Origin of the sequence: Streptomyces sudanensis (assembly GCF_023614315.1) — a bacterium.
In the GTDB taxonomy this organism is placed as follows: Bacteria; Actinomycetota; Actinomycetes; order Streptomycetales; family Streptomycetaceae; genus Streptomyces; species Streptomyces sudanensis.
Genome location: NZ_CP095474.1, coordinates 3,265,531 through 3,318,942, shown reverse-complemented (window position 1 = coordinate 3,318,942; position 53,412 = coordinate 3,265,531). Strand labels below are relative to the sequence as shown.

At 74.3% G+C, this 53,412-nt stretch carries 43 protein-coding genes, 1 tRNA gene and 1 pseudogene; 15 read left to right on the top strand and 30 right to left on the bottom strand.

Annotated features, from left to right (window positions below; translation table 11 throughout):
* Positions 1-57: 57 nt before the first annotated feature.
* Positions 58-711 carry a vitamin K epoxide reductase family protein gene (locus tag MW084_RS15460; RefSeq protein ID WP_010473218.1) on the top strand — a complete coding sequence of 218 codons (654 nt, stop codon included), beginning with the start codon at positions 58-60 and terminating at the stop codon, positions 709-711.
* 129 nt (positions 712-840) lie between these two features.
* Here the strand turns inward: MW084_RS15460 and MW084_RS15455 are convergent, their stop codons facing one another.
* Entirely contained in the window at positions 841-1,488 is a 648-nt protein-coding gene (locus MW084_RS15455) for a LysE family translocator (protein WP_010473222.1), read from the bottom strand.
* 435 nt (positions 1,489-1,923) lie between these two features.
* Here MW084_RS15455 and MW084_RS15450 point away from each other — a divergent pair, with 435 nt between their 5' ends.
* Together MW084_RS15450 and MW084_RS15445 are read left to right on the top strand one after the other, a co-directional pair.
* Positions 1,924-2,838, top strand: coding sequence for a phosphotransferase family protein (locus MW084_RS15450; protein ID WP_010473223.1), 915 nt, complete (start codon positions 1,924-1,926; stop codon positions 2,836-2,838).
* Positions 2,839-2,912: 74 nt separating this feature from the next.
* Positions 2,913-3,062 (top strand): hypothetical protein, encoded by a 150-nt coding sequence (locus tag MW084_RS15445; protein ID WP_158684350.1) that lies wholly within the window; start codon positions 2,913-2,915, stop codon positions 3,060-3,062.
* 93 nt (positions 3,063-3,155) lie between these two features.
* Here the strand turns inward: MW084_RS15445 and MW084_RS15440 are convergent.
* From MW084_RS15440 to MW084_RS15395, 10 genes are all read right to left on the bottom strand, one after another.
* Positions 3,156-3,229: transfer RNA gene (locus MW084_RS15440), tRNA-Thr, on the bottom strand.
* An 84-nt stretch (positions 3,230-3,313) separates the two neighbouring features.
* Entirely contained in the window at positions 3,314-4,882 is a 1,569-nt protein-coding gene (locus MW084_RS15435; RefSeq protein WP_010473227.1) for an alpha/beta hydrolase, read from the bottom strand.
* A gap of 637 nt (positions 4,883-5,519) precedes the next feature.
* The gene (locus tag MW084_RS15430; RefSeq protein WP_010473229.1) at positions 5,520-6,731 is read right to left on the bottom strand and encodes a DNA polymerase III subunit delta'; all 1,212 of its coding nucleotides are present in this window, start codon (positions 6,729-6,731) and stop codon (positions 5,520-5,522) included.
* 139 nt (positions 6,732-6,870) lie between these two features.
* Positions 6,871-10,071, bottom strand: coding sequence for a dTMP kinase (gene tmk / locus MW084_RS15425; RefSeq protein WP_010473231.1), 3,201 nt, complete (start codon positions 10,069-10,071; stop codon positions 6,871-6,873).
* A 148-nt stretch (positions 10,072-10,219) separates the two neighbouring features.
* Positions 10,220-13,111: a type I DNA topoisomerase gene (gene topA, locus MW084_RS15420; protein WP_010473233.1), complete on the bottom strand. Its 2,892-nt coding sequence runs from the start codon at positions 13,109-13,111 to the stop codon at positions 10,220-10,222.
* A gap of 776 nt (positions 13,112-13,887) precedes the next feature.
* Entirely contained in the window at positions 13,888-15,435 is a 1,548-nt protein-coding gene (locus tag MW084_RS15415; protein WP_039829653.1) for a DUF7059 domain-containing protein, read from the bottom strand.
* Between the two features lie 79 nt (positions 15,436-15,514).
* A complete protein-coding gene (locus tag MW084_RS15410; RefSeq protein ID WP_010473237.1) occupies positions 15,515-16,255 on the bottom strand; it encodes a hypothetical protein in 741 nt (246 codons plus the stop codon).
* A 218-nt stretch (positions 16,256-16,473) separates the two neighbouring features.
* Positions 16,474-19,014 (bottom strand): sodium-translocating pyrophosphatase, encoded by a 2,541-nt coding sequence (locus MW084_RS15405; RefSeq protein ID WP_010473240.1) that lies wholly within the window; start codon positions 19,012-19,014, stop codon positions 16,474-16,476.
* 358 nt (positions 19,015-19,372) lie between these two features.
* A complete protein-coding gene (locus MW084_RS15400) occupies positions 19,373-19,831 on the bottom strand; it encodes an ATP-binding protein (protein WP_255114798.1) in 459 nt (152 codons plus the stop codon).
* Positions 19,832-20,386: 555 nt separating this feature from the next.
* On the bottom strand, positions 20,387-20,740 hold the full coding sequence (locus MW084_RS15395; RefSeq protein ID WP_029553697.1) for an STAS domain-containing protein: 354 nt from the start codon (positions 20,738-20,740) through the stop codon (positions 20,387-20,389).
* A gap of 78 nt (positions 20,741-20,818) precedes the next feature.
* Here MW084_RS15395 and MW084_RS15390 point away from each other — a divergent pair, with 78 nt between their 5' ends.
* Positions 20,819-23,371: a DEAD/DEAH box helicase gene (locus MW084_RS15390; RefSeq protein WP_078571939.1), complete on the top strand. Its 2,553-nt coding sequence runs from the start codon at positions 20,819-20,821 to the stop codon at positions 23,369-23,371.
* Between the two features lie 40 nt (positions 23,372-23,411).
* On the opposite strand, the pseudogene MW084_RS15385 reads toward MW084_RS15390, so the two are convergent.
* The 7 genes and pseudogenes from MW084_RS15385 to ssd all read right to left on the bottom strand — a co-directional run.
* A pseudogene (locus tag MW084_RS15385) lies at positions 23,412-23,645 on the bottom strand (Rv3654c family TadE-like protein); the annotation flags it as partial.
* Positions 23,646-23,674: 29 nt separating this feature from the next.
* On the bottom strand, positions 23,675-24,019 hold the full coding sequence (locus tag MW084_RS15380; protein WP_010473255.1) for a TadE family type IV pilus minor pilin: 345 nt from the start codon (positions 24,017-24,019) through the stop codon (positions 23,675-23,677).
* 32 nt (positions 24,020-24,051) lie between these two features.
* Complete coding sequence (locus MW084_RS15375) at positions 24,052-24,252, bottom strand: DUF4244 domain-containing protein (RefSeq protein ID WP_010473257.1); 201 nt, start codon at positions 24,250-24,252, stop codon at positions 24,052-24,054.
* A 73-nt stretch (positions 24,253-24,325) separates the two neighbouring features.
* Positions 24,326-25,099 carry a type II secretion system F family protein gene (locus MW084_RS15370; RefSeq protein ID WP_010473259.1) on the bottom strand — a complete coding sequence of 258 codons (774 nt, stop codon included), beginning with the start codon at positions 25,097-25,099 and terminating at the stop codon, positions 24,326-24,328.
* A 32-nt stretch (positions 25,100-25,131) separates the two neighbouring features.
* Positions 25,132-25,929 (bottom strand): type II secretion system F family protein (locus MW084_RS15365; protein WP_420833742.1); only part of this gene is annotated, 798 nt, incomplete at its 3' end.
* Positions 25,926-27,077 carry a TadA family conjugal transfer-associated ATPase gene (locus MW084_RS15360; RefSeq protein WP_010473263.1) on the bottom strand — a complete coding sequence of 384 codons (1,152 nt, stop codon included), beginning with the start codon at positions 27,075-27,077 and terminating at the stop codon, positions 25,926-25,928. The genes MW084_RS15360 and MW084_RS15365, both read right to left, overlap by 4 nt.
* Positions 27,074-28,177: a septum site-determining protein Ssd gene (gene ssd / locus MW084_RS15355; RefSeq protein WP_029553699.1), complete on the bottom strand. Its 1,104-nt coding sequence runs from the start codon at positions 28,175-28,177 to the stop codon at positions 27,074-27,076. Before ssd ends, MW084_RS15360 begins: the two co-directional genes overlap by 4 nt.
* 567 nt (positions 28,178-28,744) lie before the next feature.
* On the opposite strand from ssd, the gene MW084_RS15350 reads away from it, so the two are divergent.
* Positions 28,745-29,608, top strand: coding sequence for an HAD family hydrolase (locus tag MW084_RS15350; protein ID WP_010473267.1), 864 nt, complete (start codon positions 28,745-28,747; stop codon positions 29,606-29,608).
* A gap of 397 nt (positions 29,609-30,005) precedes the next feature.
* Here the strand turns inward: MW084_RS15350 and MW084_RS15345 are convergent, their stop codons facing one another.
* Positions 30,006-30,824: a Fic family protein gene (locus MW084_RS15345; protein WP_010473269.1), complete on the bottom strand. Its 819-nt coding sequence runs from the start codon at positions 30,822-30,824 to the stop codon at positions 30,006-30,008.
* Positions 30,825-30,926: 102 nt separating this feature from the next.
* Here MW084_RS15345 and MW084_RS15340 point away from each other — a divergent pair, with 102 nt between their 5' ends.
* The gene (locus tag MW084_RS15340) at positions 30,927-31,910 is read left to right on the top strand and encodes an ATP-binding protein (protein WP_010473271.1); all 984 of its coding nucleotides are present in this window, start codon (positions 30,927-30,929) and stop codon (positions 31,908-31,910) included.
* Here MW084_RS15340 and MW084_RS15335 read toward each other — a convergent pair.
* The gene (locus tag MW084_RS15335) at positions 31,907-33,211 is read right to left on the bottom strand and encodes a polysaccharide deacetylase family protein (protein ID WP_039829659.1); all 1,305 of its coding nucleotides are present in this window, start codon (positions 33,209-33,211) and stop codon (positions 31,907-31,909) included. The two genes, MW084_RS15340 and MW084_RS15335, sit on opposite strands and share 4 nt — an antisense overlap.
* A 568-nt stretch (positions 33,212-33,779) precedes the next feature.
* Between MW084_RS15335 and acs the strand changes: the two genes are divergently transcribed.
* The 5 genes from acs (at position 33,780) to MW084_RS15310 (ending at position 39,219) form a co-directional block, all read left to right on the top strand.
* Entirely contained in the window at positions 33,780-35,798 is a 2,019-nt protein-coding gene (gene acs / locus MW084_RS15330) for an acetate--CoA ligase (RefSeq protein ID WP_193789358.1), read from the top strand.
* A 175-nt stretch (positions 35,799-35,973) separates the two neighbouring features.
* Positions 35,974-37,434, top strand: coding sequence for a Na+/H+ antiporter NhaA (gene nhaA, locus MW084_RS15325; RefSeq protein ID WP_010473277.1), 1,461 nt, complete (start codon positions 35,974-35,976; stop codon positions 37,432-37,434).
* 39 nt (positions 37,435-37,473) lie between these two features.
* Positions 37,474-37,965: a phage holin family protein gene (locus MW084_RS15320; RefSeq protein WP_010473279.1), complete on the top strand. Its 492-nt coding sequence runs from the start codon at positions 37,474-37,476 to the stop codon at positions 37,963-37,965.
* Positions 37,962-38,900: an alpha/beta fold hydrolase gene (locus MW084_RS15315; protein ID WP_010473282.1), complete on the top strand. Its 939-nt coding sequence runs from the start codon at positions 37,962-37,964 to the stop codon at positions 38,898-38,900. Before MW084_RS15320 ends, MW084_RS15315 begins: the two co-directional genes overlap by 4 nt.
* 139 nt (positions 38,901-39,039) lie before the next feature.
* Positions 39,040-39,219 (top strand): hypothetical protein, encoded by a 180-nt coding sequence (locus MW084_RS15310; RefSeq protein WP_010473283.1) that lies wholly within the window; start codon positions 39,040-39,042, stop codon positions 39,217-39,219.
* Positions 39,220-39,323: 104 nt separating this feature from the next.
* On the opposite strand, the gene MW084_RS15305 is transcribed toward MW084_RS15310, so the two are convergent.
* The 3 genes from MW084_RS15305 to nth all read right to left on the bottom strand — a co-directional run bounded on the left by MW084_RS15305 (position 39,324) and on the right by nth (position 42,213).
* Positions 39,324-40,520 (bottom strand): MarP family serine protease, encoded by a 1,197-nt coding sequence (locus MW084_RS15305; RefSeq protein ID WP_010473285.1) that lies wholly within the window; start codon positions 40,518-40,520, stop codon positions 39,324-39,326.
* Between the two features lie 66 nt (positions 40,521-40,586).
* Positions 40,587-41,294, bottom strand: a complete 708-nt coding sequence (locus MW084_RS15300) for an NUDIX hydrolase (RefSeq protein WP_086024598.1) — start codon at positions 41,292-41,294, stop codon at positions 40,587-40,589.
* 52 nt (positions 41,295-41,346) lie between these two features.
* Entirely contained in the window at positions 41,347-42,213 is an 867-nt protein-coding gene (nth, locus tag MW084_RS15295; RefSeq protein ID WP_010473289.1) for an endonuclease III, read from the bottom strand.
* Between the two features lie 311 nt (positions 42,214-42,524).
* Here nth and MW084_RS15290 point away from each other — a divergent pair, with 311 nt between their 5' ends.
* On the top strand, positions 42,525-43,199 hold the full coding sequence (locus MW084_RS15290; protein ID WP_010473292.1) for a Crp/Fnr family transcriptional regulator: 675 nt from the start codon (positions 42,525-42,527) through the stop codon (positions 43,197-43,199).
* A 63-nt stretch (positions 43,200-43,262) separates the two neighbouring features.
* On the opposite strand, the gene MW084_RS15285 is transcribed toward MW084_RS15290, so the two are convergent.
* From MW084_RS15285 to MW084_RS15265, 5 genes are all read right to left on the bottom strand, one after another.
* Positions 43,263-44,150: a prohibitin family protein gene (locus tag MW084_RS15285; protein WP_255119581.1), complete on the bottom strand. Its 888-nt coding sequence runs from the start codon at positions 44,148-44,150 to the stop codon at positions 43,263-43,265.
* A 123-nt stretch (positions 44,151-44,273) separates the two neighbouring features.
* The gene (locus MW084_RS15280) at positions 44,274-45,101 is read right to left on the bottom strand and encodes an MBL fold metallo-hydrolase (protein ID WP_010470375.1); all 828 of its coding nucleotides are present in this window, start codon (positions 45,099-45,101) and stop codon (positions 44,274-44,276) included.
* The gene (locus tag MW084_RS15275) at positions 45,098-46,012 is read right to left on the bottom strand and encodes an NUDIX hydrolase (RefSeq protein WP_010470376.1); all 915 of its coding nucleotides are present in this window, start codon (positions 46,010-46,012) and stop codon (positions 45,098-45,100) included. The genes MW084_RS15280 and MW084_RS15275 overlap by 4 nt, the downstream gene beginning before the upstream one ends.
* Positions 46,013-46,137: 125 nt before the next feature.
* Positions 46,138-46,611, bottom strand: a complete 474-nt coding sequence (locus tag MW084_RS15270; protein WP_010470377.1) for a RidA family protein — start codon at positions 46,609-46,611, stop codon at positions 46,138-46,140.
* Entirely contained in the window at positions 46,608-46,766 is a 159-nt protein-coding gene (locus tag MW084_RS15265) for a Sp36 family protein (RefSeq protein WP_010470378.1), read from the bottom strand. The genes MW084_RS15270 and MW084_RS15265 overlap by 4 nt, the downstream gene beginning before the upstream one ends.
* A gap of 81 nt (positions 46,767-46,847) precedes the next feature.
* On the opposite strand from MW084_RS15265, the gene bagA reads away from it, so the two are divergent.
* Together bagA and bagB are read left to right on the top strand one after the other, a co-directional pair.
* On the top strand, positions 46,848-47,816 hold the full coding sequence (gene bagA / locus MW084_RS15260; RefSeq protein ID WP_010470379.1) for an ATPase BagA: 969 nt from the start codon (positions 46,848-46,850) through the stop codon (positions 47,814-47,816).
* Positions 47,813-49,081 carry an ATPase BagB gene (bagB, locus tag MW084_RS15255; RefSeq protein WP_010470381.1) on the top strand — a complete coding sequence of 423 codons (1,269 nt, stop codon included), beginning with the start codon at positions 47,813-47,815 and terminating at the stop codon, positions 49,079-49,081. The genes bagA and bagB overlap by 4 nt, the downstream gene beginning before the upstream one ends.
* 114 nt (positions 49,082-49,195) lie before the next feature.
* Here bagB and MW084_RS15250 read toward each other — a convergent pair whose 3' ends face one another.
* Positions 49,196-49,540 (bottom strand): WhiB family transcriptional regulator, encoded by a 345-nt coding sequence (locus MW084_RS15250; protein WP_029553477.1) that lies wholly within the window; start codon positions 49,538-49,540, stop codon positions 49,196-49,198.
* A 460-nt stretch (positions 49,541-50,000) separates the two neighbouring features.
* On the opposite strand from MW084_RS15250, the gene MW084_RS15245 reads away from it, so the two are divergent.
* Positions 50,001-52,250 carry a transglycosylase domain-containing protein gene (locus MW084_RS15245; protein WP_010470383.1) on the top strand — a complete coding sequence of 750 codons (2,250 nt, stop codon included), beginning with the start codon at positions 50,001-50,003 and terminating at the stop codon, positions 52,248-52,250.
* Positions 52,251-52,874: 624 nt separating this feature from the next.
* Here the strand turns inward: MW084_RS15245 and MW084_RS15240 are convergent.
* Entirely contained in the window at positions 52,875-53,339 is a 465-nt protein-coding gene (locus MW084_RS15240) for a GatB/YqeY domain-containing protein (RefSeq protein ID WP_029553478.1), read from the bottom strand.
* Positions 53,340-53,412 lie beyond the last annotated feature (73 nt).

The following is a 53,412-nucleotide window of genomic DNA, read 5'->3' as shown; positions in this document are numbered from 1 at the left end:
CACCCGACCTCGGCCCTGACCCCGACCCCGACCCCGACGAGAGGACCGGTGGGACCCATGACGATGACCCGCGACCCGCACACGCGGCCCGCGCCCGCCCACGCACGCCCCGCCGCACCACCGGCGGAGGGCGGCGCGGCGGGTCCGGGCCGCGCCCTCGGCTGGCTGCTGGTGGTGACCGGCGCGGCGGGGGTGCTCGCCTCCTGGGTGATCACACTCGACAAGTTCAGGCTGCTTCAGGACCCCCACTTCACGCCCGGGTGCAGCCTCAACCCCGTCGTGTCGTGCGGCAGCGTCATGAAGAGCGAGCAGGCGACGGTGTTCGGGTTCCCGAACCCGATGCTCGGCCTCGTCGCGTACGGCGTGGTCGTCGCGATCGGCGCCGGACTGCTGGCGGGCGCCCGCCCCCGGGACTGGTTCTGGCTGGGCCTCAACGCGGGAACGCTCTTCGGGGTCGGCTTCTGCACCTGGCTGATGTGGCAGTCCCTGTACGAGATCAACGCCCTGTGCCTGTGGTGCTGCCTCGCCTGGGCCGCGACGATCGTGATGTTCTGGCACGTCACCGCGGAGAACGCGCGGCACGGCCGACTGCCCGCCCCGTATGGGGTGCGGCGCTTCCTCGGCGACTTCCCCTGGGCGCCGCCCGCCCTGCACCTCGGGTGCATCGGCATGCTCGTCCTGACCCGCTGGTGGGACTTCTGGACCGGCTGACACCCGCCCGGCCCGCGTCCGGCCCGCCGGCCGATGCACGGCGTGGCGCACCCGGGACACGCGACGCGCCCGGCACACGCGGCGGAGCACTCCGGGACGCGGCGGCCGACGGCAGGCGGTGCGAACCGGTCAGTGCGCGGCGCGCGGCGCGGAGGTGTCGGTGGCGAGGCCGACGGCGAGCGCGCCCAGCACACCGCCCATGGCGTACCGCTGGACCCGCAACCAGCCGGGACGGCGGGCCAGGAACACGGCGACGGTTCCGGCGGCCATGACGATCGCCAGGTTCACCCCGACGCTGACGAGGATCTGCACGGCGCCCAGGACGAACCCCTGGGCGAGCACGTGCCCGTCCTCGACCTCGACGAACTGCGGGATGAGCGACAGGTACATGATGGCGATCTTGGGGTTGAGCAGACTCGTCGCCAGCCCCATGGCGAACAGCTTGCGCGGCGGGTCCGGCGGCACGTCCCGCGGGGTGAAGACGGACACCCCGCCGGGCCGCAGCGCGCACCAGGCGAGCCAGCCGAGGTACGCGGCACCCGCCAGTTTCACGGCCAGGTAGAGCTGCGGCACCGCGACGAACAGCACGGACAGGCCGAGGTTGGTGGCCACCAGGTAGACGAGGAAGCCGACGGCGACCCCGGCGAGCGAGACGGCCCCGGCCCGGCGGCCCTGGGTGAGGGACCGCGAGACGAGGTAGACCATGTTCGGCCCGGGCGTGAGCACCATGCCGAGCGCGACCACGGACACCCCCAGCAGGGCGCTGACCTCCACCACGGTGCCCGCCCTCCGCCCGTCCCGTCGCCGTCCCCCGGCGGGCCGAGCATACTGATGTCCGACGACTCACGGCACTGAACGCGCCACACCCGGTACGGCGCGCGGCGGCGGAGGAGCGGGCCCCGGGGGACGCCCCGAACTCCCGTGGACGCGCCCCGAACCCGTCCCGGTCCACCTCGGCGCGGCACGCGTCGGAAGCGAACGGGGACCTCGGCCTTCCCGCGGAGACGTTCCGGGACCGGGGCCGGACCGGGGCCGGGACGCGGTCGCCGGAAGGCGGCCCCCGAGGACGATGCCGCGACCGGGCCGGCAGCGGTTCGGGGCGCCTACGCCGTTACCGGGGATTACCGGCGCGACCGCCCGGCCCGTCCCGGTGAACCGGTGTCGGCCCGACGACGACGGAGGACGACGGAGGACGGAGGACAACGGAGGACGATGAGGACGGAAGCAGAGCGCACCGCCACCCTCGAACGGGAAGTCCGCCGCGCCCTCGGCGACGGCGGCATCCGTGTCCTTCCGTGGCGGGAAGGAGTGGATTACTTCGCCGACCTCGCCCGCCGCCGCGACGGCGGGATCGTCGGAGTCGTGCGCTCCCCCCGCCACGAAGTCCTGCCGACCTCCTACGAGGGGACGGTCGACTTCGCCGACGTCCTCGCCAAGGAAGTGAACGTCCTCGGCCTGCTGCGCGAGGCGGGTGTACCCGCTCCGTCCGTCCTCGCCTGGCGGCGGCGCGGCGGTTCGCAGGGCGTTTCCTGGATGCTGTGCGAACACGTCGACCACCGGCCGACCGACGAACTGAACGAGGACCAGCAGCACGAACTCGGCCGGATCACGCGGGCGATCCACTCCATCCGCCCGGGCACGACGGTCGGACGGCCGCAGGAGTCGTGGCGTTCCTACGTCCTCGAGCGCGTCGCGGACCGTCTGCGTGCCGCGGAGAGGTACTGCCCCCGGCTGCCGGTGGAGACGCTGCTGTCCCGGTGCGCGGCCGGGGTGCCGAACGGCCCGGGGCAGGCGGACGTCCTGCTGCACCTCGATCTGAGGCCGCCCAACCTCTGCGTACGAGGCGGGCGGATCACGGCGGTGATCGACGTCGCGAACGCCATCACGGGTGACCCCTGGCTCGAACTGGCGCGGATCCGCTTCTGCGGGCTGTTCACGGAGGCTTTCCGGACCGGATACGGAATCGGCGACGCCGATGTCGGGCGCCGGGAGAGGCTCCTGGACCTCTACGAACTGGACATCGCGGCACTGATGGTCGTGGTCGCGGCCGAAGAGACGAACGACGAGGAACTGCTGAAGTCGTCCCGCGATCGGCTGGAGCACCTGTGCGCGCGGATCATCCGCTGAGCCCGCCGTCCCACTCGCTCCGGTCACTCCGGTCGCTCCGGTCGCTCCCCGCCTCGACCGCGCCGCAGCGCACGATGCGCGGGCACGAGGACGCGCCGACGACCCCGAACGTCCACGGGCCCCTGTCCCCGGACCAGCTGGACGAGATCGCCGACGCACCGCCGGACGCGGGCCGAAAGGTCGTCCTGGCGATGGCCGGTGCGCCGCTCACACCGTCCGGGTGATCAGATCCACGTGTACTAAATGCATATGGGCCCCTCGGAAGGATCTTCCGGGGGCCCATCGTTTACGGCATCTGACCTGCCGTTTCTTCTCTGAGCCGCCTTCGGGATTCGAACCCGAGACCTACGCATTACGAGTGCGTTGCTCTGGCCAACTGAGCTAAGGCGGCGCGCCGCGCGCTCCCCTGGGGGTGCAGCAGCGAGCACAAGTCTACACAGGTGGAGGGGGTGCTCACGCACGCCCCTTTCGGGGCCTACGACCTGCGGCAGCGCGTGGACGGGGGCGGGGGCGTGCCCTCCAGGAGGTAGGTGTTGATCGCGGTGTCGACGCAGGCGCTGCCGCGGCCGTACGCGGTGTGGCCGTCGCCGTCGTAGGTGAGGAGGGTGCCGGAGGAGAGCTGGGCGGCGAGGGAGCGGGCCCACTTGTAGGGGGTGGCCGGGTCGCGGGTCGTGCCGACGACGACGATCGGGGGCGCCCCCTCGGCGGTGATGCGGTGCGGGGTGCCGGTGGCCTTGGCGGGCCAGTACGCGCAGGTCAGGGATGCCCAAGCCAGGCTGCGGCCGAAGGCGGGGGACGCCTTCTCGAAGGACGGCACGGCGGCGGCGACCGCTTCGGGGGTGGTGAAGGCGGGCGGCTGGTCCAGGCAGTTCACGGCGGCGTTGGCGGACATGAGGTTGGAGTAGCCGCCGCCCTTGTCGCGTTCGTGGTAGGTGTCGGCGAGGGCGAGGAGGCCGGAGCCCTCACCGCCCATGGCGCGTGTGAGGGCGGTGCGGAGCCGGGGCCAGGCGGCCTCGTCGTACATGGCGGTGATGACGCCGATCGTGGCGAGGGCCTCGCCGAGGGGCCGGTCCTGGCCGGTGGGGACCGGTGCGCGGTCCAGCCGGGCGAGGAACGCCCTCATGCGGGCGGTGGCGTCCCGCACCGACGTGGTGCCGAGGGGGCAGCCGGAGCGGGTCACGCAGTCGGCGGCGAAGGCGCGGAAGGCCGTGTCGAAGCCGGCCGTCTGGTCGAGGCTCATCCGGTCGGCGGTGAGGGAGGGGTCCACGGCGCCGTCGAGGACGAGGCGGCCGGTGCGGGACGGGAACAGTTCGGCGTAGGTGGCGCCGAGGAACGTCCCGTACGAAGCGCCGACGTAGGTGAGCTTCTGGTCGCCGAGGGCGGCCCGCAGGAGGTCCATGTCGCGGGCCGCCTCCACGGTGGACACGTGCGGCAGGATCCGGCCGGACCTCTTCGCGCAGGACGAGGCGAACCGCTTGAGGGACTCGGTGAGCAGGGTGGTCTCCCGCCGGTCGTCCGGGGTCGGGTCGACCTGCGTGTGCGCGTCCATGGCCGGTCCGTCGAGGCACCGGACCGGCTCGCTGCGGGCCACCCCGCGCGGGTCCAGGGCGACCATGTCGTACCGGGCGCGGACCGGGGCGGGGTAGGCGAGCCCGGCGTACCCCTGGAGGTAGTCGACGGCGGAGCCGCCGGGGCCGCCCGGGTTGACCAGCAGGGAACCGAGTCGCCTGCCGGGCCCGGTGGCCTTGGCGCGGGCGACGGCGAGGTCGATCCGCGCTCCGTCCGGCCGTGCGTAGTCGAGGGGCGCCCTGAGCGTGGCGCACTGGAAGCCCGGCGTCCCGCAGGCGCGCCAGCGCAGCCGCTGGCTGTAGTACGGGCGGAGCGCCACCGCGTCCGGCGGGGCGGCGACGGCGGAGACGGCGGGTGCGGTGGCGCGGGGCGCCAGGGCGCCCGCGGGGGCGCCGCTCTCGGCGCAGCCCCCCGCGAGGACCAGGGCGAGCGCGACGGCGGAGGCGAACGGGCGGGGCGTACGGCGTAGGCGCATCCAACGGAGCGTAGCGGCATCGTCACCCTGGGCGTCCGGGCGGCCGCGCGGCTCCCACCCGTACGGGCCAGTCCGGCGGGACGACCGCGTGGCTCCCACCCGTACGGGCCAGTCCAGCCGGGCGGCCACGCGGCTCCCACCCATACGGGCCAGTCCGACGGGAAGCCGCCCGTCCGTGAGCGGTCCGCCCGGCGCCTGCGCGGCTCCCGGCCGCCCGGGCGGTGGCCGTCGGCGAGCGGTCCGTCCGGCGTCCGTACCGCTCCTGCCGATACGCGCAGGCCGCCACCGGCCGCCCACGAGCGAGCCACCGGCCGCCCGGGGTTGCCGATACGCGCAGGCCGCCCACGAGCGAGCCACCGGCCGCCCGGGGGGCCCGTACGCGCCGGTCGGCCCGGATGCCGACCGTCCGGCACCGGGCCGCCGGACGTGGGCGGTTCCCCTTCGCACCGGGCGACCGCCCCGGATCGGGGCCGTCCACCGGCGGCCCGCCAGGCGCCCGGACGGACCCCGCCCGTACGCGCCGGCCGGCTCCGGAGCGCGGTCGTCCGCGACCGGGCCGCCGGACGTGGGCGGTCCCTGCGCCGCAGGGCGGCCGGTCCGCCGCGTCGGGCACCCGGGCGAGTCCTGCCCGTAGGGGTCAGCCGGCGCGCAGGGCCATGGTCATGGCCTCCACGGCGAGGAGCGGCGCCACGTTCCGGTCGAGGGCCTCGCGGCAGGCGAGGACGGCCTCTATCCGCCGCAGGGTCGACTCGGGCGTACTGTCGCGGGCGATCCGGTCGAGGGCGTCGCGCACGTCCTCGTTGGCGATCGCCGTGCGCGTGCCGAGCTGGAGGGCGAGGACGTCCCGGTAGAAACCGGTCAGGTCGCCGAGGGCGAGGTCCAGGCTGTCGCGCTGCGTACGGGTCCTGCGGCGCTTCTGCCGGTCCTCCAGCTCCTTCATCGCGCCCGCCGTGCCGCGCGGCATGCGTCCGCCCTGTCCCCCGCCGAGCGCCGCCTTCAGCTCGTCGGTCTCCTTGACGTCGGTCTCCTCGGCGAGGTGCTTGGCGTCCTCCGCCGCGGCGTCGATCAGCTCCTGGGCCGCCTTGAGGCACGCGCCCACGTCCTGCACGCGGAGGGGCAGGGTGAGGACGGCGGCGCGGCGGGCGCGGGCGCGCTCGTCGGTGGCGAGGCGGCGGGCGCGGTCGATGTGGCCCTGGGTGGCGCGGGCGGCGGCGGCGGCCGTCTCCGGGTCGACGCCGTCCCGGCGTACGAGCACGTCGGCGACGGCGTCCACCGGCGGGGTGCGCAGCGTGAGGTGCCGGCAGCGGGAGCGGATCGTGGGCAGCACGTCCTCCAGGGACGGCGCGCACAGCAGCCAGACCGTACGGGGTGCGGGCTCCTCGACGGCCTTCAGCAGGACGTTCCCGGCGCCTTCGGTGAGGCGGTCGGCGTCCTCCAGGAGGATGACCTGCCAGCGGCCGACAGCCGGGGAGAGCTGTGCGCGCCGGACGAGGTCGCGGGTCTCCTTGACGCCGATGGACAGCAGGTCCGTGCGGACGACCTCCACGTCGGCGTGGGTGCCGATCAGGGCGGTGTGGCAGCCGTCGCAGAAGCCGCAGCCCGGTTCCCCGCCGAGTGCCCGGTCGGGGCTGACGCACTGGAGGGCGGCCGCGAAGCAGCGGGCGGCGGTGTCCCGGCCGGCGCCGGGCGGCCCGGTGAACAGCCAGGCGTGCGTCATGCTCGACGTGGCCGCCTCGGGCGGCTCGGTGCCCCGGGACCCGGCCGTGACGAGGGCGTCCGCGTCACGCGCGGCGGCGGCGAGCTGCGTCCGGACGCGCTCCTGGCCCACCAGGTCGTCCCATACGGGCACGGGTCACCGCCTTCTCCTCGTCCCGGGCCTCTCCCGGGCCACCCATTGTGGCCGAGCCCTCTGACAGCGCCGCCCCGCTCCGCCGGAACGGGGCGAAGCCGGCCGCGCGCGGTGCCCGGCCGGCCGCGCCGTCCGGGCCTCAGCGGCGGCGTCCCCGGCCCTCGTCGGTCTCGTCGTCCTGACCGCCGAGGAGTTCGTCGGCCAGGGACGGCAGGTCGTCCAGCGGGGTCTCCTCCGCCCAGTCGGGGCGCCCGCGCCGCGGCCTGCCCCCTTCGTCGACCTGGGGCAGCTCGCGGGTCCGGTCGTCGGCCCCGGCGGGCCCGGGCGCCGTCCCGGGCGCGACCTCGTCGCGGAAGAAACCGGGCGGCACCCGGTCGTCCGGCCGCTCGTCCCGTACGGGCGGCAGGACCGCCGTCTCGGCGAGGTCCGGGGCGGGGCCGTCCTTGCGCATGTCGATGGGCCGGGTCTCCTCCTCCGGGCGGACCGCGGGCTCCCCGTCCTTGCGCATGTCGACGGGCCGGGTCTCCCGGTCGTCCTTGCGCATGTCGATGCGCTGCGTCTCCTCGTCGTCCTTGCGCATGCTGATGCGGGGCGCGGGCAGGGGCCGGGTGGGGTCGTCGGGCCGGACGACCGGGGTCGGCACCGTCACGTCGTGCGGCGACACGGCCGGTGCGGCCTGCTGCTCCCGTTCCGCCTGCCGTGCCCTCTCGGCCTGCTCGGCGGCCGCGGCGGCGGCCGCTGCCGCCCGGGCCTCGGCCACGGCCCGGCGGCGGGCCTCCTCCGCGCGCAGCAGGGCCTCCTCGGCCTTGCGCTGCTTCTCGCGGCGCCGTTCCTCGGCCTCGGCGCGGAGCCGGGCCTCCTCCTCGGCGCGCTTGCGCAGCCGCTCCTGCTCCTCGTGCCGGGCGCGCTCCTCGGCCTCGCGCCGGGCGCGCTCCTCCTCGGCGAGCCTGCGCGCCTCGGCCGCGCGCTGGCGGGCCTCCTCGGCCTGCCGCTCGGCCTCGCGGCGCCGGGCCTCCTCCTCCTCGCGGCGCTTGCGCTCCTCCTCCTCGGCGCGCAGCCTGGCGAGCTGCTCCTGGCGCTCCCGCTCCAGGCGCTCCTCCTCGGCTTTGCGCCGCGCCTCCTCCTCCGCCCTGCGGCGGGCCTCCTCCTCGGCCTTGCGCCGCGCCTCCTCCAGGGCCCTCACCTCGGCCTCGGACAGCGGCAGCATCTGGTCGAGCCGGTGGCGCACGACGGTGGTGACGGCCTCCGGCTCCCGGCCCGCGTCCACGACGAGGTACCGGGCGGGGTCGGCGGCCGCGAGGGCGAGGAAACCGGCCCGCACCCGCGCGTGGAACTCCGCCGGCTCCGACTCCAGCCGGTCCGGCGCCTCCGTGAACCGCTCGCGCGCCGTCTCCGGCGACACGTCCAGCAGCACCGTCAGGTGCGGGACGAGCCCGCCGGTCGCCCAGCGGGAGATGCGGGCGATCTCCGTCGGGGAGAGGTCCCGGCCGGCGCCCTGGTAGGCGACGGACGAGTCGATGTACCGGTCGGAGATGACGACGGCGCCGCGCTCCAGGGCGGGGCGGACCAGCGAGTCGACGTGCTCGGCGCGGTCGGCGGCGTACAGCAGGGCCTCCGCGCGGTGGGAGAGCCCGGCGGAGGAGACGTCCAGCAGGATCGAGCGGAGCCGCTTGCCGACGGGCGTGGCGCCCGGCTCGCGGGTGACGACCACCTCGTGGCCCTTCGCGCGGATCCACTCGGCGAGCGCCGCGACCTGCGTGGACTTGCCGGCGCCGTCACCGCCTTCGAGGGCGAGGAAGAAACCGGTGGGAGCCGGGGCCTGCGCCGGGTCGGCGCCGCGCAGCGCGTCGCGCAGGTCGCGGCGGAGCGGCACGCCCGACCGGTCGTCGGTCCTGGCGAGGACGAGCGCGGCGACGGGCAGCAGCAGCGCGCCGACCAGCATCAGGGTGAAGGCGGCGCCGCCGTGCGCGAGGACGACGTCCCCGCCGGCGAGGCGGCGCGGGCCGATGGCCGCGGCGAGCAGGGGCGCGGCGAGCGCGCCGAGCACCACGGCCACCCGTACGACGGCGTGGAGGTGCTCGGTCAGGCGCGGCTTGCGGAACTCCTCGGTCTCCTGGTCGATCAGCGTGTGCCCGACGTTCGCGGCGACACCGGCCGACAGTCCGGCGGCGAGCGCGAGGAACAGCACGGTCGCCGTGTCGGGGACCAGTCCCGTCACGAGCAGCACGATCCCGGTGACGGCGGTCGCCAGGGCAAGGAGCCGGCGCCGGGACAGGGCGGGCAGGACGCGGCGGGCGGCGCGGACGCCCAGGCCCGTGCCCCCGGTCAGGGCGAGGACGAGCAGCGCGTACGTCACGGGGCCGCCGCCCAGCTCGGCGGCGTGGAGCACGGCGACGGCCGCGGCGGAGGCGATCGCCCCGGCGACGGCGGCGCAGGCGAGGACGAGCAGCGGTATGGCGCCCGTGCGGCCCTTCTCCGGCCCCGCGCCCGTGGAGGGCCGGCGCAGGCCCTCCAGCGGGGAGCGGGGGCGGGGGGTCTGCGCGTCGGGCACCTGGAGGAAGTACAGGATCGCCAGGGAACCGGCGAACAGCCCGGCCGCGGCGTACGAGCCGAGCGCCGCCCGGTGCGTCTCGAACCAGTCGACGCCGAGCGCCAGCAGCCTGCCGGCGAGGGCCGTGACCAGCAGGACGGCGGCGGCCAGCGGGACGGCGGCGAAGCCGGTGCGCAGCCAGAGGCGGCGCAGCGCGCCCAGGTGGTCCGGCAGCGGCCGTACGGCGGCGCCCTCGGCGGGCGGGGGCGGGAGCAGGGCGGGGGCGGCGCTCTCCCCGGCGATGGTCCAGAACCGCTCGGCGGCACCGGCCAGGAAGACCGTGACCAGGAGCAGGAGGACGGCCTGCGCGGGGGTCCAGACGATCCAGAGGGGCGCGACGACCAGCAGCGCGACCCGCACGCCGTCCGCGGCGATCATGGTCCAGCGGCGGTCGAGGGAGCCGCCGGAGGCGACGAGGCCGCTCATCGGGCCGAGCAGCACGGCGCCGAGGAGCAGGGTGGACAGCGCACGGACGCCGAGGACGGCGGCGACGGCGAAGGCCGCGCCGCGCACTCCGCCGCCGAACGTCCCCTCCGCCACGGCCGCCCGCACGGTCAGGAGGACCAGGACGAGCAGGGCGAGGGCGTCGGCGACGCCGCCGGCGAGCGACGCGGTCCACAGCCGGCGCAGCGGCGGGTTGCGCAGCAGTGCCCGTACGGCGCGCTCGCGGGAGTCCGCGGCGAGTGCGGCGTCGGAGACTTCGGGATCTGAGGTGGGGCCCAGGGCCGTTGGCTGCTCGGCTCGCGTCATCCCCTCAGCCTATCCGCCCCGGCCGGACCTCATACGTCCCGGCCGGGCGCGCGGAACCGGCAGGCGGGGCGCCGGTCCGGGCCCGGTCAGCGGGCGGCGGACCGGCGCACCCGCCGGCCCCTCCGCCGCCCGGGNNCCCCGGCCCCGCCTACGCGTCGGGGGCGGCGGTCCTCCCGGTCGCCGTCGTCCCGGTCGCCGTCGTCCCGGCCGCAGCGGTCTTCTTCGCGGCGGCGGTCTTCTTCGCCGCCGCGGTCTTAGCCGCCGTCGTCTTCGCAGCCGTCTTCTTGGCGGCCGTCTTCTTGGCGGCGGTCTTCTTCACCGCCGTAGTCTTCTTCGCCGCCGTCTTCTTGGCCGGGGCCTTCTTGGCGGTCTTCTTCGCCGGACCCTTGGCCCGCTTCTCGGCGAGCAGTTCGAAGCCCCGCTCCGGTGTGATCGTCTCCACGCTGTCGCCGCTGCGCAGCGTCGCGTTCGTCTCGCCGTCCGTCACATACGGCCCGAAGCGGCCGTCCTTGACCACGACGGGGCGCTCGCTCACCGGGTCGTTGCCCAGCTCCTTCAGCGGCGGCTTGGCGGCGGCGCGGCCGCGCTGCTTCGGCTGGGCGTAGATCGCGAGGGCCTCCTCCAGCGTGATCGTGAAGAGCTGCTCCTCGCTCTCCAGCGACCGCGAGTCGGTGCCCTTCTTGAGGTACGGGCCGTAGCGGCCGTTCTGCGCGGTGATCTCGACGCCCTCGGGGTCCGTGCCGACGACGCGCGGCAGCGACATCAGCCTGAGCGCGTCCTGGAGGGTCACCGTGTCCACGGACATCGACTTGAAGAGGGAGGCCGTGCGCGGTTTCACCGCGTTCCTGCCGGTCTTCGGGGTGCCCTCGGGCAGGACCTCCGTGACGTACGGGCCGTAGCGGCCCTCCCTGGCGACGATCGTGTGGCCGGTCGCCGGGTCGGTGCCCAGCTCGAAGTCGCCGCTCGGCTTGGCGAGCAGTTCCTCCGCGTACTCCACGGACAGCTCGTCGGGCGCCAGGTCGGCGGGGACGTCCGCGCGCTGGTGGCCCTCCTCGTCCTTCGTGCCGCGCTCGATGTACGGGCCGTAGCGCCCGACGCGCAGCACGATGCCGTTGCCGACGGGGAAGGAGGAGATCTCCCGGGCGTCGATCGCCCCCAGGTCCGTGACCAGCTCCTTCAGGCCGCCGAGGTGGTCGCCGTCGCCGTTGCCCGCGTCGGCGGCGCCGCCACCGGCCGCCTGCGCGCCCTCGCCGAAGTAGAACCGCTTCAGCCACGGCACGGCCTGGGCCTCGCCCCGGGCGATGCGGTCGAGGTCGTCCTCCATCCTCGCGGTGAAGTCGTAGTCGACGAGCCGGCCGAAGTGCTTCTCCAGCAGGTTGACCACGGCGAAGGAGAGGAACGACGGGACGAGCGCCGTGCCCTTCTTGAAGACGTAGCCGCGCTCCAGGATCGTGCCGATGATCGACGCGTACGTCGACGGGCGGCCGATCTCGCGCTCCTCCAGCTCCTTGACCAGCGACGCCTCGGTGTAGCGGGCCGGCGGCTTGGTGGCGTGGCCGTCCGCCGCAATCTCCTCGGCGGTCAGCGCGTCGCCCTGGGCGACCTGCGGGAGGCGGCGCTCGCGGTCGTCGAGCTCGGCGTTCGGGTCGTCGGCGCCCTCGACGTACGCCTTCATGAAGCCGTGGAAGGTGATCGTCTTGCCGGAGGCGGTGAACTCGGCGTCCCGGCCGTCGGCGGACCGGCCGCCGATCCGGACGGTGACGGAGTCGCCGACGGCGTCCTTCATCTGGGAGGCGACGGTCCGCTTCCAGATCAGCTCGTACAGCCGGAACTGGTCACCGGTCAGCCCGGTCTCGGCGGGCGTGCGGAAGCGGTCCCCGGAGGGGCGGATCGCCTCGTGCGCCTCCTGCGCGTTCTTGACCTTCCCGGCGTACGTGCGCGGCGCGTCCGGCAGGTAGTCGGCGCCGTACAACTGCGTGACCTGCGCGCGGGCGGCGGCGACGGCCGTGTCGGAGAGCGTCGTGGAGTCCGTGCGCATGTAGGTGATGAAGCCGTTCTCGTACAGCTTCTGCGCGACCTGCATCGTCGCCTTCGCGCCGAAGCCGAGCTTGCGGCTCGCCTCCTGCTGGAGGGTCGTGGTGCGGAACGGCGCGTACGGGGAGCGGCGGTACGGCTTGGACTCGACCGAGCGGACGGCGAACCCCGTGCCGGCGAGCGCGGCGGCCAGGGAGCGGGCGCCCGCCTCGTCGAGGTGGAGGACCCGCTCGTCCTTCAGGCGGCCGTCCGGGCCGAAGTCGCGGCCCTGGGCGACGCGGCGGCCGTCGACCGAGGCGAGGCGGGCCGTCAGGGTCGACGGGTCGGAGGGGTCGCCGGCCCGGCCGGTGCCGAAGGTGCCGGTGAGGTCCCAGTACTCGGCGGAGCGGAAGGCGATGCGCTCCCGCTCCCGCTCGACGACGAGCCGGGTGGCGACGGACTGCACGCGGCCGGCCGAGAGCCGGGGCATGACCTTCTTCCACAGGACCGGCGAGACCTCGTAGCCGTACAGCCGGTCCAGGATGCGGCGGGTCTCCTGGGCGTCGACCATCCGCTTGTTCAGCTCGCGGGGATTGGCGACGGCCTGCTGGATCGCGTCCTTGGTGATCTCGTGGAAGACCATCCGGTGGACGGGGACCTTGGGCTTGAGGACTTCCAGGAGGTGCCACGCGATGGCCTCGCCCTCGCGGTCCTCATCGGTGGCCAGGTACAGCTCGTCGGACTCGGCGAGCTGCTCCTTCAACTTCCTGACCTGGGCTTTTTTGTCGGCGTTCACGACGTAGATCGGCTGGAAGTCGTGTTCGACGTCCACGCCGAGGCGGCGCACCTCGCCGGTGTACCTCTCGGGCACCTCCGCGGCGCCGTTGGGGAGGTCGCGGATGTGCCCGACGCTCGCCTCGACGACATAGCCGGGGCCGAGGTAACCCTTGATCGTCTTCGCCTTGGCAGGCGACTCGACGATGACGAGTCGGCGGCCGCCCTGTGCGGTCTCGCGTGTCGGGGACAACTCTTCGCTCTTCTCTCCGGTCGGTGCTCGGTGCGTGTACGGCGCGGTGCGGCCCCACCTGGGGCGCACCACGGGCGCCGCGGGCGCTGCGCCGCGGCTGTGACGCTGCTGTCGCTGCGGAGTGTGACGGTACAACCCGCCCCCGTGTCAAACGGCGAAAGCCCGCAACGGCCACTCGAACGGTAACCCGACTTCCGCCCTTCCTGCCGCCCGGACTCCCCTCACGACGCGGAGGCCCGCGTTCCGGTCGGGGCCGTCCCGCGGGGCGCGGCCGGTCGTCCGCCGGGCCGTCCCGGGCGCCGGACCCGCCCGGTTCGCCCTGCTCGGACGCGTGCCCGGCGGGCCGCGGCGGGCCGGGACNGNGCCGGGCGNGNGCCCGCCGGAACGCCGTCCGCCGGAGGCCCGGGACACCGCGCCGGTCCCGGTGCGGAAGGGGCGGCTGTGGCCCGGTTCACCCCGCGTGCCGTCGGCGCTCGGCACGTCCCGGCGGCCGCCGTCCCCGCTGCCGGGTGCGGCGGACCGGCGGGGGCNNCNNNCCTTCCATTATACATCTCTGGCCGGGGCCGGGGATCGGGCGCCGGACGGCCGGGGTGCCGGGAGCGGGGCCGGAGTACCGCGGATGCCGCGCCGGCATCCGGGCGCCGGCCGGAACCGGCACCCGGCCGGGCGGGGACGGCCGGACGGGAACGGCCGGGCCGCCCCGTACGCGCCCGCCGCGCCGGCACCCGGACCTCGCGGGGCGGCCGGGCACGGCCCACATCCCTACCGGCGGGGGCTCACCCGGCGCCGGGCCGGTCCCGCGCCTCCGGCCGCGCGGGCTCCAGGAAGCCCTCCTCCACGAGGAGGCGGATCGCCCGGGGCGTGCGGTCCCGCAGCAGGACCGGGTCCTCGCCCATCAGCTGGGCGATGGCGTCCAGGATGCGGCCCGCTTCGAGCGTGCCGTCGCAGACCCCGGCGAACCCGGCGCCGACCGCGTCGACCCTGGTCGCCCGCCGCATCCCGCGGTTCTGCCGCAGGACGACGTGCTCGGGGTCCTCCGCGCCCGGCAGTCCCACCTGCTCCTGCACCACCTCGGGCGCGAGCACGAAGCGGTCGGCGAGCAGGGCCGCGTCGTCCCGCGACCGGAGGTAGTCCTGGCGGGCGAAGTGCGCCCGCACGGTCTCGCCGAGCGGCTGCTCGACCGGGTGCGGCCACTCCTCGACGAGGACGGACGGCTCGGCCGCGCCGGACTTCCGCAGGGTGATCCAGCCGAAGCCGACCGCCCTGGTCCCGCGCTCCTCGAACTCGTCGAGCCACGCCTCGTACCGCGCCCGGTACTCCTCCGGGGCGGCCCGGTGGTCCCCGGCGTCCCGCAACCACAACTCCGTGTACTGGGTGACGTCCTGGACCTCCCGCTGGACGATCCACGCGTCGCAGCCGCGCGGCACCCACGAGCGGACGCGGTCCTTCCAGTCCTCCCCCTCCACGTGCTGCCAGTTGGCCAGGAACTGCGCGTACCCGCCGTCGTTGAGCCGCTCCCCGGCCTGCTGGACGAGGGTGCGGCACAGGTCGTCGCCACCCATCCCGCCGTCCCGGTACGTGAGCCGGGCGCCCGGGGAGATGACGAACGGCGGGTTCGACACGATCAGGTCGTACGTCTCCGAGGCGACCGGCTCGAACAGCGAACCGGCCCTCAGGTCGGCCTCCGGCGCGCCGGACAGCGCGAGCGTCAGCCGGGTGAACCCCAGCGCCCGCGGGTTGAGGTCCGTCGCCGTCACCCGCGTGGCGTGCCGGGCGGCGTGCAGCGCCTGGATGCCGGAACCGGTGCCGAGGTCCAGCGCGGAGGCGACGGGGGCGCGCACGGTGATCCCGGCGAGCGTGGTGGACGCGCCGCCGACCCCGAGGACGACGCCCTCGCCCCGGCCGCCGGCCCCGCCCGCGCCGCCCACGGCGCACCCGAGGTCGGAGACGATGTACCAGTCCTCGCCGTCGGGGCCGCCGTACGGGCGCACGTCGACCGTGGCGCGGACGCCGTCGCCGTCCCGCGCCACCCAGCCGTCCGCGAGCGCCTCGTCCAGCGGGAGGGCGGCGCGGGCCCGTTCGTACGGCGCCTCCCGCTGGAGCAGGAACAGCCGGACGAGGGTGTCCAGCGGTCCGTCCCCGCGGGTGGCGCGCAGGGCGGGCACCGTCTCGCTGCGGGCGAGGGCGGCGTAGGCGGACGCGCCGAGCCGGTCGAGGAGCCCGTCGGCGGTGAAGCCCGCGTCCAGGAGGGCGGCGCGCAGGCGGTCGGCGCGGTCGGGCACCGGGAGGCCGGTGGTCGGGATGGTCGTACTCACAACGCCCATTGTGACCGGCGCCACCGGTGATGACGAACGGCCCGGCCGCCCTGTGGACGGCCGGGCCGGACGGATCGGGCGCGCGCCGCTACTCGGAACCGGCGCTCGCCGACCCGGAGGGCTTCGCCGACGTGGAGGACCCCGCCGATCCGGAGGGCTCCGCCGACGCCCGGCCGGAGGCGGAGGCGCCCTCCGAGGGGGAGCCGGACGGGTCCGGGGCGGACGAGGCGCCGGGCCGGGCGGCGGGGCCGCTGGTCGTGGTGGGCGCGGCGGACGCCTCGACCTTCCGGCAGCCCGGCTGCGCGGCCATGGCCTTGCCCAACTCGCCGGTCTGGAGCTTGGCCAGCGCGTCCTGGTCCATCTTCTCGATGCGCTTCAGGCCCTTCGCGACGTCCTGCAGGCCTTCGGCGAACTTCTGCTGGTCGGTGGGGTCGAGGGCGTCGACCTGCTTCCTCAGCCCCTCGTAGGCGGCGGCGGTGGCGTTGAGTTCCTTGACGGCGTCCTGCCGGAGCTTCTCGCCGTTCTCGACGGGCGGGACGCCGGCGCTCTCGACCGCCTTGGCGAGCGCCTTGTCCGTGTCGGCGATGTCCTGGAACGCCTTCGAGTCCGCCGCCTGGACGTCGGCGGGCTTGCCGTCCGCGGCCGTCGAGATGATGGTCTGCTGGGCGTCGGCCCGCTTCTGGATCTGCGGCTTCGCCTGGTCGCAGAAGGTCTTCGCCCAGGCCTCCACCTTCTTGCCCTCGTCGTCGACTTGGTCGTCGCTGCAGCCCGACAGCGCGAGTACCAGCACCGCACCACCGGACAGCGCGGCTGCAAGCTTCTTGTTCACCGGATCGGTCCCTTCCGAGGCTCTCGGCCCCGGAACATACACGCCGACCGGGTGGCCCCGGCGTGCCGCCCGACCGCTACGTACGCTTTTTCACCGTTTGCATCAAGAGCATCAAGAGAGAGAAGGCTCACCGGGACGGCCCGGCACCGGGCTCCCGCGGTCCGGCGCCGGCCCGCGGCGGGGCGCCTGACCGGGCATCACGTCGGGGGGCCGGGCCGTCACCGGACGGGGGCCGCCTCGTCCGGGGGCCCGGGGACGCGCCCGGGCGTGTCCCCGTCGGCGCCGCCGACGGAGCGGCGCTTGGACGCGTACACCGCCGCGACGACGACCAGGAGCGCGACGGCCGCCACACCCACGCGCACGCCGGTGCCGCCGCCCGCGCCGTGGTCCAGCCGGACGACGGCGGGGGCGATGAGCAGCGCCACCAGGTTCATGACCTTGAGCAGCGGGTTGATCGCCGGGCCCGCGGTGTCCTTGAAGGGATCGCCGACCGTGTCGCCGATCACCGTCGCGGCGTGGGCCTCGCTGCCCTTGCCGCCGTGGTGGCCGTCCTCGACCAGCTTCTTGGCGTTGTCCCAGGCACCGCCCGAGTTCGCCAGGAAGACCGCCATCAGCAGACCGGTGGCGATGGCGCCCGCGAGGTAGGCGCCGAGCGCGCCCACGCCGAAGGCGAAGCCGACCGCGATGGGCGCCGTCACGGCCAGGAGGCCCGGTGTCACCAGCTCGCGCAGGGCGTCCCTGGTGCAGATGTCGACGACGCGCCCGTACTCCGGTTTCTCCGTGCGGTCCATGATCCCCGGGTGGTCGCGGAACTGGCGGCGCACCTCGTACACCACCGATCCCGCCGACCGGGACACGGCGTTGACGGCCAGGCCGGAGAAGAGGAAGACGACCGCGGCGCCGAGGACGAGGCCGACAAGGTTGTCGGGCCGCGAGATGTCCATGCTGAGCGTCGTCCCGGTGGCCCGGGCGCCCACGTCCGCGGCGGTGGCGGTGATGGTCTCCCGGTACGAGCCGAACAGCGCCGAGGCCGCGAGGACCGCCGTGGCGATGGCGATGCCCTTGGTGATCGCCTTGGTGGTGTTGCCGACCGCGTCCAGGTCGGTGAGGACCTGCGCGCCAGCGCCCCGGACGTCGCCGGACATCTCGGCGATGCCCTGCGCGTTGTCGGAGACGGGCCCGAAGGTGTCCATCGCGACGATGACGCCGACGGTGGTCAGCAGGCCCGTGCCGGCGAGCGCGACGGCGAACAGCGCCAGCATGATCGACGCGCCGCCGAGGAGGAACGCCCCGTAGACGGCGAGGCCGATCAGCAGCGCGGTGTAGACGGCCGACTCCAGGCCGAGGGAGACGCCCGCCAGGACCACGGTGGCGGGGCCCGTCAGCGACGACCTCCCGACGTCCTTCACGGGCCGCCGGCTCGGCTCGGTGAAGTACCCGGTCAGCTGCTGGATCAGCGCGGCGAGGACGATGCCGATGGCGACGGCGACGAGCGCCACCACCCGCGGGTCGCCGCCGTGCGCCCGCACGGCCGGGTCGGTGACGCCCTCCAGCCGTGCGAACGAGGCCGGCAGGTGGACGAACGCGGCGACCGCCACGAGCACGAGCGAGACGGCAGCGGAGAGGAAGAACCCCCGGTTGATCGCCGACATGCCGCCGCGGTCGGCGCGCCGGGGCGCGACCGCGAAGATCCCGATCATCGCGGTGACGACGCCGATCGCCGGGACGATGAGCGGGAAGGTGAGGCCCAGGTCGCCGAAGACGGCCTTGCCGAGGATGAGCGCGGCGACCAGCGTGACGGCGTACGACTCGAAGAGGTCGGCGGCCATGCCGGCGCAGTCGCCGACGTTGTCCCCGACGTTGTCGGCGATGGTGGCGGCGTTGCGCGGGTCGTCCTCGGGGATGCCCTGCTCGACCTTGCCGACCAGGTCGGCGCCGACATCGGCGGCCTTGGTGAAGATGCCCCCGCCGACGCGCATGAACATGGCGATCAGGGCGGCGCCGAGGCCGAACCCCTCCAGGACCTTGGGCGCGTCCGCCGCGTAGACGAGGACGACGCAGCAGACGCCGAACAGGCCGAGGCCGACGGTGAACATGCCGACCACGCCACCCGTGCGGAAGGCGATCCTCATGGCCCTGCGCGAGACGGCCGCCGCGTCCCCCTCCGGCCCGCCCGGCGCCGAAGCGGCCTCGCGTGCCGCCGCCGCCACCCGTACGTTGCTCCGCACGGCCAGGCGCATGCCGACGTACCCGGTGACGGCGGAGAAGAACGCGCCGACGAGGAAGAACAGCGAACGCCCCCACCGCTGCGCCCAGGTGTCGGCCGGGAGCGGCATGAGCAGCAGGAAGACGACGGCCGCGAACACGGCCACGGTCCTCAACTGCCGTGCCAGGTAGGCGTTGGCGCCCTCCTGGATCGCGGCGGCGATCCGCTTCATCGACTCGGTGCCCTCACCGGCGCCCAGCACCTGGCGGACGAGCAGCCGGGCGACGAACAGGGCGGCCAGTGCGACGAGGGCGATCACGACCACGACGATCCGGTTCTCCGCGGTGAGGACCGCGGCGGCGGACGAGACCGGGTCGAGAGATGAGACCGGGTCGAGGGATGAGACCGGGTCGGGGAACGAGACCGGATCGGGAGGCGAGACCGGGTCGGGGAACGAGACCGGATCGGGAGGCGAGACCCAATCGAGGGACGAGGCCGGATCGGGGGGCGAGACCGGATCGGGGGGTCGCTGGGGGCCGAGGAGTCCCGCCATTCGTCCTCCTCGGTGTCAGGGCTCGGGCTCGATGTCAGGGCTCGGGCTCGGTGTCAGGGCTCGGGCTCGGTGTCAGGGCTCGGGCTCGGTGTCGAAGCCCGGGCCGTGGACGGCCCGGGGACCGGCGCCCGATCGGTACGGAGCGTCGGAAAACAGGATCAACCGCATCCTTCCGGGCGGCAAGCGATCCGCTCCGCGCGTTCCCCCGGAAGTGGCGGCGGGGCGGGGCGCCGATCCGCGCGGAAGCCCCCCGAAGGAGGGCTCCGAGGGCCGGAGAAGTCGCCGGGAAAGTGAAAAGGCCCTGCTCGGCAGGGCCTTCACCGGGGAGCGCGAAGGTGTGGGGGATGCGCGGGAACCGTCAGAGGGGTTCTGCGGAATCCGTCTTGGACCAGCTCATCCGAATGAGTCCGCCGCGCTCCCCCGCGGACACCTCGACGTCGTCGACGAGCCCGCTGATCACCGCGAGCCCCATCTGGTCCTCGCCCTCCGCGTCGTCGAAGTCCCCGGCCGGCGCACCGCCGCGCGAACCCGGTACGCCCGCCGCGTCGGCGGCCGCGACACCGGCGCCGGGCACCTCGTCGCCGACCTCGATGGAGAACGCCTTCTCCTCCTCGGTGAGCCGCACCATGACGGGCGCGGTGACGCCGTTGCTGCGGTGCAGTCCGACGGCGCGGGAGCAGGCCTCGCCGACGGCGAGCCTGACCTCGTCCAGCACCGCTTCCCCGATCCCCGCCCGGCGTGCGACGGCGGCCGCCACCAGGCGGGCGGTCCTGACGTGCTCGGGCTGGGCGCTGAAGCGGAGTTCAACGGTGGCCATGCGGTCCCCCTCGCGTACGAGCGTGCGTCCCAGAGGTCCGGGCCGACTGCCCGGCACCCCTGCCGTTCCACTGGATGCCCCGGAACCGTCCGGCACATCCGCGCCGCCCGAGACCCGGGGCCACCGGCGGCGTTACCGCCCCAGGCGCATTCCGGAGCCGTGCGGACTGCGCGCCCTCCCTTCGGGGCCGTATGCCCCGCGGCCGGTCCTTCACGCCCCGCGCGAAGGACCGGAGGCCCCGTTTCCCCGCCTCCGCCGGTGGAGGGGCGGAGCCGCCCGTACGGCGGGCCTCGGCGGAAGCCCGGCGCGGAACCAGGACGGCGCACGGCCGCCATGGCTTCCGACCGCCCGGCCTTCGGCCCGGCGGCGCTCACGGCGGAGCCCGGCGCGGCCCGCCGGGCGGCGGGCACGGGCCGGGACCGGCACGGCACTCCGGACACCAGAGCCCCGAACCGGCCCGCGGCGCCGGCGGGCACCGGAGCCGCGGGATGCCCTGGCGCGCATCAACGGCACCGGCGGCGTCCGCCCCGTGCGGAGGGACGCCGCCGGCGCCGGTCAGTCGGTGGCGGCCACGGCCTCGTCGACCGTGGTGTGGATCGGGAACACCTTGGTCAGGCCCGTGATCCGGAAGATCTTCAGGATGCGCTCCTGGTTGCAGACCAGGCGCAGCGAGCCCTCGTGGGCACGCACGCGCTTCAGCCCGCCGACCAGGACGCCGAGGCCGGTCGAGTCCAGGAAGTCCACGCCCTCCATGTCGACGACCAGGTGGTAACTGCCGTCGTTCACCAACTCGACCAACTGCTCGCGCAGCTTGGGCGCGGTATACACATCAATCTCGCCACCGACCTCGACGACCATACGGTCGCCACCAGGGCCGGACACATTGCGAGTCGACAGGGACAGGTCCACGGATCCTCCAGCACCTTGCTATCGAGCGGTCGCCCCCGGGTCTCCCCGACGGAGTCAGGGGACGGATCGCCAGCCGCGATGGCATTCAATCACTTACCAGCAGCCATGCACGACGCCTTGGGAGCATTGTCCGTCACGCCGGTGACACACTCGGTGCCGATGGCCAGGAATCACCGCCCCAGTCGTCCCCCCGGGAACGGGGACACCCGCCCCTCCCCCGGTACGGTCCTCGACCGGCTCGCCGCGCGGGCGGGCCGGGCTGCGCGCATCACTCATACGGAGCATTTGCCCCCGAGAGAGGGCCGACATGCCGTCTGGCCCGACCGCATCCGCCCGGAAGTGGTCGACGCCATTCACCGGTTCGGCGTCGACCATCCGTGGGCCCACCAGGCCGCCGCCGCCGAGCACGCCCTGGACGGCGAGTCGGTGGTGATCGCCACGGGGACGGCGTCCGGGAAGTCCCTGGCCTACCTCGCGCCCGTCCTGTCGGCGCTCCTGGAAGGCTCCGAGGCGGCCGACGGCCGCGGCGCCACCGCGCTGTACCTGTCCCCCACCAAGGCGCTGGCCGCGGACCAGCGGCGCACCGTACGGGCCCTGTCGGCCCCGCTCGGCAACCGGATCCGCCCGGCCGTGTACGACGGGGACACGCCGTTCGAGGAGCGCGAGTGGGTCCGCCAGTACGCGAACTACGTGCTGACCAACCCGGACATGCTCCATCGGGGTGTCCTCCCGTCCCACCCGCGCTGGTCCTCCTTCCTGCGCGCCCTGCGCTACGTGGTGATCGACGAGTGCCACACCTACCGGGGCGTCTTCGGTTCCCACGTCGCCCAGGTGCTGCGGCGGCTGCGCCGACTGTGCGCCCGGTACGGCTCCGAGCCGGTGTTCCTCCTCGCCTCGGCCACCGCCGCCGAACCGGCCGTCGCGGCGAGCCGCCTCACCGGCCTGCCCGTCCGCGAGGTGGCCGACGACGCCTCACCGCGGGGCGAACTCGTCTTCGCCCTGTGGGAGCCGCCGCTCACCGAACTGGAAGGGGAGAACGGCGCCCCCGTCCGGCGTACCGCGACGGCCGAGACCGCCGACCTCCTGACCGACCTGACGGTGCAGGGCGTCCGCTCGGTCGCCTTCGTCCGCTCCCGGCGGGGGGCGGAGCTGATCTCGGTCATCGCGCAGGAGCGGCTCGCCGGGGTGGACCGCTCCCTCGCCCGCAGGGTCGCCGCCTACCGGGGCGGTTACCTTCCCGAGGAGCGGCGCGCCCTGGAGCGGGCCCTGCACTCCGGGGAGCTCCTGGGTCTCGCCGCGACCACCGCCCTGGAGCTGGGCATCGACGTGTCGGGCCTGGACGCGGTCCTCATCTGCGGCTATCCCGGCACCCGCGCCTCCCTGTGGCAGCAGGCGGGCCGCGCCGGACGGTCCGGCGAGGGTGCCCTGGCGGTGCTGGTCGCCCGTGACGACCCGCTGGACACGTACCTCGTCCACCACCCGGAGGCGCTGTTCCGCCGCCCGGTGGAGTCCACCGTCCTGGACCCCGACAACCCGTACGTCCTGGCCCCGCACCTGTGTGCGGCGGCGGCCGAGTCACCGCTCTCCGACGAGGACCTGGCGCTGTTCGGCCCGGCCGCGGCGGAGCTGATGCCGCAGCTGGAGACCGCAGGTCTGCTGCGGCGGCGGCCGTCCGGCTGGTACTGGACGCGCCGCGAGCGCGCCGCCGACCTGACCGACATCCGGGGTGAGGGCCGCAGCCCCGTCCGGATCGTCGAGGAGGGCACGGGACGCCTCCTGGGCACCGTGGACGCCTCGGCCGCCCACACCACCGTCCACCAGGGCGCCGTCCACCTCCACCAGGGTCGTACGTACCTGGTGCGGCACCTCGACCTGGAGGAGTCGGTCGCCCTGGTCGAGGAGGCCGCCCCGCCGTACTCCACCACCGCCCGTGACACCACCTCCGTCTCCGTGCTGGAGACCGACACCGAGGTCCCCTGGGGGGACGCCCGTCTCTGCTACGGCTCCGTGCAGGTCACCAACCAGGTCGTCTCCTTCCTCCGCCGTCGCCTGACGACCGGCGAGGTCCTCGGCGAGACCCGGCTCGACCTGCCGCCCCGCACCCTGCGCACCCGGGCGGTGTGGTGGACGGTGACCGAGGACCAGCTCGACGCCGCCCGGGTGAACCCGGAGCAACTGGGCGGGGCCCTCCACGCCGCCGAGCACGCCTCGATCGGCCTGCTGCCGCTGTTCGCCACCTGCGACCGGTGGGACATCGGCGGCGTGTCCGTCCCGCTCCACCCCGACACGCTGCTGCCGACGGTGTTCGTCTACGACGGCCATCCGGGTGGTGCCGGCTTCGCCGAGCGGGCCTTCCACGCCGCCCGCGCCTGGCTGGACGCGACCCGCGAGGCGATCGCGTCGTGCGAGTGCGACGCGGGCTGCCCGTCGTGCATCCAGTCCCCCAAGTGCGGCAACGGCAACGAGCCGCTGCACAAGCGCGCCGCCGTACGCCTCCTCACCGAACTGCTCCGGAACGCTCCGCAGGGCCCGGCGGAGCGGGTGGAGCCCCGGGGGACCCGGGCCGTTCCGGACTCCCCCCGGGAGGCCCGGGCACCGGCCACGCCCCCGGAGGACCCGCCCTCGACCTGACCACCGGCGCGTACGGGCCGAACCGCGCCCGGGCGGTCACTTCCGCCACCTCCCCCCGCAGGACGCACCGCACCACTTCCGCCCGCTGGGCCCGGGCGACCCGGCCGGCCGCCCCGCAGGCGGCACCCGCGCCCCGCAGGGCGCGGTCGGCCGCTGCGAGGGCCGCCAGGTCCGCGGCGCCGCCCGCCCGGTGGCGGGTCGCCACGGCCTGCCCCAGGGCGAGCACGGCGGCGAACACGACGCACAGCGCGCCCGCCGCCATCGCCGACCACACGCTCGCCGAGCCCCGGTCGCCACCGGACCTCAGGGACCGCCGTCCCCGGCCGCGCGGCCCACCGCGTCCTCCGCGAGCGCGGCCGCCTCGGCCCGGAGCGTCAGCCCCCAGGAGACGGGGCCCGGAGCGGGCGCTTCGACCCGTACCCGCCACAGGTCGCCCACGCGTTCCACCGCCACCCGCGCCCCGTCCGGCGCGGCCGTCCGGGCCGCCTCCACCGCCGATCCCTCCGGCTCCGACCTGGCCACCGCCCGTGCCCCGGCACGCGCCGCGTCCACGCACTGGATCTGCGCGGCCGCCGCGACGAGCCCCCAGAGCAGCGCCATGGTGAACACCACCAGCGCGGGCACGGCCAGGGCCGCCTCCGCCGTCACCGAACCCCGGTCCGCGTTGCGCCGGACGCGCCTCAGAACGGGGCATCGAGCGCCCTCTCGATCGTCGACCGCAGTCCCGATGCCACGGCGCCGCTCGTCACGACCTTGTACAGCACGGCCGCGAAGGCGCAGGCGGCGATCGTGCCCATCGCGTACTCGGCCGTGTTCATGCCGGTGTCCCGGCGCATGCCCGTCCGGGCCCTCGCCCAGCCCCGCTTCGTCCACTCCGTCATTCGGTGCCACACGGCAACCTCCTCGTCTCGTACCACTCGTGTCGTCTCCGCCGGCTCCGGGAGCCGGCGGCCCTCACAACAGCCGACCTGCCAGTCCGATCACGACCGGCGCCACGCCCACCGCGAGGAAGGCGGGCAGGAAACACAGCCCCACCGGCGCCGTGATCAGCACCTGCGCCCGCTGGGCCCGAGCGGTGGCGGCTCTGGCGCGATCGGCGCGCAGCCCCGCGGCCAGCCGGGACACCGGTGCGGCCGCCGGGGCCCCCGAGGCAGCCGCCCGCTCCAGACAGCGGGCCAGCGGCCGCGCCCCCGGGACGTCCCCGAGCCGGCCCCACGCCTCCCGCGGGTCCCCGCCCAGCGCCAGTTCCGCCGCTGTCCGCCCGAACCGCTCGCCCACGGGCCCGCCCATCGACCGGCCGACCGCCTCCGCCGCCTCACGCGGGCCCGCCCCGGCCGAGAGGCAGGCCGCGAGCAGTTCCGCAGCGAGCGGCAGCCGGCCGGCCGCCTCGGCGTCGGCGGCCGGGGGACGGGGGCGCCGCCGCCACCTCCACAGGCCGTACGCCCCGGCGACACCGACCGCGCAGCCGGCGGCCCCGCCGAGCAGCACCCACCCGGCCATCACCGCCGCGGCCGGGCCGACCCACCGGCGGGCCCCGGCCGCGGTGCGTCCCGTCCCCCGGATGCGGACACGGCGGGGTTGTCCGGCCCCGGCCCGCATCACGAACCGCCCGCGCGCCCGTCCGGCCCGCCGGGCGTGAACGGCGCTCCACGTCGTCCACAGCGCGGCCGTGAGCACCGCGATCACCGCCCACGAGCGGCTGACGGCCTCCACGGCCTCCCACGTCACGGCTCCTCCCCCGCTCCGACGATCCGCCCGGNCCACCGCAGCCCCGCCGCCTCCAGAGCCCCGCCGACCGCGAGGCAGGCCAGACCGGCCGGGGTGTGCAGGAGGACCTTCAACGGCTCGGCGCCGAGGGCGGAGCCCAGGGCGAGGCCCGCGACGGGCAGCAGGGCGAGGAGGACCACGGTGGCCCATGCTCCGGACAGCTGGGCCCGGAGCCGTTCCCGCTGTTCCCGCCGCTCCCGAAGTGCCTCCTCCACCCGGTCGAGCCCGGCGGCCAGCCCCGCGCCGCCGTCCACGGCGACCTGCCAGCACGCCGCGAGACCGGCCAGCCCGTCGGCTCCCTCCGCCCGTGCCGCGTCACGCAGCGCCCCGGGCACATCACCGCCGAACCGCGCGGCGGCCAGTACGGCGGGCTCCACGGCACCCAGCGCCCCGGTGGCGCGGGCGGCGAAGACCAGCGCCCGGGCGGGCTGGCCGCCGGCCCGCAGCTCCGCCGCCATGACGGCACACAGTTCGATCACGGCGTCGGCACGCCGGTCCCGCTCCCTGCCGCGGGTCCTCGCGCGCAGCCGCCTGCCGACCAGGGGCACGGCGACCGCGCCCGCCAGCAGCGGCAGCAGGGACCGGCCCAGCAGGGCCGGTACGAGCGCGGCCACGAGGCACAGCCACTCCGGCCGCAGCCTCGGCACCGGCCGCCGACCGGCAGGCCAGGCTCCCGCCCGGGTCGCGCCGCCCCCGAACAGCTCCCGGCCCCGGCGCCCACCCGGGCCCGCGCGGAGCCGCGCCGCCGCGTCCGCGCACAGCACCGCCGCGCGTACCGGCCCGCCCGTCACCACCGCGCACCCCCGATCAGGGCGCGCAGCCTCTCCCAGCCCCGTTCCTCGACGAAGCCGGCCGGTCCCCACCGCAGCGCGGGCACGGTGACGACCAGCCCGTCGGCCCCCCGCTCCAGCACGTGGATCTCCGCGACCCTCCGGCGGCCGCCCGGCACGCGCACCAGGTGCACCACGGCGGACAGTCCGGCGGCCAGCTGACTGTGCAGTGCCGCCCGGTCGAGCCCCGCGGCCGTCCCGAGGGCCTCAAGGCGAACGGGTACGTCCGCCGCGGTGTTGGCGTGCACCGTCCCGCACCCGCCTTCGTGCCCCGTGTTCAGGGCGGCCAGCAGGTCGGCGACCTCCGCGCCCCGCACCTCGCCGACGACCAGTCGGTCCGGCCGCATCCGCAGCGCCTGGCGGACCAGGTCCCGAAGGGTCACCCGGCCGGCGCCCTCCTGGTTCGGCGGGCGCGCCTCCAACCGCACCACATGCGGATGGTCGGGGCGCAGCTCCGCCGAGTCCTCGGCCAGGAGGATCCGCTCCCGCTCCCCGACGAGCCCGAGGAGGGTGGACAGCAGTGTCGTCTTCCCTGTGCCCGTACCGCCGCTGACCAGGTACGACACGCGGTTCTCGACGAGTGCCCGCAGGATGCGGTCACCGTGCGGCGGCACCGTCCCGGCATCGACGAGTTCGGTGAGGGTGAAGGCGCGCGGCCGTACCACGCGCAGGGACAGGCACGTCGAGCCGACGGCGATCGGCGGCAGCACCGCGTGCATCCGCGTGCCGTCCGGCAGCCTGGCGTCGGCCCAGGGGCGGGCGTCGTCGAGGCGCCGGCCCGCCACCGCCGCGAGTCTCTGGGCGAGTCGGCGCACGGCCTCGGCGTCGGGGAAGGACACCCCGGACAGTTCGAGGCCGTCCCCCCGGTCCACCCACACCCGGTCCGGTGCGGACACCAGCACGTCGGTGACCGCGGGATCGGAGAGCAGCGGCTCCAACGGCCCCGTGCCCACCAGTTCGCAGCGCAGTTCCTCGGCGGTCCCGAGGACCTGGGTGTCGCCCAGCAGCCTCCCCTGGGCCCGCAGCGCCGCCGCCACCCCGGCCGGTGTCGGGTCGGCTCCGCTCTCCGCGAGCCGCTGCCGTACGGCCTCCAGCAGCCCGGCGGTCACGACACGCCCTCCGGTGCCGACACCCGCTCCCAGAACGCGGAGCAGAACCGCCCCAGCGGGCTGGAGGCGCTGCCACCGGGAGGGGTCCCGTCGGCCAGGGACGCCGACAGTCCCGGTTCCGCGGGCAGTTCCCCCACGAGTGGAAGCCCGAGCACCTGAGCCACCCACGCTTCGTCGACCCCGGCGGCGCAGGGGCCGCGCACGACCACGCGCAGGTCGTCGAGGACCATGCCCGCCACGGACGCCACCCTCTTCGCCGCGGCGACCGCCCTGAGCTCCCCCGGCACGATGAGCAGCCCCATGTCGACCTGGGCGAGCGCCTCGACGGTGGCGTCGTCGATACGGCGCGGCAGGTCGACCACCACGGCACCGCCCCGCCGGCGCGCCGCCGCGAGCACGGACCGCATGGCCTCGGGGGAGACCGCCGCGGTGTCGCCCCGGTCCCAGCTCAGCACGCGCAGACCGTGCAGGGAGGGCAGCGACTCCTCGAGCGCCGCGCCGGCGACCCGACCCCGGGAGTCGGCGAGGTCCGGCCACCTCAGCCCTTCTTCCCGCTCCGCCCCGAGGAGGACGTCGAGCCCACCCCCGAGCGGGTCGCCGTCCACGAGCATCGTGCGGTGCCCGGCGCGGGCCGCGCCGACGGCCAGGGCACACGCGAGGATCGACGCCCCCGCCCCTCCCCTGCCGCCGAGCACCCCGACGGTCGTCGCCTGCCGTCCGGTCCCCTCGACGACATCGGCGATCCGGTCGATGAGCCAGCTCTCCGCGTCCGGCAACCGCAGGACGCACTCCGCTCCGATCTCCACGGCCCGCCGCCACACGCCGGTGTCGCCCTGGTCACGACCCACGAGCAGCACGCCCGACCTGCGCGGCACCCCCCGGCAGCGTGCCGCCGCGTCATCGCCGACGACGACCAGCGGCGCCGCCTCCCACACGGTCTTGCGGTCCGGCGGCCCGTGGTGCACCACGGGCCGGCATCCCGCGGCGGCACACAACCTGAGCAGGTCGTCGAGCAGTTCGGCGTCCTCGCTCACGATCAGCGGTTCCGCCCGTCGGCCGTCCGCGACCGGCGGGCGGCCGCCCGTCCCGGCTTCCGCCATGTCCTCCACCCCTCTTCCGCTTGTCCGCGGCACCTGTCCCGGCGCCGTCCCCGCCGCACACCGCGCATGGCCCGCCCGTACCGTCCGCGCGGCGACTCCCGGCGTCTGAGCGCAGGGGTCACCGCGGGTCGGAGGCCGGTGATTCCCCCTCACGGTTCCGCAGTGGGAATCACAGTGGCGGGCTTCCGGAAATAAAGTGGATCTTGCTAAGAAACTGTGGATAACCCACCACTTGTGAATAACTCGATCACCCGTACCAGCGACTTCCCTAGAGCAGCACCTCGGCTACTCTGAGTGAGGAAAAGCGGCGTGCCGGAACCGGCACCGCAGGAGTGCGGAGGAGTCGAGATGGAGAGGCCGAGGCGGGTCCGGCGGGCGGGAAACCCCCGGGACATGCGACGACCCCCGCCGGGGGGGAGAGCGGGGGTCGTCTTTCCGGCCGACTCGGGGGGGGAGGAGCCGGTCCGGTTTAACACGGTCGCGAACGATCCGTGACTTCCATGGTGTACCCGAGAGCCTTCTCAGGCAAACCCACACGCACCAGCGTACGCCGAATGGCGGCCACCTATGCTCGGGCTCGTGGAAAACCACTCCTCGCCTCGCACGGCCGCCTTCTTCGACCTGGACAAGACGGTCATTGCGAAGTCATCGACTCTGACCTTCGGCAAGTCCTTCTACCAGGGCGGCCTGATCAACCGCCGCGACGCGCTGCGCACCGCTTACACGCAGTTCGTCTTCCTCGCGGGGGGAGCCGACCACGACCAGATGGAGCGGATGCGCGCCTACCTCTCCAGGCTCTGCAAGGGCTGGAACGTCCAGCAGGTCAAGGAGCTGGTCGCCGAGACACTGCACGAGCTGATCGATCCGATCATCTACGACGAGGCCGCCTCGCTCATCGAGGAGCACCACGCCGCCGGGCGGGACGTGGTGATCGTCTCCACCTCGGGCGCCGAGGTCGTGGAGCCGATCGGAGAGATGCTGGGGGCGGACCGTGTGGTCGCGACCCGGATGGTCGTGGGCGACGACGGATGCTTCACGGGGGAGGTGGAGTACTACGCGTACGGGCCCACCAAGGCCGAGGCGGTGCGGGACCTCGCCGCGTCGGAGGGGTACGACCTGTCGCGGTGCTACGCGTACAGCGACTCGGCGACCGATCTGCCGATGCTGGAGGCGGTCGGGCACCCGCACGCGGTGAACCCGGACCGCGTACTGCGCCGGGAGGCGGTGGCACGGGAGTGGCCGGTCCTCGTCTTCAACCGCCCCGTCCGGCTGAAGCAGCGTCTGCCCTCGTTCCGGATGCCGCCGCGACCGGCCCTGGTGGCGGCCGCGGCGATCGGCGCCGCCGCCACGGCGGGGCTCGTCTGGTACGCCGGCAGACGGCGCCGGTCGGCCTCGACGCAGGTCGCCTCCGCCTCGCTCGCGGGTATGTGAAGGCGAAAGTAAAGATATCCGGCAGGACTTTCCCCGCCGCAGTCCCGGTAGTACAAAGGACTTACGGCCCGCGAGACCGAGGACATCCGGAAGGATGCCCGTTGAGCAGGAAGGCCCACGGACCGAAGGGCACGGAAACCGAGCACCCACGCGACGTCGACCCGTCGATTACGGGCCAGCCGCACCAGGCGCAGGGCGAAGTTCCCCGCCTGATGGGTACATATCGAGGACGCATGGTAACTCGGTGGAAGTGTCGGCGGCGGTACCGGAAATCGGTACCGCCGCACCCCTGCCGGAGCCAGGCGCTCCTTCCCGGCCGTGAAAGCGGAACCGGACCGGCCGGGGGCCGTGAAAGCGGAACCGGACCGGCCGGGCACGAACCGGCGCGCGGCCGGGCTCAGGCGGCGCCCCGCTGGAGCGCCTCGCACACGGCGGTCGATTCCCGGACGCCGAGTTCCACGGCCCGGCCGCAGTGGGCGATCCACCGGGCCATTCCCTCCGGCGTCCCGGACAGGTAGCCGTCGAAGGCCGCGACGTACGCGGCACGGCCCGGTTCGGCGTGACCGACCTCGGCGGGGCAGACCCCCTTGGGGTCGAGCCCGCTGGCGATCAGCACCAGGCGTTCGGCCGCCCGCGCCACCAGGCCGCTGTACGAGGTGAAGGGCCGCAGCGCCAGCAGTTCGCCGTGCACCACGGAGGCGGTGATCAGCGCCGGGGCGGACGTGCCCCTGACGATCAGCTCCGCGAGGCCGTCCAGCCGGGCGGCGACCTCGGCCGCGTCCGGCAGGGGCGCCTCGATCAGCGGCTCCTCGACCGCCTCGCCGGCCTGCCGCGGCCGGCCCACGGACGGCGCGGCGTCGCCGGCCGCCACGAGGTGCAGCCTGGCCAGGACCCGCAGGGGGGACTGCCGCCAGACGGAGAGCAGCTGACCGACCTCGGCGCCGAGCCTCAGCGCCGCGCCGACCGTCCGGGCCTGCGCGTCCCCGCCGAAGTCGCTGCGCCGGCGGACCTCCTCCAGGGCCCAGTCGGCGCCGGACAGCGCCGCCGAGGCGCGCGCACCGCGCAGCGCGGCCTCCGAGGAGACCTCGTTGCTGCGGCGCCGCATGACGCGGTGCCCGTACACCCGGTCGACGGCCCTGCGCACGGAGTCCACGGAGTCGGGGACCCCGGGCAGCGAGGCGAGGGCGGCCAGCGGGTCGGCGGCGTTCGTGCTCATAAGGAGCGAGGCTACGCGCACACGCGCAACCGACTCACGAGGAGTGGTGTTCTTCATAGGGATCGACCGCGATAAGTCATCGGACCACTACCCTAGGTGAACATGAAGATCGCTTTTGTTGGGAAGGGCGGCAGCGGCAAGACGACGCTGTCCTCGCTCTTCATCCGCCACCTGGCGAGCACCGAGGCCCCCGTGGTCGCGGTGGACGCCGACATCAACCAGCACCTCGGAACCGCGCTCGGCCTCGACGAGGACGAGGCGGGCACGCTCCCCTCGATGGGCGCGCACCTGCCGCTGATCAAGCAGTACCTGCGCGGCAGCAACCCGCGGATCGGCTCCGCCGACACCATGATCAAGACGACACCGCCCGGGAAGGGCTCGCGGCTGCTGCGCGTCCGCGAGGACAACCCGGTGTACGAGGCGTGCGCCCGCCCGCTGAGACTGGACGGCGGCGTGATCCGGCTCATGGCGACGGGACCGTTCACCGAGGCGGACCTGGGCGTCGCCTGCTATCACTCGAAGGTCGGCGCGGTGGAGCTGTTCCTCAACCACCTGGTCGACGGCTCCGACGAGTACGTCGTCGTCGACATGACCGCCGGTTCGGACTCGTTCGCGTCCGGGTTGTTCACCCGCTTCGACATGACGTTCCTGGTGGCCGAGCCGACACGGAGGGGCGTCTCGGTCTACCGCCAGTACACCGAGTACGCACGGGACTTCGGGATCGCGCTGAAGGTCGTCGGCAACAAGGTCCAGAACCAGGACGACCTGGAGTTCCTGCGGGACGAGGTGGGCGACGACCTCCTGGTGTCGGTCGGGCAGTCGGACTGGGTGCGGTCCATGGAGAAGGGGCGGCCCGGCCCGTTCGGGGCGCTGGAGCCGGAGAACCGGGAGGCCCTGCGCGTGCTGCGGGACGCCGTCGACGCGACGTACGAGCTGCGCGACTGGAAGCGCTACACGCGCCAGATGGTGCATTTCCACCTGAGGAACGCCGAGAGCTGGGGCAACGCGAAGACGGGTGCCGACCTGGCCGCGCAGGTCGACCCCGCCTTCGTGCTGGGGGAGGAGGCGGTGCGGACGCCGGTCTAACCGTCCCGGCGCGCACCGGACGGCGCCGTAGCGCGGGCGGCCACCCGGCCCGCGTCCTCGCCGCCGAGCGTGGTCGAGGTGTTCGCCGGCGGGGCGGTGAGGAAGCGGTTCCATCCCCCGGCCGGCGCCTGCCCCACCTTCAGCGTCTGCAGCCTGGCGAGGACGGCCGGGTCCTGGGCGTCCAGCCAGTCCGCCAGCTGACGGAACGACACGCAGCGGACCTCGGGCTTCCCACAGACGTGGGCAATCGTTTCCTCGATGGCGCGCATGTAGGTGCCGCCGTTCCAGGACTCGAAGTGGTTGCCGATGACCACCGGTGCCCGGTTGCCCTGGTAGGACCGGTTGAACGCCTGGATCAGGCCGTCCCTCATCTGGTTGCCCCAGAAGCGGTGCATGGCGGGGTCGCCCTTGGTGGTCCCGGACTGGTTGACCATGAAGTTGTAGTCCATGGACAGCGTCTCGAAGGCCCGGCCGGGGATGGGGACCAGGTGCATCGACAGGTCCCACAGGGTGCCGTTCTTCCTGGGCCAGACCTGCTTGTTGACGCCGCTGGTGTCGTAGCGGAAGCCCAGTTCGCTCGCGGCGCGCACGAAGTTGTCACGGCCTTCGAGGCAGGGAGTCCGGGCCCCGACGAGTTCCTTGTCGTAGTCGAAGGGGAGCGGCTCCTCGTTCACCAGGCCGGAGTTGGTCTTCCAGTTCTTGACGAAGGACTTCGCCTGGGCGATCTCGCTCTTCCAGTCCTCGACGGACCAGGTGCCGACGCCTCCCTCCGGGCCGCAGAAGTGCCCGTTGAAGTGCGTCCCGATCTCGTTGCCCTCCAGCCAGGCACCGCGGAGTTCGCGCACGGTGGCGCGGATGCCCTCGGTGTCGTTGAACCCGATGTCGGAGCGGCCGGGAGCGTGTCCGGGCGGGCTGTAGAGGGCGGCCTTCTCCTTGGGGAGGAGGTACACGCCGCTGAGGAAGTACGTCATCGTCGCGCCGTACCGCTTGCCGACCCGGCGGAAGTGGGAGAACAGCTTCTGGCTGTCCTCGCCGGCGCCGTCCCAGGAGAAGACGACGAACTGGGGCGGCCGCTGCCCCGGGGCGAGGCGGGCGGGCCTGTCGAGACCCGGCTGGACGCCGGTGTCGGCGGTGGAGCCGTCGCCGATCAGCCGGACGCGGCTCTTGGGCGGCACGGCACCCTTCTCCGGCCCCTGGGCGCCGGGACCGAGGGGCTCTCCGGAGCCACCGCATCCCGCCAGTCCGGTGACCAGCGCCAACCCGACGGCACCGACACCGATCCTCTTCCTGACAGCCCTCATCGGCCCGCCCTTCCGTTCCACCGGTTCTCCTGCGTGAGCGCCGTCAACGTCGCACCGAAGACCGGATGAGAGCGGTATGACGAGCCGTATAGAACGACTAATCACTTCGACGGGTGAACCGTTGAGCCGTTCGCCCGCGAGGGAGGGACCCGCCCCCTTCGCACGCGTCGCGGCCCGTTGCCCGGATACGGAGATCCCCGGGCCGGCCCCGGCCGGCGCCCCCGGCAGGCAGGGCAGCCGCCCACCGCCCCGGGACCCCGTGACCCCGAGGCCCCGGACGCGCGGGGACCGTACGCCCGGCGGGGCACGGCTCGGAGCCGCCGGATGCGGGACCGTACGGCCGGCGGCCCCGCACCCGGCCGGACGGGCGCCACCGGAGGGACGGTCCGGGTGAACCGGGAACGGAGAGGGGACGTGATGGTGGGTGCCCTTCCCCGCCTTCCGGTACCGGGGAAGGGAAGAGGGGTGGCACGATCGCACGCGCCGACCGGGCCGCCCGCACCACCCCGCCACCAAGTAGGTCTAGACCAATATTCGGGACACCCTTGCCACCCCCGGCATCCGGCTGATGAGCTGGGGCCGGGACCCAACGGACGCCCTGGGAATGGGAGATGTCGTGAGCAACGAGAGCCTGGCCAATCTTCTGAAGGAGGAGCGGCGGTTCGCCCCGCCCGCCGAGCTGGCCGCGCGGGCCAACGTGACGGCGGACGCCTACGAGCGGGCCGCGGCAGACAGGCTCGGCTTCTGGGCCGAGCAGGCACGCCGTCTCACCTGGGCGACCGAGCCCACCGAGACACTCGACTGGTCGAATCCGCCCTTCGCCAAGTGGTTCGCCGACGGCAGGCTCAACGTCGCGTACAACTGCGTGGACCGCCACGTGGAGGCGGGCCACGGCGACCGGATCGCCCTCCACTTCGAGGGCGAGCCGGGCGACGGCCGGACCCTCACCTACGCCCAGCTCAAGGACGAGGTGAGCCGCGCCGCCCACGCGCTGACGGAGCTCGGCGTCCGCAAGGGCGACCGGGTCGCGGTCTACCTGCCGATGATCCCCGAGGCGGTCGTGGCCATGCTGGCGTGCGCGCGGATCGGCGCGGTGCACTCCGTGGTGTTCGGCGGGTTCTCGGCCGACGCCATCGCGGCCCGTGTCCGGGACGCCGACGCGAAGGTGGTCGTCACGGCCGACGGCGGCCACCGGCGCGGCAAGCCGTCGGCGCTGAAACCCGCCGTCGACGAGGCGCTGAGCCGGGTCGACGGGGTCGAGCACGTGCTCGTGGTGCGCAACACCGGGCAGGACGTGGCCTGGACCGAGGGGCGGGACCTCTGGTGGCACGAGATCGTCGACCGGCAGAGCAGTGAGCACACGCCCGAGGCGTTCGAGGCGGAGCACCCGCTCTTCATCCTCTACACCTCCGGCACCACCGGCAAGCCGAAGGGCATCCTGCACACCTCCGGCGGCTACCTCACCCAGGTGGCGTACACCCACCAGGCCGTCTTCGACCTGAAGCCGGAGACCGACGTCTACTGGTGCACCGCCGACATCGGCTGGGTCACCGGCCACTCGTACATCGTGTACGGCCCGCTGGCCAACGGCGCGACGCAGGTGCTGTACGAGGGCACCCCGGACACCCCGCACCAGGGCCGGTTCTGGGAGATCGTGCAGAAGTACGGCGTCACCCTCCTCTACACGGCGCCGACCGCGATCCGGACGTTCATGAAGTGGGGCGACGACATCCCCGCCCGGTTCGACCTGTCGAGCCTGCGGATCCTGGGCTCGGTGGGCGAGCCGATCAACCCGGAGGCGTGGATCTGGTACCGGGAGCACATCGGCGGCGGCCGCTGCCCGGTCGTCGACACCTGGTGGCAGACCGAGACCGGCGCGATGATGATCTCCCCGCTGCCCGGCGTCACGGAGGCCAAGCCCGGCTCCGCGCAGCGGCCGCTGCCCGGCATCGCGGCGACCGTCGTCGACGACGAGGGGAACGAGGTGCCTCCCGGCGGGGGCGGCTACCTCGTCCTCACGGAGCCGTGGCCGTCGATGCTGCGCACCGTCTGGGGTGACGACCAGCGGTTCCTCGACACCTACTGGTCCCGCTTCGAGGGCAGGTACTTCGCGGGGGACGGCGCCAAGAAGGACGAGGACGGGGACATCTGGCTGCTCGGCCGGGTCGACGACGTGATGCTGGTGTCGGGCCACAACATCTCCACCACGGAGGTCGAGTCCGCGCTCGTGTCGCACCCGAAGGTCGCGGAGGCCGCCGTCGTGGGCGCCGCCGACGAGACGACCGGACAGGCCATCGTGGCGTTCGTGATCCTGCGCGGCGGCGCGGCGGAGGAAGCCGAGGCGGACACCGGCGCGCTCGTCGCGGAGCTGCGCGACCACGTCGGCGCCACGCTCGGCCCGATCGCCAAACCGAAGCGCGTCCTGCCGGTCGCGGAGCTCCCCAAGACCCGCTCCGGCAAGATCATGCGGCGGCTGCTGCGCGACTTCGCCGAGAACCGGCAGCTCGGCGACGTCACGACGCTGACCGACTCGTCCGTCATGGACCTGATCCGGGACAAGCTGTCGGCCGCCCCCGGCGGGGACTGACCCGGCACCACCGCGAAGGGCGCCCGGCGACGACGCGCCGGGTGCCCTTTCCTCGCATAAGGTACCGATGGTCGAAGAAACTCCCGCGCCCTGCCTGTAGGGTGGGCGTCGCATCGACCGAACGATGAAGAACATCCATGGGGCGCCGGGAAGTCTGGTCGGCACGTGACTCGTCATGTCCGCCGACACCACCGGAGGTCTCCGCACCGTGACCGCACCCAGGACACCCGACGCCGACAACGGCGGCACCGCCCCCGCGGGGCGGAGGTTCCTCGGCCGCCCGTCGCTCCCCGAGCGGACGTTCTTGCTGGACGCGCTCCGCACCGAGACCGTCGGCGGCGTCCTGCTGCTCCTCGCCGCCGTCGCCGCCCTCGTCTGGGCGAACAGCCCGCTGAGCCACGGCTACGAGACGGTCCGCGAGTTCCACGTGGGGCCCTCCGCGCTCGGGCTGGACCTCTCGCTGGCGCACTGGGCCGCCGACGGGCTCCTCGCGGTCTTCTTCTTCGTCGCGGGCATCGAGCTCAAGCGCGAGCTGGTCGCGGGCGAGCTGCGCGACCCCAGGGCCGCCGCGCTGCCGGTGGCCGCCGCACTCTGCGGCATGATCGCCCCGGCCCTGGTCTACGTGGCGGTCAACGCCGCCGGCGGCGGCTCCTTCGACGGCTGGGCCGTCCCGACCGCCACCGACATCGCCTTCGCGCTCGCCGTGCTGGCCGTCATCGGCACCTCCCTGCCGTCCGCGCTCCGGGCCTTCCTGCTCACGCTGGCCGTCGTCGACGACCTCTTCGCCATCCTGATCATCGCGGTGTTCTTCACCGACGACCTGGACTTCGCCGCGCTCGGCGGGGCCGGCGCCGGGCTGGCCCTCTTCTGGTTCCTGCTCCGCAGGGGCGTGCGCGGCTGGTACGTGTACGTACCGCTCGCCGTGGCGATCTGGGGCCTGATGTACAACAGCGGCGTCCACGCCACCATCGCCGGCGTCGCCATGGGCCTGATGCTGCGCTGCACCCGCCGCGAAGGGGAGGAGCACTCCCCCGGCGAGCACGTCGAGCACCTGGTGCGCCCCCTGTCGGCCGGCTTCGCCGTGCCGGTGTTCGCCCTGTTCTCGGCGGGCGTGGCGGTGTCCGGCGGGGCGATGCGCGACGTCTTCACCCAGCCGGAGACGCTGGGCGTGGTCCTGGGCCTGGTGGTCGGCAAGACGGTCGGCGTCTTCGGCGGCACCTGGCTGACCGCCCGCTTCACCCGTGCCGAGCTCAACGAGGACCTGGCCTGGGCGGACGTGTTCGCCGTGGCCGCCCTCGCCGGCATCGGCTTCACCGTCTCCCTGCTGATCGGCGAGCTGGCCTTCGAGGGCGACGCGAGGCTCACCGACGAGGTCAAGGCGGCCGTCCTCGCCGGTTCGCTGATCGCCGCCGTGGTCGCCGCGTTCCTGCTGAAGCTCCGCGTCCGCAGGTACCGGGCCCTCGTCGAACAGGAGGAGCGCGACGAGGACATGAGCGGCGTTCCCGACGTCTACGAGGCGGACGACCCCGAGCACCACCGCCGGCTCGCCGAGATCTACGAGCGGAAGGCGGCGGAGCACCGCCGCCTGGCGGAAGAGGCGGGGGCACCGCGCACGGACGGCGATCGTCCGGCATGATCTGAGGTCGGACCGTAGAAGGAGAGAGGGAGCGAGACGATGAGCGACCCCGCCGGGAGGACCGGTATCGCCGAGAGCGGTGCGGAGCACGGCCTCGGCCGGCTGGTCGCCTCCGCGACCGCCGAGATGTCCGCGCTGGTGCACGACGAGATCGCCCTGGCCAAGGCCCAGTTGCGGCAGGACGTCAAGCGCGGCGCCATCAGCGGCCTGGGGTTCACGGCGGCGGGCGCGGTGCTGCTCTTCTCGCTGCCGATGCTGAGCTTCGCGCTCGCGTACGGCTTCCGCGCGTGGACCGGCTGGCACCTGTCGGTGTGCTTCCTGCTGTCCTTCGGCGCGAACGTCCTCGTGGCCGCCCTGCTGGGGCTGGTCGGTGCGGTGTTCGCGAAGAAGGCGAAGCGCGGCAGGGGCCCCCAGAAGACCGCCGCCTCCATGAAGCGGACCGCCTCGGTGCTGCAGAACGCCAAGCCGCACCCCCGCCCGACCGCGGCCGTCCGGGACGAGGCCGCGGGTGTGGCACGCTCGTCCGCATGACCGTCCCTGAGAGCAGTACCGGCACCACCGGCGGCCCCGTCCGCATCGACGGCCCGTGGACGCACCGCGACGTGGCCGCCAACGGGGCGCGGTTCCACATCGCCGAGTTGGGCGACGGCCCGCTGGTCCTGCTGCTGCACGGCTTCCCGCAGTTCTGGTGGACGTGGCGGCACCAGCTGACCGCGCTCGCCGACGCGGGCTTCCGGGCCGTGGCGATGGACCTGCGCGGCGTGGGCGGCAGCGACCGCACGCCGCGCGGCTACGACCCGGCGAACCTGGCGCTCGACGTTACGGGGGTCGTGCGGTCCCTGGGCGAGCCGGACGCGGCGCTGGTCGGCCACGACCTCGGCGGGTACCTGGCGTGGACGGCCGCGGTGATGCGGCCCAAGCTGGTGCGGCGGCTGGTCGTCTCGTCGATGCCGCACCCCCGGCGGTGGCGCTCGGCGATGCTCTCCGACTTCGCCCAGACCCGCGCCGGTTCGCACGTGTGGGGCCTCCAGCCGCCGTGGCTGCCCGAGCGGCGGCTCGTCGCGGACGACGCGGCACTCGTGGGGCGGCTGATCCGGGAGTGGTCCGGTGTGCGCCAGCCGGACGAGGAGGCCCTCGGCGTGTACCGGCGGGCCATGGCGATCCCGTCGACGGCGCACTGCTCGATCGAGCCGTACCGGTGGATGGTCCGCTCGCTGGCCCGCCCGGACGGCATCCAGTTCAACCGGCGCATGAAGCGGCCCGTCCGTGTGCCGACGCTCCATCTGCACGGCTCCGCCGACCCGGTGATGCGCACCCGCAGCGCGGCGGGCTCCGGCCGGTACGTCGAAGCGCCGTACCGCTGGCGGCTGTTCGACGGGCTCGGCCACTACCCGCACGAGGAGGACCCGTTGGCGTTCTCGGCGGAGCTCGTCGACTGGCTGAGGGACCCCGAACCGGACCGCTGAGGCGCGGCGGCCCGTTTCCCGGCGCGGCGCGCGGGCGCCGGCGAAGCTCCGCCCGTGACCGGCCACATGCCCGGCGCATAGGCCGATTGGCCGTCCCCCGGGCGGTTACCGACCATGGGCTCCGGGCACACGTCCGGGTATGGGCTGGACGCACGACCAAATCGACACCACACGCAACCGCCGCCCGGCCGCGGTGCCGCCTCCCGAGAGGAGCTCCGGTCCGCGCGACCCGGAGCTGGACGACCGGCTCGGGATCCCGCACATCCTGCGCCGCCGGGCCCGGTGGGTCTCCGCGCGCCTGCGTCACCAGCGCGACTGACCGCGCCGCGTCCGGCCCGGCCGGGCACCCGCCGCGGGCGGGCGCCCGCACCGTGCGGGGCGGCCGTGCCCCCCTGGTCCCGGTGCCGGGGTCCGGCCGATCCGTCACAGGGCGCAGCTCTGGCTGTCGACCTCCTGACCGGCGCTCAGGCCGAGCGCGATGTCCTCGCGGATCTCGTCGACCGTCAGCGCGTACCCGGTGCTGGCGTCGTCCAGGGACCGCGCGAAGATCACGCCGTACACCTTGCCGTCCTCGGTGAGGAGCGGGCCGCCGGAGTTGCCCTGGCGGACCGTCGCGTAGAGCGAGTACACGTCGCGGCGGACCTCGCCGCGGTGGTAGATGTCCGGCCCCTCGGCGTTGACGCGGCCCCGGACGCGCGCCGAGCGGACGTCGTACGCGCCGTTCTCCGGGAAGCCGGCGACGATGGCGCCGTCGCCGCTGCGCGCGTCGGCCTCGGTGAACTCCAGCGGCTCGGCTTCCAGGTCCGGCACGTCGAGCACGGCGATGTCGCGCCGCCAGTCGTACAGGACGACCGTCGCGTCGTACAGCCTGCCCTCGCCGCCCACCTGGACGGTCGGCTCGTCGACGCCGCCCACCACGTGCGCGTTGGTCATGACGCGGCGCTCGCCGAAGACGAAGCCGGTGCCCTCCAGGACCTTGCCGCAACCGCCGGCCGTGCCGACGACCTTCACGATGGACCGCTGGGCGCGCGCGGCGACCGGGCTGCCGGCGAGCGCCGGGTCCGGCGGGCGGACCTCCCTGATCGGCTCCTCCGTGAAGGGGTTGAAGACCTGCGGGAAGCCGTTCTGCGCGAGGACCGAGCGGAAGTCGGCGAACAGCGCGGGGGGCTGGTCGGGCATCACCTGCGACACGCCGCGGTAGACCTGCGAGTCGCGGACCTGCTTGGCGAACGGCAGGGCCGTCCCGGCGAGGAGCGTGCCGAGGAGCCAGGCGACGAGGAGCATCGCCACCACGTTGACCAGCGCGCCGCCCGTGGCGTCCAGGGCGCGGGCGGGCGACCAGGTGATGTGGCGGCGGAGCCGGTTGCCCAGGTGAGTGGTGAGCGTCTGCCCGACGGACGCGAAGACCAGGACGACGGCGACGGCCACGATGGCCGCCGTCGTGGAGAGCTCGGCGTCCCCCGCGAGCGGCCTCCACACGAGCGGCAGCAGGTAGACGGCGGCGAGCCCGCCGCCGAGGAACCCGATCACCGACAGGACGCCGACCACGAACCCCTGTCGGTACCCGACGATCGCGAACCACACGGCGGCGACCAGCAGCAGGACGTCCAGCACGTTCACCGTCATCAGCCTCGCAGATTCGTCTCCGGCGGCCCCGTACGGTCGCGGAGCCCGGCGGTCAGCCTGTCATGCACGCCAGTCGAGCGGGACGCGTCTGCCCCGGTCCCAGGGTTCCTCCCAGCCCGCGAAGTGCAGGAGCCGGTCGATCAGGCCCGCGGTGAAACCCCACACCAGGGTGGACTCGACCAGGAACGCCGGGCCCACGTGGCCGCTGGGGTGGACGGCCGTGGCGCGGTGGCCGGGGTCCGCGAGGTCCGCCACGGGCACCGTGAAGACCCGCGCGGTCTCGGCCGGGTCCACGGCGCCGACCGGGCTCGGCTCCCGCCACCAGCCGAGCACTGGGGTGACGACGAAGCCGCTCACCGGGATGTGGAGGCGCGGCAGGACGGCGAAGACCTGCACGCCCGCCGGGTCGAGGCCGGTCTCCTCGCGTGCCTCGCGCAGCGCGGCGCGCAGCGGGCCGACCGTGGCCGGGTCGCCGTCCTCGGGGTCGAGGGCGCCTCCGGGGAAGGACGGCTGCCCGGCGTGCGAGCGGAGGGTCCCGGCGCGCTCCATCAGCAGCAGCTCGGGGCCGCGCTCCCCCTCGCCGAAGAGGATCAGCACGGCGGCCTGGCGGCCCCCCTCCGGCGGCGGCAGGAACCGACTGAGCTGTTCGGGCGCGACCGTGCGCGCCGCCTCGGCCACCGGTTCCAGCCAGGCGGGCAGCCCTTCGGCGCCGACGTCCACGGGCGGCGGCCCGCCGACGCCCCCGGCGCCCTCCCTCGTACGTGTCACAGGTACTCCCGGATCGGTCGACGCCCCCGGCCACTGGATGGTTCCACCCCGCTCAGACCGCTTCCCCGGCGGCCGGGGAGCCGCCCGCGGCCGAGGGGGCGGCCGGGCGGCCCGGGTAGTCCGGCGGCGGGGCCAGGCGCTGGCCGGGCTGCCCGCCCATCTCGTACTTCAGCAGCTTCCGCGCCTTCTCCGGGTCCGTCTCGCCCTCCCCGTACGCGGGGCAGAGCGGCGCGATCGGGCAGGCGCCGCACGCGGGCCTGCGGGCGTGGCAGATGCGGCGGCCGTGGAAGATCACCCGGTGCGAGAGCATCGTCCACTCGGACTTCGGGAAGAGGGAGCAGACCACCGCCTCGACCTTCTCCGGGTCCTCCTCCGCCGTCCACCTCCAGCGGCGGACCAGCCGCCCGAAGTGCGTGTCGACGGTGATGCCGGGCACCCCGAAGGCGTTGCCCAGCACGACGTTCGCCGTCTTGCGGCCGACTCCGGGGAGGGTGACCAGGTCCTCCAGGCGGCCGGGGACCTCGCTGCCGAACCGGTCGCGCAGGGCCGCGGAGAGGCCGATCAGGGACCGTGCCTTGGCGCGGAAGAACCCGGTCGGCCGGATGACCTGCTCCAGTTCCTCCGGGACGGCCGCCGCCAGGTCCTCCGGCGTCGGGTACTTCGCGAAGAGCGCCGGCGTCGTCTGGTTCACCCGCAGGTCCGTCGTCTGGGCGGACAGGACGGTCGCCACGAGCAGTTCGAAGGCGTTGCGGAAGTCGAGCTCCGGATGGGCGTAGGGGTACACCTCGGCCAGTTCCCGGTTGATCCGCCGCGCCCGGCGGACCAGGGCGAGGCGGGACTCCGGCGCGCCCGCCCCCTGCACGGGCTTCGAACGGCTCCGCGCGCTCTTCCCGACCACCTCCGCGGCTTGTTCGCCCATGGCGGAATCCTTCTCCCCGGACACTCTCCCGGCCCCCTCGACCTGCGCTCTCACCGGCGAACCGGACACCCGGCCAGCCTAAGGGCCCTCGCCGGGATCCGCCCCGGACACGGGCGACGTGAGCCCGATCGGGCCCCTGCCGCACGGACACGCGTGCCGGTACGTCAAACTTGTCGTGATTGATCGCACGGCAACCACCTGCGGGGACCGGCCCCGGAGGGCCGCGTCGTGCCGCGTTCCCCGGAAGGGCACCGCGCAGTCCGGCATCATGGGACCGATGCCCCCGAGCAGGTCGACATAGGAGAGAACTCGTGGACGACGTTCTGCGGCGCGCCCCGCTCTTCGCGGCGCTCGATGACGAGCAGGCCGCGGAGCTCCGCGCCTCGATGAGTGAGGTGACGCTCGCCCGCGGCGACGCGCTCTTCCACGAAGGCGACCCGGGTGACCGGCTCTACGTGGTCACCGAGGGCAAGGTCAAGCTCCACCGCACGTCCCCCGACGGCCGCGAGAACATGCTCGCCGTCCTCGGCCCGGGCGAGCTGATCGGCGAGCTGTCCCTGTTCGACCCGGGTCCGCGTACGGCCACGGCGACCGCCCTGACCGAGGTGAAGCTGCTCGGCCTGGGCCACGGCGACCTCCAGCCCTGGCTGAACGCCCGCCCCGAGGTGGCCTCCGCACTGCTGCGCGCCGTCGCCCGCCGCCTTCGCAAGACCAACGACCAGATGTCCGACCTGGTCTTCTCCGACGTGCCGGGCCGTGTCGCCCGGGCGCTCCTGGACCTGTCGCGCCGCTTCGGCGTGCAGTCGGAGGAGGGCATCCACGTGGTGCACGACCTCACCCAGGAGGAGCTGGCCCAGCTCGTCGGCGCGTCGCGCGAGACCGTCAACAAGGCGCTGGCCGACTTCGCCGGCCGCGGCTGGCTGCGCCTGGAGGCCCGCGCCGTGATCCTGCTGGACGTGGAGCGCCTGGCGAAGCGCTCGCGCTAGCCGTACGCACGCGAGAGGGCCGTCCCGCCGCGGGACGGCCCTCTCGCGCATCGCCCGGGGGCGTCAGTTCCGCTTGCCGCCGTCCACGATCACCGGCGTGCCGCCGCCGCTGCCGCAGGGCACCGCGTAGACCGGGTTCTTCGCCGCGGCCTCCTTGAAGGCGTCGATGCACTGGTTGAGCAGGACCTTGTCGCTCAGCGAGGCGTTGAGGATCTTGTTGGCGCGGGCGATGCCCTCCGCCTCGATCCGGCGGCGCTCGGCCTCCGCCGTGGCCGTGCGGGCGGCCTCCTGGGCGCGCTCGGTGGCCTGCTGCTGCTGGATCTTGCGGTCGATCTGGTCCTGGAGTCGGTCGGACGGCTTCACGTTCCGCAGGTTCACGGTCGTCACGTCGATGCCGCGCGGGGCCAGGCGCTCCTTGATCAGCTCGCCGATCTCGGCGTTGATCTTCTCGCGGGCGGAGGTGTAGCCCTCCTCGCTGGTGTGGCGCGCGAAGACGTTGCGGACGATCTCCCGGCTGTCCGGGAAGACCAGCCGCTGCTGGATGGCCGCCTCGTTGCCGGCCAGCCGGTACAGCTCGACCGCCTTGGACGGCATGACCGCCCACTTCACGGTCAGCTCGGCGTACATGACCCCGCCCTGCGAGGAGCGGACCTCCACCACGTCCTTGTCGGAGAGGTTCAGGTCGACGGGGCGGGTGGAGAAGGTGGTGACGGTGGCGAACGGCGAGGTGGCGTTCACGCCCGGCGTCATCGGCGCGCCGACCTTGCCGAAGGTGACCGGGACGCCGACCTCGTACGCGCCGACGACGTGGACGCAGCTGAGGACCCCGGCCACCAGGCCGGCGAGGAGCGCGCCGGCCGCGCCGAGCCGGAAGCGGAGGTGGCTTCCGCCGCGCCCGGCGAAGTACAGCACCACCGCGGCTATGAGCAGCAGGATGGACAGGACGAACACGAAGACCCCCCGTGGAACGACACGCCGGTACGGCAAGAGATGTAAAGGAAGCGTAAAGCACGCGCCCCCGCCCGGAGCCCGGCCGCCGTATCGAACGCGTACCGGCTTCGCCACATCCCCGTGTCAGATCAGGCCGTGCCCGGAGAGGTACTCGAGCTGGGCGCGCACCGACAGTTCGGCGGCCGGCCACAGGGCCCGGTCGACGTCCGCGTAGACGTGCGCCACGACCTCCGCGGGGGTCGTGTAGCCGTCCTCCACGGCGGTCTCCACCTGCGCGAGCCGGTGCGCCCGGTGCGCCAGGTAGAACTCCACGGCGCCCTGCGCGTCGTCCAGGACCGGCCCGTGGCCCGGCAGGACCGTCTCCACCCCGTCGTCGACGGTCAGGGAGCGCAGCCGGCGCAGCGAGTCCAGGTAGTCCCCGAGCCGCCCGTCCGGGTGCGCCACCATCGTCGTCCCCCGGCCCAGGACCGTGTCGCCGGTCAGCACGGCGCGGTCGGCCGGCAGGTGGAAGCTGAGCGAGTCCCCGGTGTGGCCGGGCGTCGGCACGACCCGCAGCTCCAGGCCGCCGACGGTGAGGACCTGGCCCGCCGACAGCCCCTCCTCGCCGAGCCGCAGCGCCGGGTCCAGGGCCCGTACGGGCGCCCCGGTCAGTTCGGCGAACCGCCCGGCGCCCTCGGCGTGGTCGGGGTGGCCGTGCGTGAGCAGCGTCAGGGCGACGCGCTTGCCGAGGCCCGCGGCGGTGTCCCGCACCCGCAGCAGGTGCCCCTCGTCGAGCGGGCCGGGGTCGACCACGACGGCGAGCGGGGAGTCCGGCTCGGAGAGGATCCAGGTGTTGGTGCCGTCCAGGGTCATCGCGGACGGGTTGGGCGCCAGCACGTTCACGGCCCGCTCGGTGGCCGGGCCGGACACGACGGCGCCCCGGGGCCGGCCGGGCGGGGCGGCGGCGGTCATGCCGCGCCCCCGGGAAGCGCACCGGGCACCTGCCTGGTGAACTCGTCGTGGCCGGGCCAGCTCAGCACCACCCGGTCGCCGTCCAGCCTGGCCTGCGCGAGGACGGGCGTGAGGTCCCGGTCCCGGGCGGCCTCCAGGGCGGCGAGCGGGGAGTCGTACGCGGTGAGGGTGCGCAGGGTGGCGATGGTGGGCGGCATCATCAGCAGCTCGCCCCGGTCGTAGCCGGCGGCGGCGTCCGCGGGGCGCGTCCACACGGTCCGGTCGGCCTCGGTGGAGGTGTTGCGGGCGCGCTGGCCCTCGGGGAGCGCGGCGACGAAGAACCACGTGTCGTACCGGCGGGGCTCGAACTCGGGGGTGATCCAGCGGGCCCAGGCGCCCAGCAGGTCGGAGCGGAGGAACAGGCCGCGGGAGTCGAGGAACTCCGCGAAGGACAGCTCGCGCGCGACGAGGGCGGCGCGGGCGTCCTCCCACTCGTCACCGTCCTCCCCCCGCGCCCCGGTCCCGCTCGACCAGGGGGTTCCCTCGCCGCCGACGACCGAGTCGGGGGTGGGGCCGGCGAGGAGCACGCCCGCCTCCTCGTACGTCTCGCGGACCGCCGCGCACACGATGGCCTGGGCCTCGGCCGGGGTGGCGACACCGAGGCGCTCGGCCCACTCGGCGGGGCTCGGCCCGGCCCAGCGCACCGGCTGCTCGTCGCGGGGGTCGACGCCGCCGCCGGGGTAGGCGTAGGCGCCGCCCGCGAAGGCCATCGAGGCGCGGCGGCGCAGCATGTGCACCTCGACGGCGGGGCCGGACCCGCGCAGCAGCAGCACGGTGGCGGCGCGCCGGGGCTCCACGACCGCCAGCTCGCCGGCCGCGAGGGCACGGATCCGGTCGGGCCATTCCGGGGGGTACCACTGACCATTGGACATGGGCGGAGCCTATGCCGATCGGAGCGGATGTTCGAGAGCCGGCGGGCGAGGGGGGCCGGGGACGCGGCCCGCCCACATGGCGCGGCCGGCCCGCTCGGAGCCGACCGGCCGCGTACCGCACCGGGTCAGTCCTCCGGGAGGATCTCCACCTGCACCTCGACCTCGACGGGGGCGTCCAGCGGCAGGACCGCCACGCCCACCGCGCTGCGGGCGTGGACGCCCGCCTCGCCGAGGACCTCGCCGAGCAGCTCGCTCGCGCCGTTCAGGACGGCCGGCTGCCCCGTGAAGTCCGGCGCCGACGCGACGAACCCGACGACCTTCACGACGCGCGCGATCCGGTCCAGGTCGCCCACCACGGACTTCACCGCGGCCAGCGCGTTCAGCGCGCAGGTCCGGGCCAGGTCCTTCGCCTCCTCCGGCGTGACCTCCGCGCCCACCTTGCCGGTGACCGGCAGCGCGCCGTCCACCATGGGGAGCTGGCCCGCCGTGTACACGTACGCGCCGGACCGCACGGCCGGCTGGTACACGGCCAGCGGCGGCACCACCTGCGGAAGCGTCAGGCCCCGCTCCGCGAGGGCCGCCTCGACGCGCCCGGTCACCGCTTCTCCCGCTTCAGGTACGCCACGAGCTGCTCGGGGTTGTTCGGGCCGGGGACGACCTGGACCAGCTCCCAGCCGTCCTCGCCCCAGGTGTCCAGAATCTGCTTGGTCGCGTGCACGAGAAGGGGCACGGTCGCATACTCCCACTTGGTCATGGACCGACTGTATCCGCTGCCGCGCGCCGCCCCGGGGCGGCCTCCTGTGTGGGCCGCCGCGCCACTGGTTACGCTCCCCCTGTGAGCAGGCTCCAGGTCGTCAGCGGCAAGGGCGGTACCGGTAAGACGACGGTCGCCGCCGCCCTCGCGCTCGCCCTCGCGACGGAGGGCAGGCGGGTCCTCCTCGTGGAGGTCGAGGGCAGGCAGGGCATCGCACAGCTCTTCGAGACGGAGGCGCTCCCGTACGAGGAGCGGAAGATCGCCGTGGCGCCCGGCGGCGGCGAGGTGTACGCCCTGGCCGTCGACGCCGAGCGGGCACTGCTCGACTACCTCCAGACGTTCTACCGGCTCGGTGCCGCCGGCCGCGCGCTGAGGAAGCTCGGCGCGATCGACTTCGCGACGACCGTCGCCCCCGGCGTACGCGACGTCCTGCTCACCGGCAAGACGTGCGAGGCGGTGCGCCGCAGGGACGGAGACGGGCGGTTCGTCTACGACCACGTCGTGATGGACGCCCCGCCGACCGGCCGCATCACCCGTTTCCTGAACGTCAACGACGAGGTCGCCGGCCTGGCCAGGATGGGTCCGGTCCACCACCAGGCGCAGTCGGTGATGCGGGTCGTCAAGTCGCCCGACACGGCCGTGCACCTGGTGACCCTGCTGGAGGAGATGCCCGTCCAGGAGACCGCCGACGGCGTCGCGGAGCTGCGCGCCGCGGGGATCCCCGTGGGCGGCGTCCTCGTGAACATGGTCCGCCCGCGCCTCCTCGACGAGGACGCGGTGCGGGCCGCCTCCGGCGACCGGCGCACCGGCGTCGCCCGGGCGCTGGCGGCGGCCGGGGTGGACGGCGCGGAACGGCTGGCGGACCCGCTGCTCGCCCTGGCGGCCGAGCACGCGCGGCGCGCGGAGCTGGAGCGGGAGCAGCGGGAGGCGCTGGCGAAGCTCCGGGTGCCCACCTACGACCTGCCGCTGCTCGGCGGCGGAGTGGACCTCGCCGGGCTGTACCGCCTGGCCAGGGAAGTGCGGAAGGACCTCGGGGTGAGCGACGCATGACGGCCGCCGGAGCGGCGGCGGCACCGGGCACGGCCGCCGGGCCGCGCGTCCTGGAGATCGACGCCCTGCTGGACGACCCCGCGACCCGGATCGTCGTGTGCTGCGGCGCGGGCGGGGTGGGCAAGACGACGACGGCCGCGGCACTGGGCCTGCGGGCGGCGGAGCGCGGCCGGCGGGTGGTCGTGCTGACGATCGACCCGGCGCGCCGGCTGGCCCAGTCGATGGGCATCGAGGAGCTGGACAACACCCCGCGCCGGGTGCCGGGCGTCAAAGGGGGCTCCGGCGGTGAGCTGCACGCCATGATGCTGGACATGAAGCGCACGTTCGACGAGATCGTCGAGGCGCACACGGACCCGGAGCGGGCCCGCGCGATCCTGGCGAACCCCTTCTACCAGTCGCTGTCGGCCGGTTTCGCGGGCACCCAGGAGTACATGGCGATGGAGAAGCTGGGGCAGTTGCGGGCCCGCGACGACTGGGACCTGATCGTCGTGGACACGCCGCCGTCCCGGTCGGCGCTGGACTTCCTGGACGCGCCGAAGCGGCTGGGGTCCTTCCTGGACGGCCGGCTCATCCGGGTGCTGACGGCGCCGGCGAAGGCGGGCGGCCGGGCGGGGATGAGGTTCCTGAACGCCGGTCTGTCGGTGATGACGGGCACCCTGGGGAAGCTGCTGGGCGGTCAGCTGCTGCGGGACGTCCAGACGTTCGTGACGGCGATGGACACGATGTTCGGCGGTTTCCGCACCCGGGCGGACGCCACGTACCGGCTCCTGCAGGCGCCCGGCACGGCGTTCCTGGTGGTGGCCGCGCCGGAGCGGGACGCGCTGCGGGAGGCGGCGTACTTCGTGGAGCGGCTGGCCGCGGAGGGCATGCCCCTGGAGGGCCTGGTGCTCAACCGGGTGCACGGCGGTGCCGCCGTCGGACTGTCCGCCGAACGGGCGCTCGCCGCGGCGGAGGAACTCGACCCGGCCCACGCGGGCGGGCGGCTTCCCGTCGGCGATCCGGCGGGCGCTCCCTCCGGGACCCCCGCGCCCGGACCGGCGGACGAGGTCCCGGCCGGTGACGCGGAGCTGACGGCGGGTCTGCTGCGGCTCCACGCGGAGCGGATGCGGGTGGCGGACCGGGAGCGGCGCACGTGCGACCGCTTCACCGCGCTCCACCCGGAGGTGCCGGTGGCCGAGGTCCCCGCGCTCGCCGTCGACGTCCACGACCTGACCACGCTGCGCGCCGTCGGCACGCACCTGGCGGCTCCCCCGCGGGACCGCTGACGGCCGTCCGTCTCGGCGGCCGCCCGGGCGGTGCCTCGGGAGCGGGGCGGGAACGCGGCATCCGGGGCCGCGGCGGGCCGGCGTCGTCGCCGGTCTCCGCCCGGGGGCGGTGCGTCAGCCCGCCGCCGCGTAGGTCTCGTACGTCTCGTCGTCGTTCAGCGCGACGGGCAGGATGCCCGCGCCGCGCTCGTACTCCGTACGCGCCGTCTCCAGGAGGCGGCGCCAGGAGGTGACGGTGGGCCGCCTCCGCAGCAGGGCGCGGCGTTCGCGTTCCGTCATGCCGCCCCACACGCCGAACTCGACGCGGTTGTCCAGCGCGTCGGCCAGGCACTCGGTCCGCACCGGACACCCGGTGCACACCGCCTTGGCCCTGTTCTGCGCCGCTCCTTGTACGAACAGTTCGTCCGGATCGGTAGTGCGGCAGGCCGCCTGCGCACTCCAGTCAGCTACCCAGCCCATGCCGGCGCCGTCCTCTCCCGAATCGGGGCTCCCCCACGGCGGCAGTGGCATATTCACCGCTGCCGGTTGAGGACGTTACGGAAGGTCGACACACCGCAACACCCCCGACGGGCCCAATCTTGAATGGCCCGAACGGACTATGCGTACGCGGCAGATCACCCAGAGGAGTGACCTGGGGACATGCGGCCCGAACGTCCCGGACCGGGGCGTTCCCCCCTCGCCGGTGCGGGTCCACCGGTGCGTCCGGGGCCGTCCGGGGTGCCGCGCCGTCGCCGGACGCGGGGAGGGGGACGGGGGGTGACCACTCGTGGGAGAGCGGCGCCGGGGTGCCGCGCGGGGGAGCGGACGGAGACGGCGCCCTGACCACGGCGGTGCGCCGGCACGACCGCTGTGACAGTTGTGACCACCTTAGGCCAAGGCATGTACACGTGTCCGGCGAATGAGAACGTAGGCTTCCCCCATGCCAAAGAACCGCTCGGGCGGGGGTCTCACCGCGACCCAGCAGGCCGCCAAGTTCCTCGGTGTCAGCGTGCTCTCCGGAGTCGTCCTCGCCGGCCTCGCGATGCCCGCGGCGGGAGCCCTGGGCCTCGCGGCGAAGGGCACGGTCCAGGGGTTCGACGAGATCCCCGCCAGCATGAAGAGGCCGCCGCTGAGCCAACGCACCCGGATCCTGGACGCCGAAGGCGGTCTGATCGCGACGGTCTACTACCGCGACCGCACGGTGGTCCCGCTCAAGGACATCTCGCCGTACATGCAGAAGGCGATCGTCGCGATCGAGGACTCGCGCTTCTACGAGCACGGCGCCGTCGACCTCAAGGGCGTCCTGCGCGCGATGAACCGCAACGCCCAGGAGGGCGGGGTCGCCCAGGGCGCCTCGACACTGACGCAGCAGTACGTGAAGAACGTCTTCGTCGAGGCGGCCGGCGACGACCGCGACAAGTTCGCGCAGGCCACCCAGCAGACCCTCGGCCGCAAGATCCAGGAGCTGAAGTACGCGATCCAGGTCGAGAAGGAGCTCGGAAAGAAGACGATCCTCGAGAACTACCTCAACATCACGTTCTTCGGCCAGCAGGCGTACGGCATCGAGGCGGCCTCGCAGCGGTACTTCTCCAAGCGCGCCAAGGACCTGACCCTCGGCGAGGCCGCGATGCTCGCCGGCCTCGTCCAGTCCCCCAGCCGGTACGACCCGGTGAACGACGTCGAGGAGGCCACCAACCGCCGCAACGTCGTCCTCCAGCGGATGGCCACCGTCGGCGACATCAGCCAGGCCGAGGCGGACCGGGCCAAGGCGGAGCCGATCGGGCTGAAGGTCACGCAGCCGAAGAACGGCTGCATCACCGCGCGCGACGGCGCCGGCTTCTTCTGCGACTACGTGCGCGAGGTCTTCCTCTCCGACCGCGTCTTCGGCGAGACCCGCGAGGAGCGCGCCAAGATCTGGAACCGCGGCGGCCTGACCATCCGGACCACGCTCGACCCGCAGGCGCAGAAGGCCGCCCAGAACTCGCTCAAGGACCACGTCTACCAGGGCGACAAGGTCGCCGCGGCGATCACCATGGTCCAGCCCGGCACGGGCCGGATCCTCGCGATGGGCCAGTCCAAGCCGTACGGCTTCGGCAAGAACGAGACGCAGATAAACTACTCGGTCAACCGGGGCATGGGCGGCTCGAACTTCGGCTTCCCGACCGGCTCGACCTTCAAGCCGTTCGTCGCCGCGGCCGCCATCGAGCAGGGCAAGCCGGCGTCCCAGGTCTACCCCTCGCCGTACAAGATGCCGTACCCCGACACGGTCCAGTCGTGCAGCGGCACGCCCTGGCGGAACGTGGAGAACGACACGGTCGAGAACGAGAACGAGTCGGAGGTCGGCCCGTACGCGCTCAGGGAGGCCATGGAGAAGTCGGTCAACACCTACTTCGTGCAGATGCTCGGCGAGATCGGCATGTGCCCGGTCGTCAGGATGACCGACAAGCTCGGCGTGGTCATGGGCGACGACAAGAAGCTGCCCGAGAAGCCGTCCGCGCTCACCCTCGGCTCGCAGGGCATGTCGCCGCTGACCATGGCCACCGCGTACGCGGCGTTCGCCAACCGCGGCACGTACTGCACGCCGACCGCCATCGAGTCGATCAGCACGAGCGAGGGCCGCAGCCTGAAGGTGCCGCGGTCGACGTGCGAGCGGGCGATGACGGAGCGGACCGCGGACACGATCAACAAGCTGCTGCGCGGCGTGGTCGACTCCGGTACGGGCCAGGAGGCCGGCCTCCAATCCCGTGCCAACGCCGGCAAGACGGGCACCACGGACAGCCGCCGCAACGCCTGGTTCGTCGGCTACACGCCGAACCTGTCCGGTGCCGTCTGGGTGGGCAGCCCCACCCAGCAGGTCAAGATGGAGTCCATCACCATCGGCGGCCGGTACCACGACAAGGTCTTCGGCGGGAAGGTCCCCGGACCCATCTGGAAGGACGCCATGACGGGCGCCCTGGAGGGCCACCCCGCCCCGGCCTTCAACGACGTCCCGATCCCGGAGGCCCCCAAGCCGCAGCCCCCGGCCCCGACCCCGGACCCGGGCGGCGGCGACAAGCCGGGCGGCAACCAGCCGTTCCCCGGGTTCTCCTTCCCGTCCGACCTCCTCGGCGGCACCCAGACCGGCGGCGGGGGGAACGGCAACGGCGGTCACGGAGGCAACGGCAACGGCAACGGCGGCCGGGACCGGTAGGCCGGTAGGCCGGTAGGCCGGTAGGCCGGTAGGCCGGTAGGCCGGTAGGCCGGTAGGCCGGTAGGCCGGTAGGCCGGTAGGCCGGTAGGCCGGTAGGCCGGTAGGCCGGTAGGCCGGTAGGCCGGTAGGCCGGTAGGCCGGTAGGCCGGTAGGCCGGTAGGCCGGTAGGCCGGTAGGCCGGTAGGCCGGTAGGCCGGTAGGCCGGTAGGCCGGTAGGCCGGTAGGCCGGTAGGCCGGTAGGCCGGTAGGCCGGTAGGCCGGTAGGCCGGTAGGCCGGTAGGCCGGTAGGCCGGTAGGCCGGTAGGCCGGTAGGCCGGCCGGTAGGCCGGTAGGCCGGTAGGCCGGTAGGCCGGTAGGCCGGTAGGCCGGTAGGCCGGTAGGCCGGTAGGCCGGTAGGCCGGTAGGCCGGTAGGCCGGTAGGCCGGTAGGCCGGTAGGCCGGTAGGCCGGTAGGCCGGTAGGCCGGTAGGCCGGTAGGCCGGTAGGCCGGTAGGCCGGTAGGCCGGTAGGCCGGTAGGCCGGTAGGCCGGTAGGCCGGTAGGCCGGTAGGCCGGTAGGCCGGTAGCACGAGAGGGCGCCCCCACCCGGGGGCGCCCTCTCGCGCGTTCGGGATGATCCCCCGCCGCTAACCCGCCAGGAGCCGCTTGACGACGGCGGCGACGCGACCGCCCTCGGCACGCCCGGCCACCTGCGGATTCACGATCTTCATCACGGCGCCCATCGCACGCAGCCCCTCGGCCCCGCCCGCCTTCGCCTCCTCGACGGCCCGCGCCACGACCGCGTGGAGCTCGTCGTCCGACAGCTGCTTCGGCAGGTACGCGTCGAGGACCTCCCCCTCGGCCCGCTCCCGCTCCGCCTGCTCGGCGCGACCGCCCCGGTCGAACGCCTCGGCCGCCTCACGGCGCTTCTTCGCCTCCCGGGCGATCACCTTGAGCACCTCGTCGTCGGAGAGCTCGCGGGACTGCTCGCCCGCCACCTCCTCCTTCGTGATCGCGGTGAGGGTCAGCCGAAGCGTGGAGGAGCGGAGCTCGTCGCGCGCCCTGATCGCCTCCGTGAGGTCTTCCTGCAACGTGGACTTGAGCGTGGTCATGCGGACCAGCATGACAGGTGGTCCACCGCGCCCGCCCGAGGGGTACTCCGTATCGCGCGCGCATGGGTCCATG

Bases quoted from the DNA above. Each gene is read 5' to 3' on its own strand.
- bagB (WP_010470381.1), top strand. From the start codon at position 47,813: ATGACGGCCGCCGGAGCGGCGGCGGCACCGGGCACGGCCGCCGGGCCG.
- MW084_RS15405 (WP_010473240.1), bottom strand. From the start codon at position 19,014: ATGGCGGGACTCCTCGGCCCCCAGCGACCCCCCGATCCGGTCTCGCCC.
- MW084_RS15375 (WP_010473257.1), bottom strand. From the start codon at position 24,252: ATGACGGAGTGGACGAAGCGGGGCTGGGCGAGGGCCCGGACGGGCATG.
- ssd (WP_029553699.1), bottom strand. From the start codon at position 28,177: ATGGCGGAAGCCGGGACGGGCGGCCGCCCGCCGGTCGCGGACGGCCGA.
- tmk (WP_010473231.1), bottom strand. From the start codon at position 10,071: ATGACGCGAGCCGAGCAGCCAACGGCCCTGGGCCCCACCTCAGATCCC.
- MW084_RS15445 (WP_158684350.1), top strand. From the start codon at position 2,913: ATGCGCGGGCACGAGGACGCGCCGACGACCCCGAACGTCCACGGGCCC.
- MW084_RS15450 (WP_010473223.1), top strand. From the start codon at position 1,924: ATGAGGACGGAAGCAGAGCGCACCGCCACCCTCGAACGGGAAGTCCGC.
- MW084_RS15415 (WP_039829653.1), bottom strand. From the start codon at position 15,435: ATGGGCGTTGTGAGTACGACCATCCCGACCACCGGCCTCCCGGTGCCC.
- MW084_RS15340 (WP_010473271.1), top strand. From the start codon at position 30,927: ATGAAGATCGCTTTTGTTGGGAAGGGCGGCAGCGGCAAGACGACGCTG.
- MW084_RS15310 (WP_010473283.1), top strand. From the start codon at position 39,040: ATGGGCTGGACGCACGACCAAATCGACACCACACGCAACCGCCGCCCG.
- MW084_RS15335 (WP_039829659.1), bottom strand. From the start codon at position 33,211: ATGAGGGCTGTCAGGAAGAGGATCGGTGTCGGTGCCGTCGGGTTGGCG.
- MW084_RS15400 (WP_255114798.1), bottom strand. From the start codon at position 19,831: ATGGCCACCGTTGAACTCCGCTTCAGCGCCCAGCCCGAGCACGTCAGG.
- MW084_RS15350 (WP_010473267.1), top strand. From the start codon at position 28,745: ATGCTCGGGCTCGTGGAAAACCACTCCTCGCCTCGCACGGCCGCCTTC.
- MW084_RS15390 (WP_078571939.1), top strand. From the start codon at position 20,819: ATGGCATTCAATCACTTACCAGCAGCCATGCACGACGCCTTGGGAGCA.
- MW084_RS15275 (WP_010470376.1), bottom strand. From the start codon at position 46,012: ATGTCCAATGGTCAGTGGTACCCCCCGGAATGGCCCGACCGGATCCGT.
- MW084_RS15345 (WP_010473269.1), bottom strand. From the start codon at position 30,824: ATGAGCACGAACGCCGCCGACCCGCTGGCCGCCCTCGCCTCGCTGCCC.
- MW084_RS15245 (WP_010470383.1), top strand. From the start codon at position 50,001: ATGCCAAAGAACCGCTCGGGCGGGGGTCTCACCGCGACCCAGCAGGCC.
- MW084_RS15240 (WP_029553478.1), bottom strand. From the start codon at position 53,339: ATGACCACGCTCAAGTCCACGTTGCAGGAAGACCTCACGGAGGCGATC.
- nhaA (WP_010473277.1), top strand. From the start codon at position 35,974: ATGTCCGCCGACACCACCGGAGGTCTCCGCACCGTGACCGCACCCAGG.
- MW084_RS15320 (WP_010473279.1), top strand. From the start codon at position 37,474: ATGAGCGACCCCGCCGGGAGGACCGGTATCGCCGAGAGCGGTGCGGAG.
- acs (WP_193789358.1), top strand. From the start codon at position 33,780: ATGAGCTGGGGCCGGGACCCAACGGACGCCCTGGGAATGGGAGATGTC.
- MW084_RS15435 (WP_010473227.1), bottom strand. From the start codon at position 4,882: ATGCGCCTACGCCGTACGCCCCGCCCGTTCGCCTCCGCCGTCGCGCTC.
- nth (WP_010473289.1), bottom strand. From the start codon at position 42,213: ATGGGCGAACAAGCCGCGGAGGTGGTCGGGAAGAGCGCGCGGAGCCGT.
- MW084_RS15280 (WP_010470375.1), bottom strand. From the start codon at position 45,101: ATGACCGCCGCCGCCCCGCCCGGCCGGCCCCGGGGCGCCGTCGTGTCC.
- MW084_RS15265 (WP_010470378.1), bottom strand. From the start codon at position 46,766: ATGACCAAGTGGGAGTATGCGACCGTGCCCCTTCTCGTGCACGCGACC.
- MW084_RS15315 (WP_010473282.1), top strand. From the start codon at position 37,962: ATGACCGTCCCTGAGAGCAGTACCGGCACCACCGGCGGCCCCGTCCGC.
- MW084_RS15460 (WP_010473218.1), top strand. From the start codon at position 58: ATGACGATGACCCGCGACCCGCACACGCGGCCCGCGCCCGCCCACGCA.
- MW084_RS15250 (WP_029553477.1), bottom strand. From the start codon at position 49,540: ATGGGCTGGGTAGCTGACTGGAGTGCGCAGGCGGCCTGCCGCACTACC.